The sequence below is a fragment of the Salinarimonas chemoclinalis genome (assembly GCF_041514305.1).
In the GTDB taxonomy this organism is placed as follows: domain Bacteria; phylum Pseudomonadota; class Alphaproteobacteria; order Rhizobiales; family Beijerinckiaceae; genus Salinarimonas; species Salinarimonas chemoclinalis.
Genome location: NZ_JBGMWH010000002.1, coordinates 446,960 through 501,939, shown reverse-complemented (window position 1 = coordinate 501,939; position 54,980 = coordinate 446,960). Strand labels below are relative to the sequence as shown.

Here is a 54,980-nt window from a genome sequence, read left to right as displayed (position 1 = left end):
TCGATGAAGCGCCGGCTGAAGCGCCCGACCGCATCGAAATCGATCGCATACTCGACGAACTGCACCCCGGAATGGGGCGCGAGAACGATCGTTTCCTTGGGGTTCACCGGCTTGACGAGCATTTCGGATGCGCCTCGTTCTCGATCGTCTTCAGCGTTCGTAGGTGAAGGTCTCGCGGGAGCCGCGCGCGACGCGGCCCTCCACGCTCATCGCCGTGCGGCCGCCGTCCGTGACGACCACGCGGAACGGGACCTGGGCCCGGGTATCGCCGTGAGGCGCGAAATGCGTCACCACGATGCGGAACGTGCCCGTCGGGGGCTCGCCCTGCGGCCAGGAGACGTGCTCGACCGGCGTATCGCTGGTGCGCGAGCCGCCGGCGTTCATGTCCACGTCGAGCACGGCACCCGGGCAGGTGCGCGCGTTGAAGGCGATGGCGCCGCCGCCGGGGCACTCGACGCGCAGGTCGAGATCCGGGCGGCCGTCCCAGGCGAGCGTGATCTCGAGCGCGCCCTCCTGGCCGCCCTCGCGCCGCGCCCGGTCGCGGATCTCGTTCTCGATCGTCGGTTCAGCCGGCGGGGTGGGCTCCTGTTCCTCCTGGACGATCAGGGGTGCCGGAGCCGGCGGCACCGCGGCGGCCCGCAGGCGGCAATCGGCCTCGTGCGCGGCCACCTGGCGCTCGAGATCGCGCACGAGGTCGACGAGACGACCGGTCTCCGCGTCGTCGGCGGCGCGCGCCTGGACGACGGGCCGGCAGAAGTCGAGGAAGGCGAGGGGAGCAGGCCCGAAGCCGCAGCTGCGCAGGAGCAGCCACAGGATCGCCGCGACGAGCAGCGCGAGCAGCAGCCAGAGCAGCCACGCCCAAGGCGTCTCGCGCTGCACGACCACCACCGTTCCCGGCCCGATCGCGGCCGGTGGCGCGGGTGTCGCCGGCCCGGCGCCGCTCGCCTCCGTCCCGGCGGCGGAAGCCGCCGTTCGCGGGGAGGTACGCGCGATCACGTCGCCGGCATAGCGAGGCGTCTCCCCGTCCGTCGCATAGGCCCAGGCGACGAGAACGGGACGGTAGCCGCCGCCCTCGACGGGCACCGCGTAGATGCTCTGCGGGCCGGGTACGACCATCGCCGCGCGCAGCGCCTTGGCCAGCGCCGCGCCGGCGGGACCGGTGCGCTCGACGGAGTCCGCGTGGGCCAGGATCTCGTCGCGCGTGGTGGCGAGGCGGGACTCGACGTCCGCGCGCTCCGCCTCGGGCAGCGTCTGCAGCGGCATCGCGCGCCGCGAGCCGGGCACGTACCAGTCGATCTGCGTGCCGTCCTGCTTCGGCACCGGCTCGGCGAGCAGCAGGGCGTGCTCCTCGCCGAATCGCGCGGCGATCACGTCGCGCAGCGAGGCGTGGTTGCGGTCGCCGGGGCCGCCGAGGGGGCGCAGGCCCTCGAGCTTGGTTGCGGCGATGCGGATCGTGTCCATCGCGGGCCGCCGGGTCAGGGACGCGGAGCGTCGACGGGGGCGTCGACGGGCTCGGCGGGAGGCGTCTCGCTGGGCGCGCCGGGAGGCTCGTCGGGAGCCCCGCCGGGTGACTCGCCCGGACCCTGCGCGACGACGGCCGGGGCGCAGGCGTCCTCCGCCGTCGCGTAGGCCACGCCGTTCGCGTCCAGGAAGCCGCGCAGGCCCTCGATGCCCAGGGCGAAGTTCAGCCGCAGCAGCGTCTCCCGCTCGAAGCGCCCGAACGTGTTGACCCCCACCACGCGCCCGCAGGAATCGACGAGCGGCCCGCCGCTGTTGCCGCCCGCGATCGTCGCGGTGTGGACGACGAGGGGCAGCGCGCTCGCGCTCGTCTGGAGCGCGACGACGGAGCCCTGCGTCACCACGGGATCGGGGATGCTCGCGCCGTCCTGGCCCAGGCGCTGGAAGGCGGCGTCGGTCTGCATGACGAAGCCGGGATATCCCACGGCGATGACGTTCTGCAGACGCTCGACGGGGGTCGCGAGGGTCAGCACCTGCCGGTTCGGCGCGGCCTCGACCTCCAGGACCGCGAAGTCGGCGGCGCCGAAATCCCCCTGCGCGCTCGCCGCGACGACCCGCGCCGGCACGAGCCGGCCCATGGCGTTCGAGATCACGGCGACCCGGCTCGGGTCCGCGCCCTCGACCACGTGGCGGTTCGTGACGAGCTGGCGATCGTTGACGAAGAAGGCCGAACCGATCGAGACCTCGCCGCCGCTGCCGCCGACGGGGGGCGCCACGACGAGGGCGGTGCCCCGGTCGAGGAACTCGAGCAGCGTGGACGGCGCGCCTGCGACCTGCGTGTCCACGGGCGGCGGCAGGGCGGCCGGGGAGGGGGGGACGAGGGGCTGCGGCGGCGCGGCGGGCGTGCCGTCCGGGCTCGCCGGCGCCGCCGGCCCGCCACCGGGGCCGGGAAGGGCGGGCAGGCCGGGTAAGCCGGGGGGCGAATCGAGCGGCCGGCAGACGTTCTCCTCGAGCGCCCGCTGCAGCTCGGCGATGCGTTGGCGCAGGCTCTCGCGCGCCTGCGCACGGGCCGCCTCGTCGAGCGCCGGCGCCGCCGCGACCGCAGCGGCCTCACGGTCGTAGCGCAGCACCCCGGGGATGAGCAGGATGAGGAGAACGAGCGCGGCGATACCCGCCGCGATCGCGACCGGGATCCATGTGCGCGAGCGCACCTCGGTGACGGCGACGGGGTCGTTCCCGTCCGGCGGCGGCGGCGGCGGCGGCGTCACGGCGGGGCCGGGCGCGGCCGAGCCGCCGACGGCGGCGGGCGCCGCCGCGGCGCTTCCGCTCGCCGCCATCCCGGCGACGCCCGCCGCCGCGGCGACCCCGGCCGACGGCGCACGCGAGCCGATCCGCGGGGACGACGTCTCCTCGGCGCCGAAGAGGCCGAGCGTCCGGCGGAAATGCGCGTGGCGCGCCGATGCGTCGTCTGCGACCGATTCGGGCACGAGGCCCCAGTTGAGGAGATGCGGCTCGCCGCCGACGAGCACCAGGTCCTGCTCGAGCGAGGGGATCGCGAGCCAGCTCTGCACCGTGTCGCCTATTTCCGGGTCGTCGAACGCGGCACGCAACCGGTCGAGCCGGCTGCGGATCTCGGCACCGACCTGGATCCTCTCGTCGGCCGAGAGCGCCGACCAGGCTCGAACCGCGCCCGCCCGCGGCACGTACCAGGACACGCTCGTCTGCGTCTCGCCGTTGCCGCGCATGACCGCGGGCCGCGCGAACAGAGCCGCGGCTTCATCCCCGGCGAGCGCACGCAGGCGTGGTATGACACGCTCGTAGGTGTCGAGGACCGATTCGCCGCCGACCTGGGTCTCGCTGAGACCGCTCAGCGCGTTGCCGCGCACGAACACGTTGCTTTCCGGCATGGACGACGGCCCCCGTCGGCGTGATCGAGGCAGCGGACGATACCTGCATCTCGCCGTGCTCTTTGGTTTTCGGGTCGACGATGGGCCAACGTGCAGTCGACCCGTGCCTTCCTTAGCGAACCTTAACCGCAGGCGTCCCCGCCATGCAATCGCCACGATTCGAATTCCCCCTCGGTCGTGATCTCAGCAGCGCGGTCGATTTCGCTGCGTGAGCCGCCCGCGCGCGATCTCGCGGTCGATGACCTCCATGGCCGCCGGCTCCGCGCAGGCGACCTGCTGGAGGAGACGCAGCCCCGTCACCACGTCCTCGGGAACCTCGCTCGGATAGTCGTAGTAGAGCGCCTCGCCGAGCACGAAGGTCGCGCGCGTATAGCCCCGGGCACTGGCGGCCCGCAGCAGCGTCAGGGCGCGGTGCACGTCTCGGTGAACCACCTCGCCCCGCAGCAGCTCCACCGCGTAGTTGGACTGCCCGACGACGTTGCCGCGCTCGGCGGCGCGCCGCCACCATTCCGTCGCCTGCGCCCGGTCCGGGGTGACGAAGGCGTAGCCCGCCGCCCTGTTGAAGGTGCCTCCGGCGTGCGCACCGAGGAGATTCATGGCGTAGGCGGATCCGCGCTGCGCCGCGCTGCGCCAGAGGTCCGTCGCTCGCCTCATGTCCGACGCGGCACCCGCGCGGTCGCCGCGTCGCGCCTTGCGGACGGCGCGCTCCGCGAGGAGGCGTCCGAGCTGGACCTCGGTGCGGCGCGCATCCTCCGGGGAGGCTCCCGCCACGCGCCCGCAGGCGCCGATGCCCTCCTCGAGCGCCGCGGCGTCCAGGAAGGCCGAGTCGTCCATGAACGGGCGTCCGTCCGGACGGTCGCCGTCGAAGCGGAAGCCGGCGGAGCCGTCGCAGGCGAGCGCCCAGTCCGGGCGGGGTCTCACGACGAGCCGCACGGTTCGCGCCATCGTCGCGCCCCCGTCGAGGAGGACCGCCAAGCGCCGCTCGTAGGTGCCCGGGGGCAGCGCCTGGGCCGCGTCCGACGGCGTGACGCGGATGCGCGCCGGCGCGGCGTCGGCCGTCTCGCCGTCCGCGGGCGCGGCGGCCACCCAGGCACCCGATCCCTCGACGATGCGCCAGCGCACGCGCGCGGCATCGGTCGACACCAGGAACTCGCCGGCGAGCGGCGTGAAGGGGCCGCCTTCCTCGCCGGAGAAGGCGATGACGTCGGGCTCGAGACCCACGCGCGGGGGCGTGATCTCCAGGCGCACGGGCACGAGATGGGTGTGGCGTCCGCCGGCCTCGGCGATCGCGAGCGTGCCGCTGTGCGTCCCCGCCTGCAGCGTGGCCGCCGCCGGCGCCGTCGCGAGGACGAACTCCGCCCGCGCGCGCGGCTCGAGCCGTCCACCCGCGCCGTCGACGACGAGCCAGCCGGGCGCGTTCGCGACCTCCCAGTCGGCGGAGCGCTGAGCGGGGTTCGACAGCCGCACGCGATCCTCGGCTGCGACGAACGGTCCGCCCACGGGGCCGCGGAAGACGATGCCGTCGGCCGGGTCCGTCACGATCTGCGCGGGGCCCGCCTCGACCACGAAGCGGACCGGGATCGTGACGGGGAACTCGATGCCGAGGCGACGTTCCACCAGCAGGATGGAGCGGTCGTGCGTGCCGGTGTCGAGCAGCACCGCCTCTGCGCCCGGGCGTACGGCGAGGGTCCAGCCCAGCGCCGGGCCTTCGGCCAGCGCGAGGTCGAGCGCCGGATCCGCCGTCGGCGTATCGAGGAGGGGTGCCTCACGCAGGACGTGGGGCTCGAGCCAGCGCACGGACGCCGCGCGGCGCAGGCCCGCCTCGTGGACCTGCGGCGTGAACGGGCCGCCGGCCGGCCCGGTGAAGACCACGCGCGCGCGCTCGGCCTCAAGCGGCACGAGGGCGACGAGCGCGAAGATCGCCAGGGCGCCGAGGGCGAGGAGGAGCGCGGCCGCGGCGAGCGCCCGCCGCCGGCGGTGCGGCGGCGGGCGGGGGACGTCGGCGTCGCTGCGCCGTCGATCGGCTCGTTCGACATCGGCCCGGTCGCCATCGGCGGCGCGGACGGCGTTCTGGTCGGCCGCGCCGGACACGGACCCGCCGGGCGTCGGGTCGTCCGGGGTCCCCGGCGACCGGTCCGGCACGGGAGCGGAGGAAGGCTCCGCCACGGAAGGCGGCGGCGTGGCCGGCCTTGTGTCGATCGGGGGCGGGACCCGCGCCTCGGCCGTCGGCTCGACGATCCGGTGGCCGCTCGAGCGCGGCGCGGCGGGGATCGCGGGCCAGACGATCTCCTCCTCGATGCCGAGCTCGGGCAGAGCGATGCGGACGAGCTCGTCCTCGGCGATCCGATCGACGATGTCGGGACCGAGCGGGATGCGTAGCGTCCCGTCCTGGACCACGGCGCCGCCGACCGGCAGGTCCACGCGCCGGGACGACCACCCGTCCGGCCCCAGGAACGGAGCGCCGGCGACGTCGCGGCTGATGCGGATCAGGCGAGCCGGGGCGGGCTGGCCGGCGACGACCAGCCACGCGCGTCCGCCCGGAACCCGCTTGTCCCTCTCGACCTCGAGCCGCCTCATCGCAAGCTCCAATCGTTAACGATGCGTTAACGAGCTTAGCGTGCTGCGCCGCACAGGGCGAGACGGGACGAAACGATTCTTCGCAGGACCATCGTCGTGGTTAACGCGCCGCCTCGCCGGAGGCAGCCGGCGTTCCACGCCCGCGGCGTCCCGCGTCGGGGAGGCGCACGAGGCGCGGGCGCCAGATGCCGAGCACGACGTTCGCCACCGCGATGGCGAAGACGACCGCGAGCGTGCCCCATTCGAGCCGGATCATGTCGGCGAGCGCGTCCGGCGGCGCTTCTCCGGCCGCCATCCGCGCGGCCATCGTCGCCGCGTAGTCGGCCTTGGCGCTGACGATGGTCAGCGTGCCCTTGAACATGAGGATGCCGAGCCCCGCCTTGATCCACACCCAGCCTGCGTCCTGGAACGGCCGATGGACGATCATCGAGAGGAGCCCGGAGACGAGGGCGACCGCGAGCGAGGGGAGGACGACCCAGTTGCTCAGGACGGCGATGGACTGGCGCAGGTCGGCATAGGCGTCCGCGGTCTCCTGCGGCCCCGCCACGAGCAGGACGGCATAGGCGCCGAGCCCGCCGATGAGCCCGCCGGCGGCGATCGTATGCAGGATCTTGACGAGCTTGCGCATGTGTCCGTCCGCTGTGGTAGCAATGGAGTGTAGGGCGGGCCGCGTTGCGCGGGAAGAGCCGCGCGGCAGGGGTCGCGCGGGCCCGCGGATGGGGCACCGCCATGGATCGAACGACCCTGATCGCCTGCGTCGCGCTGGCCGGGCTCCTGACCCTCCCCCTCCCGGCGGGCGGGCAGGGACGGATCGACGTGCCCGTCGAGGTCGGCGGCGACGGCTTCCTCGACGGGTGCTGGGGCATCGGCCAGGTGGTCGGCCTCGACCCGAACGGCGACGGCTTCCTCTCCGTCCGAAGCGGCCCCGGCGGCCGGCAGTACCGCGAGATCGACCGGGTCCACAACGGCCAGCAGGTCGCGATCTGCGGGGAGGACGGCCCGTGGTACGCGGTCGTCTATTCCAGGACGCGCGACACGTCCGGGTGCGGCGTCCACACGCCCTGGCCCGTTCGCCAGCCCTATACGGGCCCCTGCGAGTACGGCTGGGTCCATTCGCGCTACGTGCACGTCGTCGCCGGCTGAGCCGCGCGCCCGTCCCGCTCAGCCGCCGACCTCCACGGTCTCCACCGACAGGATGGTCGGCAGGTGGCGCGCGATCTCCTCCCAGCGGTCGCCCTCGTCGCGGCTGGCGAAGACCGAGCCCGAGTTCGTGCCGAAGTAGACGCCGGCGGGCTCGCGCGCGTCGCCCGCCATCGCCTGGCGCAGGACGGTGAAGTAGCAGGAGGTCTGCGGCAGGCCGGTGCGCAGGTCCGTCCAGGTCGCGCCGCCGTCCCGCGAGCGCCAGACCGCCGCTGCGGCGCCCGGGGGGAAGCGTCCGGCGCTGTCGCCGTTGAGCGGGAACGTCCAGAGCGTGCGCGCGTCCTGCGGGTGGACGCGGATCGGGAAGCCGAAGGTCGAGGGAAGCCCCGACGTGACGTCGTCCCAGCTTCGCCCGCCATCGGCGGAGCGCCAGACGCCATGGTGGTTCTGCTGGTAGAGCACGTCCGCCTCGCCGGGCGCGCGCATCATGTTGTGGACGCAGTGGCCGATCTCGCCGTCGCGTGGCGCCGCCGGATGCGTATGGCCGTGGCAGGCCTCGGCGTTGGAGACGCGGTTGCGCCGCTCCCACGTCGCCCCGCCGTCCTCCGTGGCGAAGACGCCGGCCGCCGAGATGCCGATCCACAGCTTCGCGGGATCGGTCGGGTGGGGCACGATCGTGTGGAGCACGAGGCCGGCCGCACCCGGGTTCCACGTCTGCGCCGACGGATGATCGGTGAGGCTCTCCACGCGCGCCCAGGTCTCCCCGCCGTCGCGGCTGACGAGGAGGCCCGCGGGCTTCGTGCCGGCCCACAGCGCGCCGTGGGCGAAGCACAGGCTCCACACCTGCGAGAACGCCTCGCCGAAGGGCAGTGGCGAGTCCGTCCAGCCGATCGTCGCGGCGAATTCCGCGTCGCTCGCCGCCCAGGCGTCCATCTGGCCGGCGCAGAGCCGCACGACCTCCCAGGTCTCGCCGCCGTCCCGCGAGCGCCAGACGCCAGCGCCGTGGAAGGCCCCGCCGCCTCCGGCCCAGAGGGTCCCGGTTCCGGGATCGCCGATCACGTGATTGATCGGCCAGCCGTCGCAGAACGGTCCGTCGACCCGCCACGCGGTGCGCTCGTCGCGCCCCGAGACGACGAAGACGCCCTTCGTGGTACCGACGAGAACGCGGATCTCACCTCGCGCCATGGCGCTTCCTCCCGTGTTGGAGACGCTGGCACGCCGGCTCGCGAGCCGGCATCGTGCCCGCGCCTCATCCGTCGGCTCCCGCCGCGGCGGCGTACGGAAGCTCCCGCAAGCCCTCCCGCAGCCGGTCCGGCATTCCGTCGCCGAGCGCCCTGTCCAGCCGCGTGTGCGTGTCGCGCCAGATCGGCAGCGCCGCGCGCAGCAGGGCGACGCCGTCCGGCGTGATCGCCACGACCCGGCTGCGCCGATCCCGCGCGCCGGCCTCGACCCGCACGAGCCCCCGGCGCTCGAGTGGCTTCAGCGCCGCCGTCAGCGAGGTGCGGTCCATCGCGAGGAAGGGCGCGAGCGCGCCGATCGTCGGCGGGTCGGAGCGGTTGAGCGCCATCAGGAGCGAGAATTGCCCGTTCGTGAGCCCGAGCGGCCGCAGCGCGTTGTCGAACAGCCGCGCCAGCGCCCGCGCCGCCCGTTGCGCATGCAGGCACAGGCACGTCGACGCGACGTGGCGGACGGTGTCTGGCTCCAGGTAGATGGGCGCGAGGTGATCGGGGTCGGTGCCGGGCATCTTATGTTGATATCAACAGGCACTCTCCGGCGCAACGGCGATGGCGGGCCGCGTGGCGGGGGACGCGGTAGACGCTTGCGTCCGCGGCCCATCCGGTCCATCGCTCGGGTCGTGCCCGCCAACGGGGAGGAGCCCCACGATGCCCGAACCCGCCCCTCCGCGAGACGGCGCGGCCGACAATCGCCGCATGAAGGCGGTGCTCGTCGCCGCCGCCGCGCTCGCCTTCGCGACGGCGCCGCTGGCGTTTCCCTTCGCCGGCTTCGATCCGGACCTGTTCCCCGTGCCGCAGGTCGATCCGCCGGTACAGCCGGCGGGCTACGCGTTCGGAATCTGGGGGCCGATCTACCTGTGGCTCCTGACCTCCGCGGCGTTCGGGCTGGTGCGCCGCGGGGACGATCGCGCGTGGGACCGCCCACGCTGGCAGCTCGCCGGCAGCCTGATCGTCGGCGCGGCCTGGCTCGGGGTGGCGCAGACGAGCGCGATCTGGGCGACGGTGCTGATCTGGGTGATGCTGACCCTTGCGCTCGTGGCGCTCGCCCGCACCCCGGAGACGGAGCGCTGGCTGCTGCGGGCGCCGGTCGCGCTCTACGCGGGCTGGCTCACGGCGGCGTCCTGGGTCTCGATAGGGCTCCTGGGGGCCGGGTTCGGCCTCTGGCTCGGCGCGCAGGGCTGGGCGGTGGCGTGCCTCCTCGGCGCGCTCGTCACCGCGGGGCTGGTGCTGACGCGGGTCCCCGCCATCCCGCTCTACGCGGTCGCGGTGGTGTGGGCCCTCGTCGCCGTGGCGGTCGCGAACTGGGGCGCGGGGTGGAGCGTCGTCGCCCTCGCGCTGGCGGGCGCCGCCGCGATCGCGGGGCTCGGCTGGCGCAACGCCCGCGCCTGATATCGCGCTGCAGCGGGAACGCCCGAGCTTCCGCGACGTTGCGTGGATGCAGACTCCCGCTTCCCCAACGCTCGAGGGATCACGAACCCATGTCCATCATCGCCTGGATCGTCGTCGGCATCATCGCCGGCTTCATCGCCGAGAAGATCACCGGCCGGAACCACGGCCTGTTGACCAACCTCGTCGTCGGCATCGTCGGCGCCTTCGTCGGCGGCTTCATCGCCTCGCTGCTCGGCTTCTCCTATTCGCAGGGCTTCAACCTCGCCTCGATCGTCGTCGCGACCATCGGCGCCATCGTATTCCTGTGGATCCTGGGCCTGATCAAGGGCCGGAGCGTGCGCTGAGCGCCCGGCCGCGGCCGGGGCTGCGGTCCGCTGCCGCGCGGGATTTGCGTCTTGCCCCGCGAGGCCCTAGATCATGGCCACGATGAGTTCCGCGCGGGCGCCGGCCCGCGCGGCCAGCCGGATCGGGAGAGCATGACCGTCGTTCTCGACCTCCTCGCCAAGGACACCCGCGCCAAGGACGGCCTCGCGAAGGACGCGCGCCCGCGCCATCCCGAGAAGGCGCATCGGCCCGACCAGCCGCTCCAGCGCAAGCCCGACTGGATCCGCGTCAAGGCGCCGGGCTCGCCCGGCTGGGCCGAGACGAAGCGGATCGTCAAGGAGAACGGGCTCGTCACGGTCTGCGAGGAGGCCGGCTGCCCGAACGTCGGCGAGTGCTGGTCGAAGAAGCACGCCACCTTCATGATCATGGGCGACACGTGCACCCGCGCCTGCGCCTTCTGCAACGTGAAGACCGGCATGCCCCAGGCGCTCGACCGCGCGGAGCCGGAGAACATCGCCATCGCGGTGGAGAAGCTCGGCCTCGAGCACGTGGTGATCACCTCCGTCGACCGCGACGACCTCGAGGACGGTGGCGCCGAGCACTTCGCGCAGGTGATCGGCGCGATTCGCGTCCGCTCGCCGAAGACCACGATCGAGGTGCTCACCCCCGATTTCCTGCGCAAGCCCGGCGCTCTCGAGGTCGTGGTGAAGGCCCGGCCCGACGTGTTCAACCACAATCTCGAGACCGTCCCATCGAAGTACCTGAAGGTGCGGCCCGGCGCGCGCTACTTCCACTCCATCCGCCTGCTCCAGAAGGTGAAGGAGCTGGACCCGACGATCTTCACCAAGTCCGGGATCATGGTCGGGCTCGGCGAGGAGCGCAACGAGGTGCTGCAGCTGATGGACGACCTGCGCTCGGCGGAGGTCGACTTCATGACGATCGGCCAGTACCTGCAGCCGACTCGCAAGCACCATCCGGTGATCCGTTACGTGACCCCGGACGAGTTCAAGGCCTACCAGACGACTGCCTACGCGAAAGGCTTCCTGCTCGTTTCCGCGTCACCGCTGACGCGCTCCTCCTACCATGCGGGCGACGACTTCGCGCGGCTCAAGGCCGCGCGCCTCGCCAGGCTCGGCCGCTGATCCGCTCTCGCCATGCCGTCCTTCCGCACCACCCGCCGCGTCCGGCATTCGCCGGAGGAGATGTTCGCCCTCGTCGCCGACGTCGAGCAGTACCCCAAGTTCGTGCCGCTCTGCGAGGACCTGAAGGTCCGCCGTAAGGTGCAGAGCGGGGAGGGGGTCGAGACGCTCGTCGCCGACATGACCGTGGGCTACAAGCGCATCCGCGAGAGCTTCACGAGCCGCGTCACCCTCGACCCCGCGCGCAATCGGATCGACGTCGAGTACGTCAACGGCCCCTTCCGCTACATGGAGAACCGCTGGACCTTCAAGCCGGCGGGCGAGGGGACTTGCGACGTGGAGTTCTACATCAACTACGAGTTCAAGAACTTCGCGCTGGGCATGCTGATGGGCACGATGTTCGACCGCGCCTTCCGGAAGTTCTCCGAGGCGTTCGAGGCGCGGGCGGACGCGATCTACAGGTGAGCCGTGTCATCCCGGATGCCGAAGGCAGTCCGGGACCCAGAGCCTCTGGAGCGTTGACGAGCGGCGTGCACACGCCGCGGCGCTCGACGCCTCCCGCAGCCGTGGTGGACGCGCGCGCTTTCGCGCACGTTCATCACACCCCTGCGGTTCTAGGCCCCGGGCCCGCTTCGCGACCCGGGGTGACCGATCGCATCGCCGCCGGATCGGGTTGCACCGCCCCCTCCAGCAGCCCCAGCGCGTCCGCCACCGTCCGCAGCCGCACCATCGAGCGCCCGAGGTCGCCGTAGCGCATCTCCAGGTGCCGCACCGCCCCGCCGCGCCGGGCGCAGGCGAGGTGGACGAGGCCGACGGGCTTGTCGGCCGAGCCGCCGCCCGGGCCGGCGATCCCCGTGACGGCGATCGACACGTCGGCGCGCGACGCCCCGAGCGCACCCACCGCCATGGCGCGGGCGGTCGCCTCGCTCACCGCGCCGTGGGCGGCGAGGATCGCCGGTGGCACGCCGAGGCAGTCGCTCTTGGCCTCGTTCGAGTAGGTGACGAAGCCCCGCTCGACCACGGAGGACGAGCCGGCGATGTCGGTCAGCAGGCCCGCGACGAGCCCGCCGGTGCAGCTTTCGGCGGTGACGATCCGCAGGCCCGCCTCGCGATAGGCGTCGAGGAGCGCGGTCGCGCGGGCGCGCAATTCGTCGGGGAAGATCACGCGTCGTCCTCCGGCAGCCGGATGGTGGCCGCCGCCTGGGCGGCGATGCCCTCGCGCCGGCCGGTGAAGCCGAGACGCTCGGTCGTCGTCGCCTTGATCGAGACACGCGACACGGGGATGTCAGCGGCGCGCGCGATCGCCTCGCGCATCGCCTCGCGATGCGGGCCGACCTTGGGGGCCTCCGCGAGGATGGTCGCGTCGAGGAGGTCGATCACGCCTCCACGGGCCCGCACGCGCTCCGCGGCGAAAGCGAGGAAGCGGTCCGAGGAGGCGCTCTTCCACTTCGGGTCGGAGGGCGGGAAATGCGTGCCGATGTCTCCCTCCGTCAGCGCACCCAGCAGCGCGTCGGTGAGCGCGTGGAGCACGACGTCGCCGTCCGAATGAGCGAGCACGCCGCGCTCGTGCGGGATGCGCACGCCGCCGAGCCAGACGTGGTCCCCCTCGGCGAAGGCGTGGACGTCGAAACCGGTGCCGAGACGAGTGATCATGCGCGCCTCCCCGCCGCCCACGGCGGCGAAATCCTCGGGGCGGGTGAGCTTGATGTTGCCCGCCTCGCCCTCGAACACGGTGACGGGATGGCCCGCCCATTCCATCAACGCGCCGTCGTCCGTGAAATCGTCGCGGCCCGCGCGCGACGCGGCGCGGTGGACCTCGATGAGCGCGGCGAAGCGGAAGCCCTGGGGCGTCTGCACGGCCCGCAGGCTCGCCCGCGGCGGCGTCTCGACGACCCGGCCCGCCTCGTCGACGCGCTTGACGGTGTCGACGACGGCGACGCCGGGAATCGCCGCGCCGGAGGCCCGCGTCGCGGCGACGGCGCCGTCGATCAGAGCGTGGGAGAGGAACGGCCGTGCCGCGTCGTGGACGAGCACGATCTCGGGAGCGCCCACCTCCTCCAGCCGCGCGAGCCCGCGCGCGACGGAGGCCTGACGCGTGGCGCCGCCGGGCACCGGCGAGACCAGCTTCGCGCGCGCGCCCGGATCGAGGCCGGCGACGACACGGGCGTAGAAGTCTCCGTCGTCCGGGTGGGTGACGACGAGGATGCGGTCGATCGCCGCGTGCGCGCCGAACACGGCGAGGACGCGGCCGAGGACGCTCGCGCCGCCGACGAGGCGGTATTGCTTGGGATCGCCCGCGCCGGCACGCGCGCCGCGGCCCGCGGCGACGACGAGGGCGGCTATGCGTGGCTCTGCGGGCCGGGGCACGGTGGACAAGGGTCGTTCCTGGTCGGGCTGTCACACGAATGTGGTGATAGAGAATGCCGCCTCCGGAGGCAAACGCCCGCGCGGACCGCGAGGGCGCGCGCACGGGACTTGCCAATTTCACAGGCTTGGCTAATTGTTGGGCATAATGACGAAGCAACAGAATCTCGAGCTCTCGCTCGGACACGCCCCGGACCCGGATGAGCTGGCCGCGTGGTGGATCGGGGACGTCCCCGTCTCCCGCCGCGCGGTGCTCGCGCCGATGTCCGGCGTCACCGACGTGCACATGCGCCGGATCGCGGCGGGTTTCGGCGCGGGCCTCGTCGTGTCCGAGATGGTCGCCTCCGACGACTTCGTGAACGGCGACGAGGAGACCCGCCTGCGGGCGGAGGGGGAGGGCGTCTCCCCGCACGTCGTCCAGCTCGCCGGCTGCGATCCGCGCTGGATGGCGGAGGCCGCGCGTCTCGCGCAGGCGAACGGGGCGGACGTCGTCGACATCAACATGGGCTGCCCGGCCAAGCGCGTCACCGGCGGCTGGGCGGGCTCCGCGCTGATGCGCGACCTCGACCACGCCACCGGGTTGATCGAGGCGACGGTCGCCGCGGTGTCGATCCCCGTCACGGTGAAGATGCGGCTCGGCTGGGACGACGCCGCGCGCAACGCGCCGGAGCTCGCCCGGCGCGCCGAGGTCGCCGGCGCGCGGGCGATCACCGTCCACGGCCGGACCCGGCAGCAATTCTACAAGGGAATCGCGGATTGGGACGCGATCGCCCTCGTGCGTGACGCGACGACGCTGCCGCTCGTCGCCAACGGCGACATCGCGACCCTGGAGGATGCCCGCGCGTGCCTGGCGCGCTCGCGCGCCGACGCGGTGATGGTCGGCCGCGCCGCGCTCGGCCGGCCCTGGCTCGTGGCCTCGATCGGGGAGGGGCTCGCCGGCCTCGCTCCCCGCGAGCCCTCCGCCGCGGAGAAGGTCGCGGCGATGCGGGCGCACTACGAGGGCCTGCTCGCGCTCTACGGCCGCGCCATGGCGGTGCGCCACGCCCGCAAGCACCTCGCCGCCTTCGCCGACCACGCCCGCGCCGACGGCTTCGCGCTGCCCGCCGCGCAGCGCGCGCGCCTCGTCACCACCGAGGAGCCCGCCGAGGTGCTCGACCTGATCGGCGCGGTCTACGTCCACCCGCTGCGAGAGGCCGCATGAAGACGCCGACCACCGACGCGGTGTTGAACGCCCTGCCGCTGCCGGTTCTCACGGTCGGGCCGGACCACGTCATCCTCAATGCGAACGCCGCCGCGGAGAGCTTCCTGGAGGCGAGCCAGCGGGTGCTGCGCCGCCAGAAGCTGAGCGACTTCATGCCCTTCGGCTCCCCGGTTCTGAGCCTGATCGAGGAGGTCCGCCGCCGCGGCGTGTCGGTGAGCGAGTACCGGGTCGACATCGGCGGCCCGCGGCTCGGCGTGGAGCGCATCGTCGACGTGATCGCCTCGCCGATGCCGGAGGACCCGCAGACCGTGGTGGTGATGATCCAGGAGCGGACCATCGCCGACAAGATGAACCGCCAGCTCACCCACCGCACCGCGGCGCGCTCCGTGACCGCGCTCGGCGCCATGCTCGCCCACGAGATCAAGAATCCGCTCTCGGGCATCCGCGGCGCGGCCCAGCTTTTGGAGCAGTCCGCCGCCGACGAGGACCGCGTCCTCACGCGGCTCATCTGCGACGAGGCGGACCGGATCGTGAAGCTCGTGGAGCGCGTCGAGCTGTTCGGCGAGCAGCGCCCCGTGGAGCGCGTGCCGGTCAACGTCCACAGCGTGCTCGATCACGTCAAGCGCCTCGCCCAGACGGGCTTCGCGCGCCACCTGCGCATCGTCGAGAGCTACGACCCCTCGATTCCCCACGTGCTCGCCAACCGCGACCAGCTCGTCCAGGTCGTGCTCAATCTCGTCAAGAACGCCGCCGAGGCGATCGGGCCGGACGCGCTCGAGGGCGAGATCGTGCTCTCCACCGCCTTCCGAACGGGCGTGCGCCTCGCGATCCCGGGCTCGGCGGAGCGCGTCTCGCTGCCGATCGAGATCGCCGTTCGCGACAACGGCCCCGGCATCCCTCCGGAACTCGTTCCCGACCTGTTCGACCCCTTCGTCACCACCAAGGCCAACGGCTCTGGCCTGGGGCTTGCATTGGTGGCGAAGATCGTGGGCGACCACGGCGGGATCGTCGAATGCGATCCCGCGCCGCGCAAGACCACGTTCCGCATGCTCCTGCCCATGCACGCGGCCGAGGACGGCCGCGGCTCGTAACGCGTATCCGACAGCCCCCGAGAGTGCCTCACATGCCCAGCGGACACATCCTCCTCGCCGACGACGACGCCGCCATCCGCACGGTGCTCAACCAGGCGCTCTCGCGCGCCGGGTACGAGGTGCGCTCGACCTCCAACGCCGCCACCCTGTGGCGCTGGGTGGCGCAGGGGGACGGGGACATCATCATCACCGACGTGGTGATGCCCGACGAGAACGCCTTCGACCTGCTGCCACGGATCAAGCGGCTACGGCCGGAGCTGCCGATTATCGTCATGAGCGCGCAGAACACGTTCATGACCGCGATCAAGGCGTCCGAGCGCGGCGCCTACGAATACCTGCCCAAGCCCTTCGACCTGAAGGAGCTCGTCGCCGTCGTCGGCCGGGCGCTCTCGCGCCCGCGCGGGCCGGTCTCGTCCTCGGAGGGAGAGGGGGAGGACATCCCGCTGGTTGGCCGCTCGCCGGCCATGCAGGAGATCTACCGGGCGCTCGCGCGGCTGATGCCGACCGACCTCACCGTCATGATCACCGGCGAGAGCGGCACCGGCAAGGAACTCGTCGCCCGGGCGCTGCACGACTACGGCAAGCGCCGAACCGGGCCGTTCGTCGCCGTCAACATGGCGGCGATCCCGCGCGACCTCATCGAGAGCGAGCTGTTCGGCCACGAGAAGGGCGCCTTCACCGGCGCGACCCAGCGCTCGGCCGGCCGCTTCGAGCAGGCGGAGGGGGGAACGCTCTTCCTCGACGAGATCGGCGACATGCCGATGGAGGCGCAGACGCGGCTCCTGCGCGTGCTCCAGCAGGGCGAGTACACGACGGTCGGCGGGCGCACGCCGATCAAGACCAACGTGCGCATCGTGGCCGCCACCAACAAGGACCTGCGCATCTCGATCCAGCAGGGGCTCTTCCGCGAGGACCTGTTCTTCCGCCTCAACGTCGTGCCGCTGCGCCTGCCGCCGCTGCGCGAGCGCGTGGAGGACATTCCCGATCTCGCGCGCCACTTCTTCGCGCAGATCGAAAAGGAGGGTCTCGCCCGCAAGCAGATGGATTCCGAGGCGATGGACCGCCTCAAGCGGTATCGCTGGCCGGGCAACGTACGCGAGCTCGAGAACCTGATCCGCCGCCTCGCCGCCCTCTACCCGCAGGACACGATCACCGGGCCGATCATCGAGGGCGAGCTCGACGTGCGCCCGATCGAGAGCGTGATCGGCACCGGCGCCGACGACCCGGAGGCCCCCGAGACGCTGTCTGGCTCCGTCGAGCGGCACCTCACGCGCTACTTCTCCAACTTCCGCGAGACGCTGCCCCCGCCGGGCCTCTACCACCGCATCCTGCGCGAGGTGGAAGGCCCGCTCATCGCCGCCGCGCTGACCGCCACCCGCGGCAACCAGATCCGCGCGGCGGAGCTGCTGGGGCTGAACCGCAACACGCTGCGCAAGAAGGTCCGCGACCTCGACCTGCCGGTGATCCGCACCACGCGGTGAGTGCGAGGCCGCTACGCCTCGCGGCGGCGATCGAAGATCATCGACACGGGCGTGTGGTCGGACGTCGAGGCCCAGCGCGGGAAGCTCGACGCGACCCGATGGTGGACCTGATGCTCCGCGCGGCCGCCACCCGCGCGGGCGACGTAGCGGGCCTTCCGGCCGAGATGGCTCGTGGTCAGCGACTGCGTGAACAGGATGTGATCGAGCAGGATGTGAGGGTTGCGGGCGGGGTCGAGCCGATCCCGGAAGTGGACGCTCCAGCGCTCGCTGTCGGGCGCATCGAACAGGGCGTGGTTCAGGAAGCGCCGCGCGAAGAAGACGTCCCCCTGCAGGACGCCGATCAGGTCGTGGTAGAGGAACCGGCGCTCGACGAGCTCCTTTCCCGGTCCGTCGTTCAGGTCGCCGGCCACGATGATCGCGGCGTCGGCGTCCTCGGCGAAGCGCGCGTCGATGTAGTATCGGATGTCGGCGCACTCGGTGCTGAGCTTGACCCGCGCCTCGATCAGCGCGGCGACGAGCGCCGGATTCGTCTCGAAGAAGTCCGACGACGCCGGATCGCCCCTGCTTCGAGCCCGGTTGTACTTGCTCTTGAGATGGCAGTTCACGACCTCGATGAGCTGACCGCCGATGGTCATCTGAACCACCTGAGGGTGTCGCCAGTGCTGGTGGTTGCGGACGATGTCGAACTCCAGCCGCTCGGCGGCGCGCGTGTCGGCGCCGACGTACCGCGGCAGGGACACCGTCCAGCGGCCGCCCTGGTGCTCTCCGCTCGAGGCGCGCTCGGTCAGCGTGCGCCAGCGGTCCAGATGGAGCAGCTGGGCGTCGAACCCGTCGCCGCGGACGAGGCTCCACAGCCATTGGGCACCGCTGGCGGCGTTCCCGCGCATGCCGTAGGCGTCGCGATCGTCCACGCCGCGCACGAGGAGACGGTAGCCGGGCGCGACGCGCGCGAAGAACTCCGTCGCCCGCGCTTCCCCCGACGGTCCTTCGCAGACGAGGAGGACGTCGGCCTCGAGCGCCGCGATCTCGGCGGCGACCGCCTCCAGCCGGACTCGGGCACGATCGCGCGTGCGATCGTCCGGGTCCTCGGCGGCGCTCAGCAGCTTGTCCGCGTGCTCGATGTTCCAGGTCGTGATCTTGAAGCTGTCCATCGCCGCCCCCCCCCTGCGCAACGGGGGCGAGGATACGACCGAAAATAGATCTTCGCCAGGGCGCGGCGCCGGGCCCCTCAGATCGCCTTGAGGTGCCGGATGGGGCGTCCCGGCGCGATCGCCTGCGCGGCCTGGACGATGCCCTGCGCGTCGATGCCGTAGTGGCGGTAGAGGTCGGCGAGGGTCCCCGTCTGGCCGAAATGCTCGACGCCGAGCGAGCGCGTGCGGTGGCCCGCCACGGCACCGAGCCAGGCGAGCGTCGCCGGGTGGCCGTCGAGCACGGTGACGAGCCCGCAATGCGCCGGCACTGCCTCCATCAGGCGCTCGATGTGCGCGCGGGCGTGTACCTGCCCGGCCTCGCGGGCGCGCTGCGCCGCCGTCCAGCCCGCGTTGAGACGGTCCGCCGACGTCACGGCGAGAAGGCCGACGTCGCGGCGGTCCTCCGCCATCAGCCCGACCGCCTCGATCGCCTCCGGCGCGATCGCGCCCGCGTAGGCGACGACGATCTGCGCGTTCGGGCCGGGCTCGCGCAGCCAGTAGGCGCCGTCGACGATGCCCTGCGCCAGCGCCGGCGTCATCGCGCGCCGCGGCTGTTCGATGGCGCGGGTGGTGAGCCGCAGGTAGACGGAGCCGCCGGTCGCGTCGCGCAGCCAGGTGCGCTCGTCCGGCTCGGCGTCGCCGTCGCGCTGCACGTAGGCGAAGGCGAAGCGCAGGATCTCGGCGAGTTCGTCGACGAAGGCCGGCTCGAAGGAGGCGAGCCCGTCCTGGGCGAGCCCGATCAGCGGCGAGGAGATCGACTGGTGCGCGCCGCCCTCCGGTGCCAGCGTCACGCCCGACGGCGTCGCGGCCAGGATGAAGCGGGCGTCCTGGTAGCAGGCGTAGTTGAGCGCATCGAGGCCCCGTGCGATGAACGGGTCGTAGAGCGTGCCCACCGGGATCAGCCGCTCGCCGAACAGCGAGTGCGACAGCCCCAATGCGGAGAGCAGGATGAACAGGTTCATCTCCGCGATGCCGAGCTCGATGTGCTGGCCGCCCGGCCCGTAATCCCAGGTGAAGGTCGAGGGGATGCGCTCGGCCTTGAACGTGTCGGCGAGCGCCTCGCGGGCGAAGAGCCCGCGGCGGTTCACCCAGGGGCCGAGGTTGGTCGAGACGGTCACGTCCGGCGACGTCGTGACGATGCGCCTCGCGAGCGGCCCGTCCGAGCGGGCGAGCTCGTTGAGGACGAGCCCGAAGCCGGCCTGGGTCGACAGCGTCTCCTGGCGCGGGGCGGCGAGGGTCTCGGGCACCGGGATCGCGGGCGCGGAGAGGCGGCGCCGGCCCTGCGCCGCGAAGGGCACGCGCGCGAGGAAGTCGCGCAACTCGGCCTCGGGGATGTCGAGCCCCTCGAAAGGCTCCCACTCGCGCCCCGGCCGCACGTGCATCTGCCCCTGGAAGCCCTCCATCTGCTTGGGCGTGAGGAGGCCGGCGTGGTTGTCCTTGTGGCCGGCGAGCGGCAGGCCGAAGCCCTTGATCGTGTACGCGATGAACACGACCGGCCGGTCGTGGTCGATGCCTTCGAAGGCCTCGAGCAGCGTCGGCAGGTCGTGGCCGGCGAGGTTCGTCATCAGCCGGCCGAGCGCGGCGTCGTCGCGCCGCTCGATCAGCGCGGTGACGTCGCCCTGGTCGCCGAGATCGTCCATCAGGCGCTTGCGCCAGGCCGCGCCGCCCTGGAACGTCAGCGCGGAATAGAGCTGGTTCGGGCAGGTGTCGATCCAGGCGCGCAGGCGGTCGCCGCCGGGCTCCCGGAAGGCCTCCTCCAGAAGAGAGCCGTACTTGAGCGTCACCACGTCCCAGCCGAAGGCGCGGAAGAGCGCCTCGAAGCGGGCGTAGAGCCCCTCGCGGATGACGGCGTCGAGGCTCTGGCGATTGTAGTCGACGATCCACCAGGTATTGCGGACGCCCTGCTTCCAGCCTTCGAGCAGCGCCTCGAAGATGTTGCCTTCGTCCATCTCGGCGTCGCCGACGAGGGCGATCATGCGTCCCTCCGGCCGCTCGCCGCCCCAGCCGTGGGCGCGCACGTAGTCCTGCGCCAGCGAGGCGAACAGCGTCTGCGCGACGCCGAGCCCCACCGACCCGGTGGAGAAGTCGACGTCGTCCCCGTCCTTGGTGCGGGACGGGTAGGACTGCGCGCCCTTGTAGCCGCGGAAGCGCTCGAGCTTCTCGCGGGTCTGGTTGCCGAGGAGATACTGGATCGCGTGGAAGACCGGGCTCGCGTGCGGCTTCACCGCCACCCGGTCCTGCGGCCGCAGCGCGGCGAAGTAGAGAGCCGTCATGATCGTCGCGAGCGAGGCGGACGAGGCCTGGTGCCCCCCGACCTTCAGCCCGTCCACGCTCTCGCGCAGATGGTTGGCGTTGTGGATCGTCCAGGTGGAGAGCCACAGCAGCTTCTTCTCGAGCGCGGCGAGGTAAGGCAGGCGCGGGTCGGTGGTGGCGGGCATCGCGGGAGGGATCCGTTCGGGGGAGGCGGGGCGACACGACGAGTGGCCGAGACTAGGGCCGCAGGCCCGCCGCGCCAAGCGCCGCGCCTCGCGAGAAAAGACTCGACATCCCTAGAATCATAGGTATGGTGCGAGCATGAACAGTACGGACGCAGCCCTCGCGCTCACGGCCCTCGGCCACGAGGCGCGCCTCGAGATCTTCCGCCTCCTGGTGCGTGCGGAGCCGGAGGGACTCAACATCGGCGAGATCGGCCGCCTCGTCGGCGCGCCGCCCTCGACGCTCGCCCACCATCTCGGCGCGCTCGTGCGCGCCGGGCTCGTGTCCCAGGAGAAGGTGGGGCGCGAGGTGATCAACCACGCGCGGACGGACGCGATGCGTCGCGTCTTCGCCTTCGTCGAAGAGGAATGCTGCCGCGGGGTGTCCTCCGCCCGCGGCGATGCGGCCTGATTTTTTCGCCCCGAAACAACTAGAATGCTAGGAGTGTAGCCATGTCTCAGATCGCAGTCGGACTGCGCCGGGTGGGGGGCGTGGCGGCCTCCGTCGACCGGGTTTTCCTCGCCGTCCTCGCCATCCTGGCGGCGCTCGCGCTCGCCGATCCCGGGCAGGCCGGCGCGAGCCTCGCCTTCACGGCGCAGGCGCTCGTCGGCGTCGCGCCCTGGCTCGCCCTGTCCGTCGGCATCGCCGCCTATGCCGCGGCGAGCGGGGCCGATCACCTGATCGCCAAGGCCTTCCAGGGCCGCCTCGCCGTGATGGTCGTGCTCGCGGCGCTGCTCGGGGCGCTGTCGCCGTTCTGCTCGTGCGGCGTGATCCCGCTCATCGCGGCGCTCCTCGCCATGGGCGTCCCGCTCGCGCCGGTGATGGCCTTCTGGCTCGCGTCGCCGCTGATGGACCCGGCGATGTTCGCGCTGACCACCGGCGCGCTGGGGCTCGAGTTCGCGATCGCCAAGACGCTCGCGGCGATCGGGATCGGCCTCTTCGGCGGCTTCGTCACGGCGGCGCTGGCGCGCACCGGCGCGCTGGACGGCGCGCTGCGCGAGGGCGTCGGCAACGGCGGCTGCGGCGGCGCGCGGGTGCGCAATCCCAAGCCGCCGGTCTGGGCGGTCTGGCGGGAGGAGGCGCGGCGCGAGAAGCTCGGCCGCGAGGCCCTCAAGACCTCGCTGTTCCTGGGCAAGTGGCTCACCCTCGCCTTCGTGCTGGAGAGCCTGATGATCGCCTGGGTCCCCGCGGATGCCGTCGCCTCGCTCGTGGGCGGCGAAGGGATCGTGCCGATCGTGATCGCAACCCTCGTCGGGGTGCCGGCCTACCTCAACGGCTATGCGGCGCTCCCCCTCGTCTCGGGCCTCGTCGAGCAGGGCATGGCGCCGGGTGCCGGCCTCGCCTTCCTGGTCGCCGGCGGCGTCTCCTCGATCCCCGCGGCGATCGCGGTCTTCGCCCTCGTGAAGAAGCCGGTCTTCGCGCTCTACCTCGGCTTCGCGTTCACGGGGTCGATCGTGGCCGGGCTCTTGTTCCAGGCGGTGGCCTGACGGCCGCGCGAGCCGGCACCGGCCGCATCCGAGAAGTCCCGGTGGGCCGCGGCCCGCCGGGACTTCGCTGCGCCGAGAGCCCGCCGTGGCCTCGGCTCACGGCATGGCGGAGAGGAAATCGGCCACGGCCGTCGAGAAGGCCTCCGGCTGCTCGATATTGGTGAGGTGGGCACCGTCCAGCGTGACGGCGCGGGCGCCGGCAATGGCGGCCTCGACGAGGGCGCCGGCCTGGGGCGTCGTCGCCGGGTCGTGGGCGCCGATGATCACCAGGACCGGGCTCGTGATCGCGCGGATCGATTCGCGCTGGTCCATGTCGCGGATCGCGGCGCAGCAGGCGGCGTAGCCCTCGGGCGGCGTCGAGAGGATCATGGCACGGATCGAGGCCACGGCCTCCGGTGCCGAGGCGCGGAAGCCGGCGGTGAGCCAGCGCGCGACCGTGGCGTCGACGACCGCCTCCATGCCGCCGGCGCGCACCGTGCGGATGCGCTGGTTCCACAGGTCGGGCGGACCCATGTGGGCTGCGGTGTTGGCCAGGACGGCGCGCTCCACGCGCGCGCGGTGCCGGCGCAGCAGGCTCATGCCGGTCATGCCGCCCATCGACACGCCGCAGAAATGAACCTTGGCGATCCCCAGCGCGTCGAGGATGCCGACCGCGTCGTCCGCCAGGTCGTCGACGGCGAAGGGCCGCGGCGAGACCTGCGTCGCGCCGTGCCCACGCTGGTCGTAGCGTAGGACCCGCCAGCGACGGGTGAGCGCCTCCATCTGAGGCTCCCACATCGTCAGGTTCGACGACAGCGAGTTCGACAGCATCAGGACCGGCGCGGTCTCGGGACCGTCGAGGCGGACGTTGAAGCGGATCCCATCGACGACGATGGTCATGGCGCACTCTCCTTCGGCGTGCGCGCCCGGTGGCTTGCGCGGCGCGCCGACGCACCATAGGGCAGGGGACCCGTGCGGCGAAGGCGCGGGGGTGCGAGACGGGATCGGCACGATGGCGGAGCGAGGCGACGAGGGTGGGGCGTCCTGGCGCGCCATGAGCGAGGCGGACCTGCCGGCCGTGACGGCGCTGGCCGCGTGGGCGCATCCGACCTTCCCCGAGCGGCCGGAGGTGTTCGCCGAGCGCCGTGCGCTCGCGCCGGACCTGTGCCGCGTGCTGGACGACGCCGGTCGCGTCGCCGGCTACCTGATCGCGCATCCCTGGACCACCGCCGGGCCGCCGGCCCTCGACACGCTGCTCGGACGCCTGCCCGAGGCGCCGGACGCCGTCCAGATTCACGATCTCGTGATCGCCCCGGAGCTGCGCGGCCGCGGCCTCGCGGACCCCGCGATCGCCTACGTGGAGCGCGTCGCGCGCGGACGCGTCCCGCGCCTGTGCCTCGTCGCCGTCTCCGGCAAGGACCGGTTCTGGGCGCGTCGCGGCTTCCGGCCGCATCTCGTGCCGGGCGACGCGAGCGCGCTCGCGGGCTACGGGCCGGGCGCCGTCGCAATGGCCAAGCCGTTGGCCGGCTAGGCGTTCGGGTCGTTCCGAAACACGCGGATGGAGCCGGAAAATCGTCCTTTCGTCGAGCGGAACGGCGCTTGACCGGCGATTTCGCGCGGTTCACACTCGAATTCGACGCATTCGAAGGTGGCGCTTCGCGACAGCCGAAGCCGGCCGCGCTCGTCGTCCAACGAGAGCCGACGGCGCCCGCCGCTCGGCCGAGCCGGCCCACGTGCCGGATGAGAGGAGGGACAACACCCATGGCCATCGTCTCCATGACGGTGAACGGCAAGCCCGTGACCGCCGACATCGACCCGCGCACGCTGCTCACGCAATTCCTGCGCGAGCACCTGCGCCTGACCGGCACGCATGTCGGCTGCGACACCAGCCAGTGCGGCGCCTGCGTCGTGCACATGAACGGCGCGGCCGTGAAGGCGTGCACCGTGCTCGCGCTCCAGGCGGACGGCGCCGACGTGCTCACGATCGAGGGCCTCGCCCAGGGCTCCGAACTCCACCCGATGCAGGCGGCCTTCCGCGAGCATCACGGCCTCCAGTGCGGCTACTGCACGCCGGGCATGATCATGACCGCCGTCGACATGGCGAACCGGCTCGGCCCGGACCTCTCCGAGGAGACGATCCGCTCCGAGCTCGAGGGCAACATCTGCCGCTGCACCGGCTACCACAACATCGTGCGCGCCGTGGAAGCCGGCGCCCGCGCGATGGCGGGCCAGCCGATGCGCGAAGCGGCGGAGTGACGCCGGGCGCGAGCCCACGCCCAGTCCACGCCTTCCGGAGCTCATCTCGATCGCGCCGACACTGCGCGGCTCCGCCATCCTTTTCATGCATGACTTGAAGCAGCGCCCGCGAAGAGGCGTTCTCGGAGGACAACCGCCATGACGGGTACCGGTATCGGCGCACCCGTGCGCCGCAAGGAAGACCAGCGCTTCATCACCGGCCAGGGCCGCTACACGGACGATCTCGCCCGGCCCGGCCAGACGCATGCCGCCTTCGTGCGCTCGCCGCACGCGCATGCCCGCATCCGCTCGATCGACACGTCCGCCGCCTCGGCGATGCCGGGCGTCGTCGCGATCCTGACGGGCGACGATCTCGCCGCCGACAAGATCGGCGGGCTGATCTGCGGATGGATGATTCACTCCAAGGACGGCACGCCGATGAAGGCGGGCCCGCACCCGGCGCTCGCCCAGGGCAAGGTGCGCTACGTCGGCGACCACGTCGCCGTGGTGATCGCCGAGACGTTCGCCCAGGCGCGCGACGCCGCCGAGACGGTCGAGGTCGACTACGAGCCGCTCGCCGCGGTCGTCGAGACGGCCAAGGCGAAGGGCGCCGGCGCCGTCGTCCACGACGAGGCGCCCGACAACCTCGTCTACGAGTGGCACCTCGGCGACAAGGACGCGACGGAGGCGGCCTTCGCCCGCGCCAAGCACGTCACCCGGCTCGACATCACCAACAACCGCCTGATCCCCAACCCGATCGAGACCCGCGCGGCGATCGGCGAGTACGATGCCGGGACGGGCGGCTACACGCTCTACACGACGAGCCAGAACCCGCACGTGGCCCGCCTCGTGCTCTCCGCCTTCATCGGCATCGCCCCCGAGCACCAGCTTCGCGTGATCGCGCCGGACGTCGGCGGTGGATTCGGCTCGAAGATCTTCATCTACGCCGAGGAGACGGTCTGCGTCTGGGCGGCGAAGAAGGTCGGGCGCCCGGTGAAGTGGACCTCGGACCGCACCGAGGCCTTCCTCGCCGACGCGCACGGGCGCGACCACGTCACCCATGCGGAGATGGCGGTCGACGAGAACGCCAGGATCATCGGGCTGCGCGTGCACACGACGGCCAATCTCGGCGCCTATCTCTCCACCTTCTCGTCCTCGGTGCCGACCTACCTCTACGCGCCGCTGCTCTCGGGCCAGTACGACATCCCGGCGATCTACGCGGAGGTGGACGGCGTCTACACCAACACCGCCCCGGTCGACGCCTATCGCGGCGCCGGGCGCCCGGAGGCGACCTTCGTCGTCGAGCGGCTCGTCGAGGTGACGGCGCGGCAGCTCGGCATGGACCCCGCGAAGTTCCGCAAGAAGAACTACATCAAGCGCTTCCCGCACCAGACGCCGGTGATCATGAACTACGACGTCGGGGACTACGCGGCCTCGCTCGAGAAGGCGATGGAGATCGCCGACGTGAAGGGCTTCGGCCGGCGCAAGCGCGAGAGCGCGAAGCGGGGCAAGCTGCGCGGGATCGGCTACTCGTCCTACATCGAGGCCTGCGGCATCGCCCCCTCGGCGGCGGTGGGCGCACTCGGCGCCGGCGTGGGCCTGTGGGAATCCGCCGAGGTGCGGGTGAACCCGACGGGCTCGATCGAGGTGCTCACCGGCTCGCACTCGCACGGCCAGGGCCACGAGACCACCTTCGCCCAGCTCGTGTCGGACCGGCTCGGCGTGTCGATCGACACCGTGAACATCGTCCACGGCGACACCGACAAGGTGCAGTTCGGCATGGGCACCTACGGCTCGCGCTCCGGCGCGGTCGGCATGTCGGCGATCACCAAGGCGATCGACAAGGTCATCGCCAAGGGCAAGAAGGTCGCCGCCTACGCGCTCGAGGCATCGGAAGGCGACATCGAGTTCGAGGACGGGCGCTTCAAGGTGGCCGGCACCGACCGCTCGCTCGCCTTCGGCGAGGTGGCGCTGCAGGCCTACGTCGCCCACAAGTTCTCGGGCCAGGACCTCGAGCCGGGGCTGAAGGAGGGGGCGTTCTACGATCCCACCAACTTCACCTTCCCCGCGGGCGTGCACATCTGCGAGGTCGAGATCGACCCGGACACCGGCGTGACCAGGATCGAGCGCTTCACGGCGGTGGACGATTTCGGCGTCGTCATCAACCCGATGATCGTCGAGGGGCAGGTACACGGCGGCATCGCCCAGGGCGTCGGCCAGGCGCTGATGGAGGGCGCGATCTACGACGAGTCGGGCCAGCTCGTGACCGCGAGCTACCAGGACTACCAGATGCCGCGTGCGGGCGACCTGCCGTCCTTCCAGATCGGCATGACCTCGACGCCCTGCCCGTCGAACCCGCTCGGGATCAAGGGTTGCGGCGAGGCCGGCGCCATCGCCGCGCCGCCCGCGGTGATCAACGCGATCACGGACGCCCTCGGCCACGAGGAGATCGCCATGCCGGCGACCCCCCAGGCCGTCTGGCGCGCCGTGCAGCGCGCGCGTCCCGCCATGGCCGCCGAGTGATCGGATAGTCCCTCCCGCGGCGCGCCGGGCCGGCGCGCCGCCCGCCCGATTTCGCGAGGACGAAGAACCATGTACGCCTTCGAATACCACAAGCCGTCCAGCCTGCGGCAGGCGGCCTCCATGCTCGCCAAGGCCGAGGACCCGAAGATCCTGGCCGGCGGCCACACGCTGCTGCCCACCATGAAGCAGCGCCTCGCTTCTCCCGCGAGCCTGATCGACCTCGGCGCCCTCGACGAGCTCAGGGGCATCGAGCGCAAGGGCCGCTCGGTCGTCGTCGGCGCGATGACGACGCATGCTGCCGTCGCGTCGTCCGACGTCGTGCGCGAGGCGATCCCCGGCCTCGCCGAGATGGCCGAGATGATCGGCGATCCGGCGGTACGCGCACGGGGCACGATCGGCGGCTCGGTCGCCAACAACGACCCCGCCGCGGACTACCCCGCCGCCTGCCTCGCCCTCGGCGCGACGATCACCACCAACAAGCGCAAGATCGAGGCCGACGACTTCTTCCAGGGCATGTTCGACACGGCGCTGGAGGAGGGCGAGATCATCACCAAGGTCTCGTTCCCGGTGCCGGCCAAGGCGGCCTACGCCAAGTTCCGCAATCCCGCCTCCCGCTACGCGCTCGCCGGCGTCTTCGTGGCCAAGCGCGGCTCGGAGATCCGCGTCGCGGTGACCGGGGCGGGCGCGAACGGCGTCTTCCGCTGGACCGCGGCGGAGGAGGCGCTCAGGGCGCGCTTCTCGGCGAAGTCGCTCGCCGGGATGTCGGCGGACGTCTCGATGATGAACGCGGACATCCACGCCGACGCGGAGTACCGCGCTCACCTCGTCGGCGTGATGGCACGCCGCGCCGTGGAGGCCGCGACGGCACGATGATCGCGCGGTAGGATCGCGATGTGACGACGCCCGGGCGGGCGCGGCCCACGCCGCCCCGCCCGTACGTCGTCGAGGACGAAGAGGTCGAGAGTGACGTGACCGACATTCCCGCCAGCATCGACGCCACCGAGGCGCTCCTGAAGGGGGCGGGCTACGTCGCCGATCGCCCGCTCGCGACCGTGCTGTTCCTCGCGCTGAAGCTCGGCCGCCCGCTCTTCCTCGAGGGGGAGGCCGGCGTCGGCAAGACCGAGATCGCCAAGGTGCTCGCCGCCGCGCTCGGCCGCAAGCTGATCCGCCTGCAATGCTACGAGGGGCTCGACGTCGCCGCCGCGGTCTACGAGTGGAATTATGCCGGCCAGATGATGGAGATCCGCCTGTCCGAGGCCGCCGGCGAGACGGACAAGGGTCGGCTGACGGCGGACGTGTTCTCCGAGCGTCACCTCGTCAAGCGCCCCCTGGTGCAGGCGCTCGAGCCCGATCCCGTCGGGCCGCCGGTGCTGCTGATCGACGAGCTCGACCGCACGGACGAGGCCTTCGAGGCCTTCCTGCTCGAGATCCTGTCGGACTTCCAGGTGACGATCCCCGAGTTCGGCACGATCCGGGCCGAGCGCCCGCCGATCGTGATCCTCACCTCGAACCGCACCCGCGAGATCCACGACGCGCTCAAGCGCCGCTGCCTCTACCACTGGGTGGATTATCCCGACGCCGAGCGCGAGCTCGCCATCCTGCGCGCCAAGGCGCCCCGCGCGCCGGCGAAGCTGTCCGCCGAGATCGTCGCCTTCGTCCAGGCGATCCGCAAGGAGGAGCTGTTCAAGGTCCCCGGCGTCGCGGAGACGCTCGATTGGGCCTCGGCGCTCGTCGAACTCGACGCGGTGGCGCTCGACCCGCATCTGGTTTCGGACACGCTGGGGGTTCTCTTGAAGTACCAGGACGACATCCAGAAGATGCAGGGGTCGAAGGCGAAGGACATGCTCGACAGGATTCGCGCGGAGGCGCGGGGGTGATGGGGTTCGCCGACATCCGCGACCGACGCGTCGCGTTGCGTTCATCCTTCCCTGTAGGGGAAGGTGGCTCGGCGAAGCCGAGACGGATGGGGCGCGCGGAGCGCGTTCGGCGAAGCCGAAGAAAGGGCGCGTCCTCCGGCCGCTGTCGAGCCGCTTCCGCTTCGCGGAACGCGTCGCTCCGCTCCGTGCCCCATCCGTCACCGCGCTACGCGCGGCGCCACCTTCCCCTACAGGGAAGGAGAAGCGTTACGGCCGTGACCGTTCCGAGCCGCGGGTCGTATCCGCTCCGAGGCGTCCCGGCGCACGTGATCGGGGGGCGATGTCCATGATCGACCCCGACCCCGCCGCCGGCAAGCTCGCCGACAACATCGCCTACTTCGCCCGCACCCTGCGCGCGGCGGGCCTGCCCGTCGGTCCCGGCGCGGTCGTCGACGCCATCGCCGCGGTGGAGGCCGCGCGGATCGGCGAGCGCGAGGACTTCTACTGGACGCTGCACGCCGTCTTCGTGAAGCGCCGGGAGCACACGCTGCTGTTCGACCAGGCCTTTCGCCTGTTCTGGCGCCGCCGGGCGCTGATCGAGAAGCTGATCCAGCAGATGTCGCCCATCGCGCCGGGCGCGAAGAAGCCCGAGGACAAGCCGAAGGCCGGCGCGGCGCGGGTCGAGCAGGCGATGAACCCGCCCAAGCGCGAGCGTCCGCCGCCGCAGGAGGAGGAGCGCTTCTCCGCCCGCCTCACCGTCTCCGACCGCGAGGTGCTGCGCGAGAAGGACTTCTCGCAGATGTCCGCAGCCGAGATCGCCCAGGCGAAGCGCCTGATCGCCGCGCTCCGGCTGCCGGACGATGCGCGCCCCACCCGGCGCTTCGCGGCGGACCCGAAGGGCGCCGTCGTGGACATGCGCCGCACGCTGCGCCGCTCGATGCGCGCGGGCGGCGCCTCGATCGACATCGCCTGGCGCACCCCGGTGATCGAGGCTCCGCCGCTCGTCGCGCTCCTCGACATTTCCGGATCGATGGCGGACTACTCGCGGCTGTTCCTGCATTTCCTCCACGCGATGGCGGAGAGGCGCCGGCGCGTGCACGCCTTCGTCTTCGCCACGCGGCTCACCAACGTCACGCGGGAGATGACGAACCGCGATCCCGACGAGGCCCTCGCACGCGCGGCGGGCCGGGTGAAGGACTGGGAGGGCGGCACGCGCATCGCGACCTGTCTCCACGCCTTCAACCGCGACTGGTCGCGCCGCGTGCTGGGGCAGGGCGCGACCGTGCTGCTCTTCACCGACGGGCTCGAGCGGGACGTCGACACGACGCTGGCCTTCGAGATGGACCGGCTGAAGCGCTCCTGCCGGCGCCTGATCTGGCTCAATCCGCTCCTGAGATACGATCGATTCGAGGCGCGGGCGTCGGGGATTCGTGCGATGCTGCCGCATGTGCACGAGTTCCGGCCGATCCACAACATCGGCTCCATGGAGACGCTCTGCGAGGCGCTCTCCGCCAGGCGCTCGCGCGACGCCGACCCGCGCGCCTGGCTGCGCGCCGTCGCCTGATCGAGAGGAGGCTCGCATGACGACCGACCCGGCCGTCCCCGTCGCCACCGACGAGGACATCCTGAAGGCGGCGCAGGGCTGGCGCGAGGCCGGCCGCGGCGTCGCCGTCGCCACCGTGGTCGAGACCTGGGGCTCGGCCCCACGCCCCGTCGGCTCGCACCTCGTCGTCGACGAGGAGGGCGATTTCCTCGGCTCGGTCTCGGGCGGCTGCGTCGAGGGCGCGGTGATCGCGGACGCGCTCGAGGTGATCGAGACCGGCGCGCCGAAGATGCTGGAATTCGGCGTCGCCGACGAGACCGCCTGGCGGGTGGGGCTGTCCTGCGGCGGGCGCATCCGGGTCTACGTGGAGCGGGTGGAATGAGGAAGGCGCCATGAAGCTGCCCCTCCTCGCCGCCCTCAACGCCGAGCGTACGGCACGCCGTGCCGCGGTGCTCGTGACCGATCTCGTCTCGGGCGAGCAGCGGCTCGTGCCGGAGGCCGAGATCGATGCCGATCCGCTCGCGGACGCGCTGCACGACGCCCTGCGCAAGGGCAAGTCCGGCATGGTCGAGGTCGACGGTGCGGAGATGTTCCTCAACGTGCAGGTGCCGCCGACGCGGATCGTGGTGATCGGCGCCGTGCACATCTCGCAGGCGCTGGCGCCGATGGCGCGGATCGCCGGCTTCGACGTCACCATCGTCGATCCGCGCGGCGCCTTCGCCACGCCCGAGCGCTTCCCGGACGTCGAGCTCCTCGACGTCTGGCCCGACGAGGCGCTCGCCGCCCGCCCGCTCGACCGCTACACGGCGCTCGTCGCGCTCACCCACGACCCGAAGATCGACGATCCGGCGCTCGACGCGGGGCTTCGGGCTCAGTGCTTCTACATCGGCGCGCTCGGCTCGAAGAAGACGCACGCGAGGCGCGTCGAGCGGCTGCGGGCGGCCGGCTTCGGTGAGGAGGCGATCGCGCGCATCCGGGCGCCGATCGGGCTCGACATCGGCGCCGTCTCGCCCGCCGAGATCGCGGTGTCCGTGCTCGGCGAGATCGTGGGCGCGCTGCGCCGCGACCGCAGGCGCGCGCGATGATCTTCGCGACCCTCCCGGTGCGCGAGGCGATCGGCGCGCTCTCGGTGCACGCCGTCAAGGGGCCCGGCGTCGCCGTGAAGAAGGGCGCCGCGATCGGGGAGGCGGAGGCGGAGGCACTCGCGCAGGCGGGAATCTCCGAAATCGTCGTCGTACGGCTCGAGCCGGGCGACGTCGGCGAGGATGCCGCCGCCGCCCGGCTGGCGCAGGCCGCGGCCGGGGCGGGTGTGCGCTGCGAGGCGCCCTTCACGGGCCGTGTGAACCTCTTCGCGACGACGCCGGGCGTTCTCGTCGCCGACGCCGCCGCGGTCGGGCGCATCAACGCCGTCGACGAGGCGATCACGATCGCGACGCTTCCCGCCCATGCGCCCGTCGTCGAGGGCGAGATGGTCGCGACCGTCAAGATCATTCCCTACGCCGTGCCGCAGGAGGCGCTGGCGCGCGCCCTCGCGGCCGCGGGAGCGCAGGGGGCGGGAAACGGGCCGCTGTCGGTGGCACCCTATATCCGCCGCCGCATCGGGGTCGTGTCGACGCTGCTGCCGGCGCTCAAGCCCACTGTCGTCGACAAGACCCTGCGCGTGCTGGAGCGGCGCCTCGCGCCCACGGGGGCGCGAATCGTAGCCGAGACCCGCACACCCCACGCGGTGCCGGATCTCGCCGGTGCGCTCGCCGCCATGAATGCGCAGGAGGCCGAGCTGATCGTCGTCTTCGGCGCCTCCGCCATCGCCGATCGGCGCGACGTCATCCCCGCCGCGATCGAGACGGCCGGCGGGCGGGTCGAGCATTTCGGCATGCCCGTCGACCCCGGAAATCTCCTGCTCGTCGGCGAGATCGCCGGGCGGCCGGTGATCGGCGCGCCGGGCTGCGCGCGCTCGCCCAGGGAGAACGGCTTCGACTGGGTGCTCCACCGGCTCCTCGCGGGCCTCGCCGTGAGGCGTGCGGACATCGTCGCCATGGGCGTCGGCGGGCTCCTGATGGAGATCGTCTCGCGGCCGCAGCCCCGGGGCGGCGAGCCCAGCGCCGGACCCGATGCGGCCGACGAGGAGGGCGAGAGGTGAGCGTCGCCGCGATCGTGCTCGCCGCCGGCCGCGGTGCGCGCTTCGGCGAGGCGCCGAAGGTTCTGGCGACCCTCGACGGTCTGCCCCTGGTGCGGCGGGTGGCGCAGGTGGCGGTGGCGTCACGCGCCGACCCGGTGATCGTCGTCGTCGGCCGGCGCGGCGGCGACGTCGCGGCCGCACTCGCCGGGCTCCCGGTGCGGGTCGTCGACAACCCGCACTGGGAGGAGGGGCTCTCGACTTCGCTCCAGGCGGGCTTCGCCGCGCTGCCGGAGGCCGCACGCGCGGCGATCGTGTGCCTGGGCGACATGCCGCTCGTCTCGCCCGCGCTTCTCGACGCACTCGTCGCCGCCCACGAGGAGACGCCCGACGTCGCCGCGGTCGTGCCGGTCCACGCCGGCGAGCGGGGCAATCCCGTGCTGCTCGCGCGCCGGCTCGGGCCGGATATCGCCGGGCTCGCGGGCGATCGCGGCGCAGGGCCGCTGCTGAAGGGCCGCGCCGACGTGCTGGAGCTCGACTGGGGCGACGAGAGCATCCTGCGCGACGTCGACACCCCTGCCGCCCTCGCGGCGCTGGCCTCAGACGCGCGCTGAGCGCCGCCGTCCCGCCTGGGCGACCAGACCCGCCGCTGCCGTCAGCGCGCGCAGCATCCGCGCCGCGTCCGGGCGATCCGCCGCAGTGCCGAGGGGCCGCCCGTGCGCGCGCGGCATCGGCACGTGGACGAAGACCAGCGCGGCCGGACCCGGCTCGCCGAGCGCGGCGTAGGAGGCGCCGTTGCAGAGGTAGCGCCCGGCATCGCGCGACAGGCGCGTCGTGCCCGGTGCGGCCACGTTCATCGCGGCGAGGAGAGGGGCGACGGCGATGCGCGCATGGCGCACGAAGGGCTCGCCCGGGCGGTAGGCGAGGCGCATCGGCAGGCCGCCGGCGGCGTCCGGCAGCAGCCGCCCGACGCGGTTGAGCGCGCGGACCTCGATCGTCACCCGCCGGCGACGGGCGGCGACGCCGAGCATCAGGACCGCGTCGGGGCGGGTCTCGCGCAGGCGCGGCAGCAGGATCTCGTCCACCGCCCGCCACGTCGTCGGCAGGACGAGCGCCTCGGCGACGATGCGGCGCCGGCGCCAGCGCGGATCGGCGGCGAGGCGCCGCGCGAGGTCCTCGGTGGGATTGCGCGGCACGCCGGGAAAGGGCCCGAAGCCCGTGATCAGGAGGCGGGTCATGACGAGCGGCTCTTCGCAGTGGGGACCGCCCGCGGCGGGCCGCGGCGGCGGCGCGTGCGGATCGTCTCGAGCGTGACGGGGCGAAGGTCCCAGACGTCGACGCCGACGTCGTACTGGCGGGGGATCGGCCCGAGCCGCCCGTGGCTGTGGCCGTGCAGGTCGATCACGCCCTTGCCGCTGTCGCGCCAGGTTCGGAACGGGTAGTGGCAGAGCACGAGCCGCTGGCCCTCCACCTCGATCTCGGCGTAGTGCCGCACGCTCGCCCAGGCCGGGTCGCGCGCGACGCTGTCGGGGTCGTTGTTGCCGAGGATCAGGTGCTTCTCGCCCGGGAGCTGCGCCAGGATCGCCGCGGCACGGCCTTCCGGCCCGTCGCGCGCGAAGTCGCCCAGGTGCCAGACGACGTCGTCCGCGCCGACGGTCTCGCGCCAGAGAGCGATCAGCGCCGCGTCGTGCAATTCGAGCGAGGCGAACGGGCGCCGGTCGATCGCGAGGACGCGCGGGTCGGAGAAGTGCGTATCGGAGGTGAAGTAGACCGTCATCGGGGGCGGATGATAGCCATCGATGCGTGTCGCGTCTCACCCGACGATCTGCGCCACAACCGCCACGCAGTCCCCCGGCTTGGCCAATCCCGGGAAATGGCGCGCGGCGAGGATGCCGTCCATCGCCGCCCGGTAGGGTCGGGGCGTCGCGCCGGTACGGCCGATCGGGGCGATTTCGGCGATCACGTCGCCGGCGCGGACCGTCTCGCCGAGGTCGACCCGGAAGGCGACGAGTCCGCCCTCCTCGGCGAAGGCGAAGCACTCGCCCGAGGGCATGTCGAGCCAGCGCGTCTCACGGCGCGCGACCGTTCCACCCAGGATGCCGGCGTGGATCAGGAGATCGCGCACGCCCGCGCGGGCGATCGCCGCCGTGCACGCCGAAGCGGTGCCGCCGCCGCCGAGCTCGGTCGTGACGAAGGTCTTGCCCATGGCCTCGACGGTGGTGTCGAGCATGCCCACCGCGTCGATCTCGAGCATGGTCATGGACCAGGGCGCCCCGAACGCCTCCACCGCCGCCTTGCAGGCGGCTTCCTGGGCCGCGTTCGGCAGGCGGTGGGCGGCGGCGAAGGGGACGAAGTCGAGCGTCCTGCCGCCGGAATGGAAGTCGAGCACCACGTCGGCGAGCGGCACCAGCGCGCGCGCGACGTAGTCCGCGATCTTCTGCGTGACCGTGCCGTCGGGGCGGCCGGGAAAGGAGCGGTTGAGGTTGCCCTTGTCGATGGGCGAGGTGCGCGTGCCCGCCTCGAAGGCGGGGAAGTTCATCGCGGGCAGGATGATCACGCGCCCCGTCAAGTCCTGCGGCCGGAGCGTGCGGGCGAGCTCGTAGAGGGCGATCGGCCCCTCGTACTCGTCGCCGTGGTTGGCGCCCGTCAGGAGGGCGGTCGGGCCCTCCCCGTTGGCGACGACGCAGATCGGGATCATCACCGAGCCCCAGGCCGAATCGTCGCGGCTGTAGGGCAGCCGCAGGTGCCCGTGCCGGACGCCGTCGGCCGCGAGGTCGATCGTCGGGACGACGGGGGAGGGCGGCAGGTCGGGAGCGGGGAGCGCCATGGCGGGTCTCACGCCTTCACGAACAGCGCGCGCGGAACGCTCGCGAGGCACTCGACGCCGCTCTCCGTGATGACGATGCTCTCTGTGATCTCGAGCCCCATGTCCTCGAGCCAGAGCCCCGTCATGAAGTGGAAGGTCATGCCGGGCACGAGCTCGGTCCTGTCGCCGCGCCGCAGGCTCATCGTGCGCTCGCCCCAGTCGGGCGGGTAGGACAGGCCGATCGGGTAGCCGGTACGGTTGTCCTTGACGATGCCGTGGCGCTCCAACACCGCGAAGAAGGCGGTCGCGATGTCCTCGCAGGTGTTGCCCGGCTTGGCGGCGGCGAGCCCCGCCTCCATGCCCTCGAGCGTCGCCTTCTCGGCATTCAGGAAGGCCTGGGAGGGCTTGCCGAGGAACACCGTGCGCGAAAGCGGGCAATGGTAGCGGTTCACGCAGCCGGCGATCTCGAAGAACGTGCCCTCGCCCGTGCGCATCGGCTTGTCGTCCCAGGTGAGGTGGGGCGCCGAGGCGTCCGCGCCCGACGGCAGCAGCGGCACGATGGCGGGATAGTCGCCGCCGACATCCGGCGTGCCGCGGATGCCGGCGTCCCAGATCTCCGCGACGAGGTCGCACTTGCGCATGCCGGGCTCGACGACGTCGAGGATGCGCGCGTGCATGCGCTCGACGATCCGCGCCGCCTGGCGCATGTAGACGAGCTCCTGCGGGCTCTTGACGGCGCGTTGCCAGTTCACGAGCGCGGTGGCGTCCGTGAACTTCACGTTGGGCAGGCCCAGCAGCAGGCGCGTGTAGGCCTGGGCCGAGAAGTAGTAGTTGTCCATCTCGACGCCGATCGTGCCCTGTCCCCAGCCGCGGTCCTGCAGAAGGGTGCAGAGCACGTCCATCGGATGGCGCTCGGTCGACTGTACGTAGTGGTCGGCGTAGCCGACGATGTCGTCGTGCCGAAGATAGGCCGTGCGTTTCGCCCCGTTCGCGTCCTGCCCGCGGCCGAACCAGACGGGGTCGCCTTCGGGGCCGACGACGACGCATTGGTGCACGTAGAACGACCAGCCATCGTAGCCCGTCAGCCAGGCGATGTTGGAGGGATCGGTGACGATCAGGGCGTCGAGGCCGCGCGCCTCCATCGCCCTGCGGGTCTCGGCCAGGCGCGCGGCGTATTCGGCGCGGGTGAACTTCAAGGCGACGTCGGTCATGGGGAAGGTCTCGGCTGGGAATCAGATGTCGGTGACGAGGCCAGCGCCGGCGTCGGCGACGCGGGCGCGGGCGAGGGCGGCGATGGCGGTGTCCTGCGCGCCCGTGCCGGTGAGGTCGCACACGGTGATCGCGTCGGGTCCCGGACGGCCGGGAGCCGTGCCGGCGAGGACGGCGCCGAGCTCGGGGCAGGCGTGATCTTCGGGGAGCGCGCCCGCCGCGATCGCGGCGCGCAGCTCGCCGAGCCCGCGGCTCTGGGCGAGACTGTCGACGACGACGAGATCCGCCCGCGCCAGGATCGCGGGATCGAGCTCGGTCTTCGTGTCGGCGTCCGAGCCCATGGCTGTGACGTGCTGCCCCGGGGAGAGCCAGTCCGCGAACAGGATCGGCGCCGTCGCCGGCGTCGTCGTGACGATCACGTCCGCCCCGCCGACCGCGGCGCGCGGCTCGCCGACGGCGCGGGTCCGCACGCCCGTCGCCGCCTCGACGTCGGCCGCGCAGGCGGCCGCCTTCACCGCGTCGCGCGCCCAGACGCGGATCTCCGCGATGTCGCGCACCAGCGCGAGCGCTTGCATCTGCAGGCGCGCCTGCGTGCCCGCGCCGAGGACCGCGGCGACCCGCGCGTCCCGCCGTGCGAACACGTCCGCGGCGACGGCGCCGGCGGCCGCGGTGCGCACGTCGGTGAGCCAGCCGTTGTCGAGGAACACCGCCTCGACGAGCCCGGTGGTGGCCGAGAGGACGACCATCATGCCGTTGACGGAGGGCAGCCCGCGCTTCGGGTTGTCGAAGAAGCCCGGCGAGATCTTCACCGCGAAGCCGTCGAGGCCGGGCACGAAGGCGGTCTTCACGTCGACCTCGCCGTGCACCTCCGGCATCGCCATGGAGAGGATCGGCGGCATGATCACGCGGCCCGATGCCAGCGCCAGGAAGGCGCCGCGGACCGCCTCGATCGCGGCGCCGTCGAGCGGCACGATTGCGCGCAGGTCCCGTTCGCCGACGAGGGTGACCTTGCCCATCAGGCGAGCCTTTCCAGGATGGCGGGATCGGAGACGATGCGGGCATGCTGCGTCGGGTCGACGTTCGCGCCCGTCAGCAGCGCGACGGTCGGGCCGATCGGGCGGATCTTGCCGGCGAGGATCGCCGCCGGCCCGACCGCGCCGCCGCCCTCCACCACGACGCCCTCCGCGACGTGGCAGAAGGCCATCCCGGCGGCGATCTCGTCCTCGGTCAGGAGCACGACCTCGTCCATCAGGTCGCGCAGCATCGCCAGGGTGTGGCGGTTCTCGAGGCCGATGCCGCCGCCGAGCGAATCCGCCAGACTCCGCGCCTCCTCGACGAGGACCGGCCGGCCCGCGGCGAGGCTCGCGTGCATGGCCGCGCCGCGGTCCATCGAGATGCCCACGATGCGCGTACCGGGCCGCCTCGCCTTCACCGCCGCGGCGACGCCGGCCGCGAGGCCGCCGCCCGAGAGCGGGATCAGCACCTGCGCGAGGTCGGGGAGGTCGTCGAGAATCTCGAGCCCGAGCGTGCCCTGGCCGGCGATGACGTCCGGATGGTCGAAGGGCGGGATCTCGACGAGGCCGTCTTCCGCCACCCGCCGATCGACCTCGGCCTGCGCCTCGTCCTGCGAGGCGCCGTGGATCGCGATCTCGGCGCCGAGCGCCGCGATGGCGTCGCGCTTGTTGGCCGGCACGAGCCGCGACATGGCGACGACGCAGCGCACGCCCGCCTCGCGCGCGGCATGCGCCAGCGCCCGGCCGTGATTGCCGGTGGAGACCGTGGCGACGCCGCGGGCGCGCTCGGCGTCCGAGAGACGCGCGAGCGCGTTCGTCGCGCCGCGCAGCTTGAAGGCGCCGGTGATCTGCTCGTGCTCGTGCTTGAGGACGACGGGTGCACCCAGACGCTCCGCGAGCTGGGGCGACGGCCGCGCAGGCGTGTGCCGCACGCGCCCGACGAGCGCCGCGCGGGCGCGCTCGATCTCGGCGAGGCCCGGATGCGCGCTCATGCGAACGCCGCCGGATCGGGGAGGGGGAGGGCGGCGAGGCGTGCGTCCACGCGCGGGCTCTCGTCGACGAGCCGGGCGCAGGCCCAGGCGGTGGCGACGTTCGAGGTGACGACCGGCACGCCGAGCGCCCGCTCCGTCTCCGCGGCGATCGCGGCCGACCGCAGCGCCGTGCAGGAGACGAAGAGCGCGTCCGAGCCCGGCGCCAGCGCCGCCCGGGCAGCCTCGATCAGCGTCGCGGCGTCGAGCCGCGCCATCTGCCGGTCGTCCTCGAGGCCGAGGCAGGAGAGCGCGGCGACCGCGAAGCCGTGCGCCTCGAAATAGGGCGCCACCGACGCGGCGGTCTCCTGCGTGTAGGGCGTGAGGATCGAGATCCGGAGGGCGCCGTGCGCCCGCAGGGCCTCCACCGCCGCGCGCGTGGGCGTGACCACCGGCACGCCCGGCTTGCCCTCGCGGATCGCGGCGGCGATCGCCTCGTCGCCGATCACGATCGAGGCCGAGGTGCAGGAATAGCAGATCGCGTCGAGGCGCTCGTCGGGCAGGAGGAGCGCCGCCGCCCGCGCGAGATCCGGCCGCATGGCGCGCAGGTTCGCGGGCGTCGTCGGGTTGGCGTAGGCGACGCGCGCCACGTAGACGCCGATCCGGGGTCCGGCGACCATGCGCGCGAAATCGGGCTCCGTCGTGTGGTCCGTCGCCAGGATCACGAGGCCGATGCGGCGGGCCACCGGATCGGCGTCGAAGCCGAGCGGCAGGTCGAGCCGGCGGGGCGGGCGGGCGGCGCTCACGACCCCACCCGTCCATAGCGCCGCTCCAGCCAGCGCAGGCCGAAGACCGAGATCAGGCTGATGACGAGGAAGAACACGCCCACCATCGTCATCGGCTCGATGTAGCGGTAGTTGAAGTTGGCGATGGAGCGCGCCTGGTTCATCAGCTCGAGGATGGTGATGGCGGAAAGGAGCGGCGTCTCCTTGAACATGGCGATGAAGTAGTTCGCCAGCGCCGGGATCATCGGCGGCACGGCCTGGGGCATGATGATCCGCGTCCAGGTCTGCGACGGCGTCAGGTTCACCGCCTTCGCCGCCTCCCACTGCCCGCGCGGGACGTTGTCGATGCCGGCGCGATAGACCTCCGCCGTGTAGGTGGCGTAGTGCAGGCCGAGCCCGATCACGCCGGCGACCAACGGCGAGAGCGTGATGCCGATGTCGGGAAGCACGTAGAACAGGACGTAGAGCTGGACGAGGAGCGGCGTGCCGCGGATGAACTCCGCGAGGAACGCCGCGGGCTTGCAGACGAGGAGGTTCTTCGAGCGCCGCAGCAGTGCGATCGCGAGCCCCACGACCGCCGCGACGACCGAGCCGAGCAGGGTGGCGAGGATCGTGATTTTCACGCCCTCCCACAGGGTCGGGATGATCGAGATCGCGAAGGACCAGTCCCAGAGCATGGCGCGTCCCTCCCTCAGGCCCGCACGCCGTCGAGGCCGCGGCCGAGGCGGCGCTCGAGGGCCCTGATCGCGCCGGAGATCGCGAGCGCGAACAGGAAGTAGATCACCATGATGGTGGCGAAGGGCACCAGCGTGCTGCCCGTCTGGGCGCGCATGACCTGCGCCTGGAAGGTCATGTCCGAGATCGAGATCAAGGAGACGATGGCGGTCGCCTTGAGCAGCTCGATCGCGTTGTTGCCGAAGGTGGGCAGCATCGGGACGATCGCCTGCGGCAGCACCACGAAGCGCATCGCCTGGAAGCGCGTGAGGTTGAGCGCCACGCAGGCCTCGCGCTGCTCGCGCCCGATCGACTGGACCGCGCCGCGCACCACTTCCGCGCCGTAGGCCCCGACATTGAGGCCGAGCGCGAGCACGCCCGCCTGGAGCGGGGTCAGCTCGACGCCGAGCAGCGGCAGCACGAAGTAGGCCCAGAACAGCTGCACGAAGATCGAGGTGCCGCGGAAGAACTCGATGTAGGCGGTCGCCAGCGCCCGTACGGCGCCGACGGGTGACAGCCGCCCGAGCCCCGCGACGAAGGCCATCACGAGCGCGAGCGCGCAGCCCATCACGGTCAGCTTCGCCGTGACGAGGGCGCCCTGCAGGATCAGCACGATGTAGCCGGAATAGTCCATGGCGGGGCGTCTCGACGGGTTGCTCGCGCGAGGCGGCAGAGCGGCGCGCCGGCGGGCTGCGCGCCGCGCAAGGGGGGATCAGCCGCCGGCGCAGAGCGCCTCGCGGCTCGTGCTCATCGCCGCCGCGGCGGAGAAGCCGTAGGGCTCGATGATCGCGGCGAACTCGCCGGACGCCTTCATCTCGGCGAGGATGCGGTCGAATTCGTCGCGCAGCGCCGTGTCCTGCCGGCGGAAGGCGGCGCCGTCGCAGTAGACCGGCGCGTCCGCGACCGGCGCGACCATCGCGAGGTTCTCGTCCTCCGCGCGCATCAGCAGGTCGGAGATCGACAGCACCGGCAGCGAGTAGACCTCGATGCGCCCGCCTTGGAGCATGCTGATGCCGCTCTGTCCGTCCGGCACGACGATGACACGATCGCGCGGCACACCGGCCTCGAGGGCGAGGCGCTCCTCCGTGCCGCCGCCCGGCGCGCCGATGCGCGCCGTCGGGTGCGCGGCGATGTCGGCGAAGGTGGTGAGGCCGAGCGGGTTGCCGGCCTTCACGGCGAAGGCCTCCGCGTCGCACAGGACCGGCTCGGAATAGGCCACCGCCGCGCAACGCTCGGGGCGCATGAACAGGCCCGCCGTCACCGCGTCGAAGCGCCCCGCCTGGAGGCCGGGGATCATCGCGCCGTACTCGGAGATGGAGGCGACGACGTCGTCGATGCCCATTCGCTCGAAGATCGCGCGGGCGACGTCTGGCGCGGCGCCGGTGACGGTCCCGTCGGGGTTCACCTGCGTGAAGGGCGGCTCGTTGGCGATGGCGATGCGGGCGAAGCCCTGGTCGCGCAGCTCCTGGATGCGCGGGTCGTCCTGCGCGGCGGCGGGCGCGGCGAAGGCCGCGGCGGCGCCGACGAGCGCGACGGCCGCGATCCGGCGGGAGAGGGTGGCGATGGTCATGATGCTGGTTCCCCTTCTTCTTGCGTTCCTGGTGGTCGTCGCGCCCGGCCCGACGGCGAGCGGGCGGGGCTCACACGCGGTGTCCGGCCGCGATGATCTTGCGCAGGAAGCCCTGCGTGCGCTCCTCGCGCGGGTTCGAGAAGATCTCGTCCGGCGGGCCCTGCTCGACGATCCGGCCGCGGTCGAAGAACATCACGCGGTCGGCGAAGTCGTGGGCGAAGCCCATTTCGTGGGTGACGAGGAGCATCGTCATGTCGGTCTCGCGCGCGAGCCGATGCATCACGTTGAGCACCTCCTCGACGAGCTCCGGGTCGAGCGCGGAGGTCACCTCGTCGAAGAGCATGATTTGCGGCTCGAGGGCGAGCGCGCGGGCGATGGCGACGCGCTGCTTCTGCCCGCCCGACAGCTGCGAGGGCATCGCCTTCGCCTTGTCGGCGAGACCGACCATGTCGAGCAGCTCCATCGCCCGGCGCATGGCCGCGTCCTTGGCGACGCCCTTGGTGAGGACGGGGGCGAGCGTCACGTTGTCGAGCACGCACATGTGCGGGAAAAGGTTGAACAGCTGGAAGACCATGCCGATCTTCGCGCGCATCCTGTGCAGGTGCGCGTCATCGGCCGGAACGAGCCGGTCCCCCTTGCGCATGTGGAAGAGCTCCTCGCCCCCGATGCGGATGTGCCCGGAATCGATGGTCTCGAGCGTCATCAGGATGCGCAGGATCGTCGTCTTGCCAGAGCCCGACGGCCCGATCAGCGCGAGCTTCTCCGCCGGCGCGACCGTGAAGGCGAGCTCGTCGAGGACCTTGAAATCGCCGAAGCTCTTCGAGACGCGGTCGACCTCGATGATCGGGGCTGTCGCCGTCGGCTGGGTCACGGAAGGCGCCTCGCTGTCCTGCGATGAGACGCCCGACCGTGACGCTCGGGTAATGTCATGTCAATGTGCAAAATAAAATCATGACAATTTAGCTGCGACTGCGTTTCTCGCAGGCGTTCCGCTCAGATCGCGAGCATCGCCGGCTCCGGCGCGGCGTGGATCAGGTGCGCGACCTGGGCGAGGCCGGTGCGCAATTGGGCGGCATCCGTCGAGCCGAGCGATATCCGCACGCTCGGCGCCAGAGGCGCCTCGCCGATGCGGAAGCTCTGGCCGGGCGCGATGGCGACGCCCTGCGCCCGCGCCTGGCTGACGAAGGCGCTCTCCCCGTGCGCCTCCGGCAGCGGCACCCACACGTGCAGGCTCTCGGGATGGGCGCGGTAGGCGATGCCGGCGAGCGCGTCGGCGACGATCCCGTGTCGGGTGTGGATCGCCCGGCGCTGCCAGCGCACGAGCTCCATCGCGGTGCCGTCCGCGACCCAGCTCGAGGCGATCTCCGCCATCAGCGGCGTCGCCATCCACATCGTGACGAGATGCCGGTTGGCGGCGGCGGCGACGAAGCGGTCGGGCACCGCGAGGTAGCCGATGCGAAGGCCCGGCATGACGATCTTGCTGAAACTCGTCACGTAGAGCGTGCGCTCCGGCGCGAGGCGGGCGAGCGGCGGCGGGCGCCGCTCGACGATCGGCCCGAGCGGATCGTTCTCGATGAGCGCGAGGTCGCGGCGGCGCGCGACGGCGACGAGGGCGGCGCGCCGGTCCTCGCTCATCAGCGTCGCGCAGGGGTTGATGACGGTCGGCTGGACGAAGACGGACCTCAGATCGTGCTCCACGCAGGCGCGGTCGAGCGCCTCGGGGATCATGCCCTCCTCGTCGATCGCGATCCCGACGAGCTTGAGCCCGAGATAGCCGGCGAGCGGCATCAGCGTGTGGTGCCCGATCGCCTCCGTGCCGACGGCTGAGCCGGGCGGGGCCGTGCTCATGAGCGCGATCGTCTGCGCCGGGGTGGCGCCGTTCGTCACCGTCACGTTGAGCGGCGAGACGTCGAGGCCGCAGCCGCGCAGCCAGTCGGCGGCCACCGCGCGATGGCGGGGAAAGACGACGTTGGGGCGAAACGAGAGCACGGCGCTCGCCGGCACGTCCTGCGAGAGCCGGGCGAGCGCGGCCTTCATGCGCTCGAGGTGGATCGGCTCGCAGATCGGCTTGAGGATGGAGAGGTCGATGAGCTCGTTGAGCCGCTCGGGGAGGTAGGGCGGCTCCGGCTCGCGCTTGAGGCTGCGCACGAAGGTGCCACGTCCGGTCTCCCCGGCGGCGAGCCCGCGGCGGGCGAGCTCCTCGTAGGCGCGGCCGACCGTCTGCACGGCGATGCCGAGCTCGTCGGCGAGCCTGCGTTGGACGGGCAGCTGCGTGCCGTCGGCGAGCACGCCGTCGGCGATCGCGCGGGCGATCTGGTCGGCGAGCGAGGCGTAGACGGGACGCGCGAGTGTGGATGGGTCGGGGCGCCAGATTGTCATGAGTTCAATTGTCGTTTAAGTCAGTTCAATCGGCAAGGACTTTCCTGCGGGGACGGGCGACACGATGAGGCCTCCGAAGCTCGACGCCGTCGACCTGCGCATCCTCGCCGCGGTTCAGCGCAACGGGCGGATCACCAAGCTCGCGCTCGCCGAGGCCGTCGGCCTGTCGCCGACGCCGTGCTGGAACCGGCTTGATCGCCTCGAGAAGGCCGGGATCGTCACGGGCTACCATGCCCGCGTCTCGCTCAAGGGGCTCGGGCTCTCCGCGGCCACGGTGATGATGGAGGTGACGCTCGGCGCCCACCGCCGGGCGGATTTCGAGCGCTTCGAGCGGGCGGTGAGAGCGACGCCGGAGATCGTCTCGTGCTGGTCCGTCGGCGGCGGTGTGGACTACGTGCTCAAGGTCGTCACCCGCGACATCGACGCCTACCAGCGCCTCGTCGACGGGCTCTTGGAGCGCCAGATCGGCATCGACCGCTACTTCACCTACATCGTCACCCGCACGGTGAAGGACGAGCCGGGGCCGGACGTCGCGGCGATGGCGGACGAGGCGGGCGGTCAGGCGCTCGCGGCGCGATGACGCGCCGCGCGCCGGACCTTGCGCCCGGCGCCGAATTCTCGCATCAGGGGCGCATGAGCGAGACGAGCGACAGCGACGCATCACGGGCCGGCGCGGGAGAGGCCCCGACGGAGCCGGACTACGGCGAGGCCGGCCGCAAGGTCTTCGCGCGCGAGGCGGCGTTCCGCACCGCGGCCGACAAGTCCGACTCGCTGCCGCCGATGGAGGGGCTCGAGATCGCCTTCGCGGGACGCTCGAACGTCGGCAAGTCGAGCCTCGTCAACGCGCTCACCGGGCGCAACGCGCTCGCGCGCACGTCGCACACGCCCGGGCGTACCCAGCAGCTGATCTTCTTCGACGTGGGCGGGCTGTTCACGCTCGTCGACATGCCGGGATACGGCTACGCGGCCGTCTCCAAGCAGAAGGTCGCGGCCTGGACGCAGCTCGTACGCGACTACCTGCGCGGGCGCGCCAACCTCGCCCGCATCCTGCTCTTGATCGACGCCCGCCACGGCATCAAGCCGAACGATTCCGAGATCATGGACATGCTCGACAAGGCGGCGGTGTCCTACCAGATCGTGCTCACCAAGGCCGACGCGCCGAAGAAGGCCGAGCTCGACGCCGTCGTCGCCCGTACCGGCGAGCAGATCGCCCGGCGCCCGGCCGCGCATCCGCGGGTGCTCGTCACGTCCAGCCGCTCGGCGGAGGGGATCTCCGAGCTTCGCGCGGCGATCGCGCAGCTGCTGGCGGAGCGGGGCGTCGCGCTGCCGGCGATCCGGCCCGAGGCCTGAATCATGGCGGAACGCCTGCTCCTCGCGGCCGGCGCGCTGGCCGGGCTCCTCGGCGTCGCCTTCTCGGCGATGGCGACGCACAGGGCGGGAGGCGGCACGCTGGAGGTTTCGGCCTCCTTCCTGCTCTTCCACGCGGCCGCACTGGTGGGGATCTCCGCGCTGATCCTGGGCGCCCACGTCGGCCGCAAGGCGGGCCTCCTGGCCGGGTGGCTCCTGGTCGCGGGCCTCGCGCTGTTCTGCGGCGACCTCGCGCTGCGCGCCTTGGAGGGACGCGCGCTGTTCGCCAACGCCGCGCCGACGGGAGGCGTGCTCCTGATGCTCGGATGGCTGGCGCTCGGGGTGGCGGCGTTCGTGCGGCGGTGAGGCGTCGGACGCGTTTCGCACCACCCTGAACGCACCGGCACGATCCATCCCAAAGGCCCCGCCGCCCGCGCGTGCCGCGCGGACTCCTCCCCTCCGGGAAGGATCCGGGGTTGCGCATGTCGCGAACGGCCGATGCAGGCCGCCGACCGCTTCCTCCCCGCAGGGGAGGACGACGGCCGAAGGACGGAGGGTGGGGAAGTCGGCGGGCCGGCTCGCCCAAGCATCGCAACGGCCCCATCGCCCGCGCTGCGTGCGGACTCCTCCCCTCGGGGGCCGGAACCATGAAGTGGGCCTACCCTCGCGCCGCATTTCGCATTAGAAGCCCGCCAGCACCTGACGCTCGAACCGCCGGACCACCGCCGCCATGACCGAGAAGACCCCCGACCCCAGCCCCTCCGCGCACGAGCGCGCCGAGATCCTCGTCCAGGCCCTGCCGCACATGCAGCGCTACGACGAGGAGGTCGTCGTCATCAAGTACGGTGGCCACGCCATGGGCGACCAGGCGGCGGCCGAGGACTTCGCCGAGGACATCGTTCTGCTGGAGCAGTCGGGCTTGAAGCCCATCGTCGTCCACGGCGGCGGGCCGCAGATCGGCTCGATGCTGACGCGGCTGGGCATCGAGAGCGAGTTCCAGGCGGGCCTGCGGGTCACGGACAAGGCCACCGTCGAGATCGTCGAGATGGTGCTCGCGGGCTCGATCAACAAGCAGATCGTCGGCTGGATCGCGGCGGAGGGCGGCAAGGCGATCGGCCTGTGCGGCAAGGACGGCAACATGGTCCACGCCCGCAAGGTGACGCGCACGGTGGTCGACCCCGATTCGAACATCGAGAAGGTGGTCGATCTCGGCTTCGTCGGCGAGCCGGACCACGTCAACCGCCAGATCCTCGACGCGGTGCTCAAGGCCGAGCTGATCCCCGTGCTGGCGCCGGTCGCGGTGGGCGACGGGGGGCAGACATACAACGTCAACGCGGATACCTTCGCCGGCGCCATCGCCGGCGCGATGCACGCCAAGCGGCTGCTGCTGCTGACGGACGTGCCGGGCGTGCTCGACAAGAACAAGCAACTCATCCCCGAGATGACGGTCGACGATTGCCGCCGCCTCATCGCCGACGGCACGATCACCGCGGGCATGATCCCGAAGGTCGAGACCTGCATCTACGCCATCGAGCAGGGCGTCGAGGCGGTGGTCATCCTCGACGGCAAGGTGCCCCACGCGGTGCTGCTCGAGCTGTTCACCGACCACGGCGCGGGGACGCTGATCCGCCGGACGTGACGGCGCGCGCGCCGCGCCCTCGCAATCCCGCGCCATCCGCGCTACATTGAGGAGGGGCCGCACCGGCCCCTTTTTCGTCGGGACATGAGACACATACCTTCCCCCTCCGCAGCGCGGGCCGATCGCCGCCACTTCGTCGCCCCGGACGCGCGGGGGTTCGGCCATGTCGAGACGTGGATCTTCGATCTCGACAACACGCTCTATTCGCACGAGGCGCAGGTCTGGCCGCAGATCGACGAGCGCATCACGCTGTTCGTGGCGAACCTGTTCGGCATCGACGGGATCTCGGCACGCGCCCTGCAGAAGCACTACTATCACAGGTACGGTACGACCCTGCGGGCGCTGATGACCGAGCACGCCATCGACCCGCACGCCTTCATGGATTTCGTCCACGACATCGACCACCGCCACATCGAGCTGAACGCGGCGCTGGGTGCCGCAATCGAGCGGCTGCCCGGACGCCGGCTCATCCTCACCAACGGCTCGCGCAGGCACGCCGAGGCGGTGGCGGCGAAGATCGGCATCCTCGACCATTTCGAGGACGTGTTCGACCTCGCCGATGCGAACTTCACGCCCAAGCCCAACCGCGAGGCGTACGAGATCTTCCTGAAGCGCTACGCCGTCGACCCCGCCAAGGCGGCGATGTTCGAGGACATCGCCAAGAACCTGCGCGCGCCCCACGACCTCGGCATGACGACGACGCTCGTCGTGCCGCGCACCACGGACCCGTTCCGCGACGCCTTCGAGCAGGAGGCGGTGGAGGAGCCGCACATCGACTACATCACCGACGACCTCGCGTCCTTCCTCACGGGCGAGGTCGGAACCTGAGGATCGGGGGGAGCCCGAGGCATGGTGGCAGCCAGAGGCATCTTGGGAGCAAGAGGCATGGCGGACGTCGTCGTCCCGCGCGATCTCCAGGCGCGCTTCACGGCGCCCGCCGACATCGCCTTCGCCACGTTCGACGCCCGCGACGGCACGACGATCCGCTGGGCCGCCGTCGCGCCCGACGGCGCGCGCGCGACGGTCGTGCTGCTGCCGGGCTTCACGGAGTATGTCGAGGCCTATTTCGAGACGATCCGCGATCTGCTCGCTGCGGGCATCGCCGTCTTCGCCATGGATTGGCCGGGGCAGGGGGGCTCGGGCCGCTATCTCGCCGATCCGGAGAAGGCGCACGCCTGGGGCTTCGAGGCGCACGTGGGGGCGCTCCGGCGCTTCCTCGAGACGATCGTCCTGCCCGCCGGGACGCCCGGGCCGCTGACGCTCGTCGGCCACTCGATGGGCGGGCACCTCGCCACGCGCTTCCTCGAGGAGGCGCCCGGCCTCGCGGACGCGGCGGCGCTCTCGGCGCCCGCCTACGCGGTGGGCGTCGACAGCCCGCTGCCGCCGGGCCCGACGCGGCTCGTGGTCGAGCTCGTCGTCGCGCTCGGCTTCGGCGAATCCTGGGCGCTCGGCGCCGGGCCGTGGGAGCGCCAGGGGAAGCGGCGCGCGCGCCTGCGGCCGCTCCTCTCCTCGGACCCGGAGCGCGCCGCGATCCTCGAGCGCTGGGCCGAGGTGAACCCGACCCTCCGCGTCGGGGGGGCGACCTGGGGCTTCGGGCGCAGCTTCGTTCGCTCGGCGCGCCGCGTCGTCGAGCCGCAGCGGCTCGCGCGCATCGGCGTGCCGGTGCTGATCGGCTCGGCGGGGCGCGACGCCTTCACGGATTCGGGCCTGCACGAGACCGTGGCCGCGAACATCCCCGCCTGCCGCGTCCTCGCCTACCGCCAGGCGCAGCATTGCCTCTTCCTCGAGAGCGATGCCATCCGCGGTCCCTGGATGAGCGCGCTGATCGGGCTCGCGACGAGCGGGCGCCTGCCGGCCGCGTGAGCGCGCGCGAAAAAACGGAGGCGAGCCTTGTAACGTTCGCCGCCTCCGCTTCGTATAGGCAACGGAGCGACCGCGCGCGCCTCACGGGAGGACGCACGCCCGCAGACGAGGACACGAGCCGCATGCATCACCCCCGCCCGCGCACAGCCCCCGTCGCCCTCGGCGTCTTCCTCGCCCTCGGCGTCGCCGCCGGCCCAGCCGCCGCGCAGGGCGCGGCCGAGACGCGCGACTGGTCCGAGATACTCGAGGCGGCCGAGGGCCAGACGGTCTACTGGAACGCCTGGGGCGGCGACCCGGCGACGAACGACTTCATCGCCTGGGTCGGCGACGAGGTGAGCGCGCGCCACGGCGTCGAGGTCGTGCACGTCAAGCTCTCCGACACCGCCGAGGCGGTCTCGCGGGTGCTGGCGGAGAAGGCGGCCGGACGCGACGCGGGCGGGGCGGTGGATCTGATCTGGATCAACGGGCCGAACTTCCTCGCCATGAAGGACGAGGGACTGCTTCACGGCCCCTTCGTCGACGCGCTGCCGAGCTTCGCGCTCGTCGACACGGTCGTGAAGCCCTCCAACGTCGTCGACTTCACCGTGCCGGTCGAGGGCCTCGCGGCGCCCTGGCGCGTCGCCCAGGTGGCGTATCTCTACGATGCCGAAGCGGTCGACCCCGCCGCGCTGCCGGGCTCCGTGCCCGAAATGCTCGTCTGGGCCGCGGCCAACCCCGGGCGGCTGACGCATCCGACGGCGCGCGACTTCCTGGGTGCGACCTTCCTCAAGCAGGCCCTCGTCGAGCTGGTCACCGATCCCGCCGCGCTGCAGGCACCGGCGACGGACGAGACCTATGCGCAGACGGTGGCGCCGCTCTGGGACTGGTACGACGGCTTGCGCCCGCACCTCTGGCGCGCCGGCGCCGAGTTCCCCGAGAGCGGTCCCGCCCAGAACCAGCTCCTCGCCGATGGCGAGATCGACATCGCCATCACCTTCAACCCGGCGGAGGCGGCCGCCGGCGCGATCCAGGGGCGCCTGCCCGAGACGATCCGGGTGTTCTTCCTGGAGGACGGCACGATCGGCAACACGTCCTTCGTGGCGATCCCCTACAACGCCGCGCACAAGGAGGGCGCGATGGTCGTCGCGAACTTCCTGATGTCGCCGCAGGCGCAGGCCCGGGCGCAGGACCCCGCCGACCTCGGCGCCTTCACCGTGCTCGACCTCTCCCGTCTCTCGCCGGAGGAGCGCGCCGCCTTCGACGTCAGCGACGCGCATCCGGCGATGCCCGCGCCCGAGGAATTCGTGCGCGTCCTGCCCGAGCCGCATCCGTCCTGGATGACGCGCCTCGTGGACGATTGGGAGCGGCGGATCTCGGGGTGAGCGGATGATGCGGCTTGGGTGAGAGCGGCGTGGCAGGCGGTCTCCAGCGGTCCAGGGAAGGCGAATGCCGGCGCGAGCAGGCTCCGGCTGCCGCCCGCCGCACGCGCCGAGGGTCTCCCCTCTCCCTCGTGGAGAGGGGCCGGGGGTGTGGGGCGTGAGAGGATGACGACGACGCCGATGCCGCGCTGCACGACCGTGCGGACTGTCCTCCATGCCGAGCAGCCCGGCTCGACGCCCCACACCCCTAGCCCCTCTCCACGAGGGAGAGGGGAGCAGCGTCGCGGCCCGCATCGGCGGCGCCGTCCATGACCGCCCGCCCCGACCCCCTGCGCCTCGCGCCCGGGCTGACCCTCGCGCTCTTCCTCCTGCCGATCGGCGCGGGACTCCTCGGCACGCTCGCGCCGGCCTTCGGGATCTTCCCGGCGCTCGGCGAGACGCGGCTGTCGCTGGACGCTTGGCGGGACCTCGTCTCGCAGCCGGGCTTTTCGACGTCGCTGCGGCTCACCCTGACGAGCGGGTTCCTCTCCACCGCGCTCGCACTCCTCTTCGCCTGCGGCTTCGCCGCGCTCGCCTCGACGCGGGCGGGGACGGCGCGGCTCGAGCGGGCGCTGGCGCCGCTGCTGGCGACGCCGCACGTCGCGGTGGCGATCGGGCTCGCCTTCCTCATCGCCTCCTCCGGTTTTCTGGCCCGGGTCGTCTCGCCCTGGCTGACGGGTTGGGAGCGCCCGCCGGCGCTCGCCATCGTGCGCGACCCGTGGGGCCTGTCGTACGTGGCGGGCCTCGCGATCAAGGAGACGGCGTATCTCGTGCTGATGGTGCTCGCCGCGCAGGGCCAGGTGCGGGCGGCGCAGGCGCTCGCGGCGGCGCGGGCGCTCGGCTATCCGCCCCTCGTCGCCTGGGCCAAGGTGGTACTGCCGGCGATCTACCGGCAGATCCGCCTGCCGGTCTACGCGGTGCTCGCCTTCTCGTTGTCCAACGTCGAGGTCGCCCTCGTGCTCGCGCCGGGCACGCCGCCGCCGCTCGCGGTGCTGGCGATGCGCTGGTTCGCGAGCTGGGACCTCTCGCTCTACCCAACCGCCGCGGCGGCGGCGACGCTCCAGCTCCTCGTCGTCGTCGCCGGCATCGGCGCCTGGCGCCTCGCCGAGGTCGTCGTGAAGCGCCTCCACCGCGCCTGGTGCGCGCGCGGGGCGCGAGGTGGGCTCTCCGGCCCGATCCTCGGGATCGGAGGCGCGGGCGCGATCCTCTCCGGCGTGGCGGTGCTCGGGGCGATCGGCATGATGGCGCTGTGGTCGGTCGCCGAGGGCTGGCGCTATCCGGACGCGCTGCCGCGGGCGCTGTCGCTGCGCAGCTGGGAGCGCGCGACGCCGACGCTCGTCGACCTCGTCGGCACCACGGCGCTCGTCGCCGCGATCGCCACCGCCGTCGCGCTGGCGCTGGCGCTCGCGTGCCTCGAGAACGAGGCACGTCGGGACCTGAAGCCGGGCGCGGGCGCGCTCTGGCTGCTCTACGTTCCGCTGCTCGTGCCGCAGATCGCCTTCCTCTTCGGCGCGCAGGTCGCCCTGGTGCGGCTCGATCTCGACGCGACCCTCGTCGCGGTGGTGTGGGCGCACCTGCTCTTCGTGCTTCCCTACGTCTTCCTCTCGCTCGCCGACCCCTTCCGCGCGCTGGACCCGCGCTACGCCCGGATCGCCGCCGGGCTCGGGGCGGGGCCGTGGCGCACGTTCCTCGCGGTGAAGCTGCCGATGCTGGCGCGCCCGATCGCGACCGCCTTCGCGGTGGGCTTCTCCGTCTCGGTGGCGCTCTATCTTCCCACGCTCTTCGCAGGCGCCGGACGCATCATGACGCTGACCACCGAAGCCGTGACCCTCTCCTCGGGCGCCGACCGGCGCGTCGTCGGCGTCACCGCCTTCGCCCAGGCGGCGCTGCCGCTCCTCGTCTACGCGGCGGCGCTCACGGTGCCGGGCCTCCTCGCGGCGCGCCGGAGGGCCGCGGCATGACCGGCCTCGTCCTCGACGACGTCGCGATCGGGCTCGACGGCCGGCCCCTCGTCGGGCCGCTGTCGATGGAGGTCGCGCCGGGCGAGGTGGTGACGGTGATGGGGCCGTCGGGATCGGGCAAGTCGACGCTCCTCGCCTATGTCGGAGGCTTCCTGCCCAAGGCCTTCGTGGCGCGCGGGCGGGTGCTCGTCGACGGCGTGGAGATCGGAGCGCTGCCGCCCGAGAAGCGGGCGGTCGGCATCCTCTTCCAGGACGATCTCCTGTTCCCGCATCTCACGGTGGGCGGCAACCTCGCCTTCGGGCTGCGCGGGAGCGTGCGCCCCGCCGCGCGGCGGCGGGCGATCGTGGAGGAGGCGCTGGCGCAGGCGAACCTCGCGGGTTTCGCAGACCGCGATCCGGCGACCCTGTCCGGCGGCCAGCGCGCCCGCGTCGCGCTGATGCGCACCTTGCTCGCCGAGCCGCGGGCGCTGCTGCTCGACGAGCCTTTCGGCAAGCTCGACGCGGCGCTGCGCCAGGACGTGCGCGCCTTCGTTTTCGCCCGCGCCCGCGACCGCGGCCTGCCGACGCTGCTCGTCACCCACGACGCGGAGGACGCGCGCGCCGCGGGCGGGCGGGTGATCGAGGTTGGAGGAGGTCCTCCTCGCTCTTGACGGGCGCACGGCCGGCGTCGGACATCTTGGTTGATCGCCGCACCACGAGGAGCCCCGATGCCCCGCCTCTCGACGCACGTCCTCGACACCGCCCACGGAGGCCCGGCCGCCGGGGTCGCGCTGACGCTCGACCGCCTCGAGCCCGACGGTGGACGCACCCGCCTGGTCGAGACGCGCACCAACGCCGATGGTCGCACCGACGCACCGCTCCTTCAGGGCGAGGCGTATCGCATCGGGACCTACGAACTCGCCTTCGCCATCGGCGACTACTTCCGCACCCGCGGCGCGGCGGTCGCCGAGCCCGCCTTCCTCGACGTGGTGCCGATCCGCTTCGCCATCGCCGAGCCGGACGGGCACTACCACGTGCCGCTGCTCGCGAGCCCGTGGAGCTATTCCACCTATCGCGGGAGCTGAGCCATGGCCGCGCGCATGCCCGTGTTCGACGCCGCCGGGGCCGAGTATCCCCGCGACATGGTCGGCTACGGCCGCACCCCGCCGCACGCCGCCTGGCCGGGCGGCGCGCGGGTCGCCTTGCAATTCGTGATCAACTACGAGGAGGGCGGCGAGAACGCGATCCTGCATGGGGACCCCGCGTCCGAGGCCTTCCTCTCGGAGATCGTCGGCGCGCAGCCCTGGCCCGGGCAGCGGCACATGAACATGGAGTCGATCTACGAGTACGGCTCGCGCGCCGGCTTCTGGCGGCTGTGGCGGATGTTCGGGGAGCGGGGGATCCCGGTGACCGTCTACGGCGTCGCCACCGCCATGGCGCGCAACCCGGACGCAGTCGCCGCCATGAACGAGGCGGGCTGGGAGATCGCCTCCCACGGGCTCAAGTGGATCGACTACCGCGACGCGCCGGTCGAGGTCGAGCGCGCGCACATCGCCGAGGCGGTGCGGCTGCACGGCGAGGTCGCGGGCGCGCGCCCGCTCGGGATGTACCAGGGCCGCACGTCGGAGCACACGCTGCGGCTCGTGATGGAGGAGGGCGGCTTCCTCTACTGTGCCGACTCTTACGCCGACGAGCTGCCCTACTGGGTCGGCGATCCGCAGGGCCGCCCGTTCCTGATCGTGCCCTACACGCTCGACGCCAACGACATGCGCTTCGCCACGCCGCAGGGGTTCAATTCCGGCGACCAGTTCTTCGCCTACCTGAAGGACACGTTCGACGTCCTGTGGGAGGAGGGCGCGCGGGCACCCAGGATGATGTCGGTCGGCCTCCACTGCCGGCTCGTCGGGCGGCCGGGCCGGGCGGCGGCGCTGGCGCGATTCCTCGACTACGTGAAGTCGAAGGACGCCGTGTGGTGCGCCACGCGCGTCGACATCGCCCGCCATTGGGCACGCAACCATCTGCCGGATGGAGTCGCGCCGGCAGACCTGGGAAAGCCATTGTTCGTCGCGGCCTGGGGCGACGTCTTCGAGCATTCTCCCTGGATCGCGGAAGCGGCCTGGGAGGCCGGGCTCGGGCCGGAGACGGCGACGGCGCAGGGCCTGCACGCGGCCCTGATGCGCGCCCTCGACCCGGCGCCGCCGGCGCGCAAGCGTGCGCTGATCGACGCCCATCCCGATCTCGCGGGACGCCTCGCGGTGGCGGAGATGGCGCCCGAGAGCCGGGCGGAGCAGGCGTCCGCGGGACTCACGCGGCTCACGCCCTCCGAGAAGGATCGATTCCTCGCCTTGAACGACGCCTACAAGGCCCGATTCGGCCACCCGTTCATCATGGCCGTGCGGGGCCGCGGCAAGGGCGAGATCCTGGCCGCCTTCGAGGCGCGCCTCGCCAACGACCCGCAGGCGGAATTCGATACCGCGCTCGGCGAGATCGCGACCATCGCGCGGCTGCGCATCGAGGAGCGGATGCAGGCGCGCCGGCCGGGCTGAGGGATGTGGGCCATCGTGAGGTGTGAAAACAGGCACGCATTCTGTCGAGCGCGCCACCGCCGATGCCGTTCGATCGGGAACTCCCCTCTCCCTC

55 protein-coding genes (1 of these 55 cut by a window edge) are annotated in these 54,980 nt (G+C 72.4%); 31 read left to right on the top strand and 24 right to left on the bottom strand.

Annotated elements, in window-relative coordinates; genetic code table 11:
- From AB9M23_RS06155 to AB9M23_RS06135, 5 genes are all read right to left on the bottom strand, one after another.
- On the bottom strand, positions 1-122 hold the start of the coding sequence (locus AB9M23_RS06155) for a virulence factor SrfB (RefSeq protein WP_372423384.1). It extends 3,004 nt beyond the left edge of the window; 122 of the gene's 3,126 nt are visible here — the first part of the coding sequence; the start codon lies at positions 120-122; its stop codon lies beyond the left edge, outside the window.
- A 28-nt stretch (positions 123-150) separates the two neighbouring features.
- Positions 151-1,461: a hypothetical protein gene (locus tag AB9M23_RS06150; RefSeq protein ID WP_372423382.1), complete on the bottom strand. Its 1,311-nt coding sequence runs from the start codon at positions 1,459-1,461 to the stop codon at positions 151-153.
- Between the two features lie 14 nt (positions 1,462-1,475).
- Positions 1,476-3,365, bottom strand: coding sequence for a trypsin-like peptidase domain-containing protein (locus AB9M23_RS06145; RefSeq protein WP_372423380.1), 1,890 nt, complete (start codon positions 3,363-3,365; stop codon positions 1,476-1,478).
- A gap of 183 nt (positions 3,366-3,548) precedes the next feature.
- Positions 3,549-5,942 carry a tetratricopeptide repeat protein gene (locus AB9M23_RS06140; RefSeq protein ID WP_372423378.1) on the bottom strand — a complete coding sequence of 798 codons (2,394 nt, stop codon included), beginning with the start codon at positions 5,940-5,942 and terminating at the stop codon, positions 3,549-3,551.
- Positions 5,943-6,042: 100 nt separating this feature from the next.
- A complete protein-coding gene (locus tag AB9M23_RS06135; RefSeq protein ID WP_372423377.1) occupies positions 6,043-6,570 on the bottom strand; it encodes a DUF2269 family protein in 528 nt (175 codons plus the stop codon).
- A 101-nt stretch (positions 6,571-6,671) separates the two neighbouring features.
- On the opposite strand from AB9M23_RS06135, the gene AB9M23_RS06130 reads away from it, so the two are divergent.
- A complete protein-coding gene (locus AB9M23_RS06130) occupies positions 6,672-7,085 on the top strand; it encodes an SH3 domain-containing protein (RefSeq protein ID WP_372423376.1) in 414 nt (137 codons plus the stop codon).
- Between the two features lie 18 nt (positions 7,086-7,103).
- Here AB9M23_RS06130 and AB9M23_RS06125 read toward each other — a convergent pair whose 3' ends face one another.
- Entirely contained in the window at positions 7,104-8,267 is a 1,164-nt protein-coding gene (locus AB9M23_RS06125) for a WD40/YVTN/BNR-like repeat-containing protein (protein WP_372423374.1), read from the bottom strand.
- Between the two features lie 64 nt (positions 8,268-8,331).
- The gene (locus AB9M23_RS06120) at positions 8,332-8,826 is read right to left on the bottom strand and encodes a MarR family winged helix-turn-helix transcriptional regulator (RefSeq protein WP_372423373.1); all 495 of its coding nucleotides are present in this window, start codon (positions 8,824-8,826) and stop codon (positions 8,332-8,334) included.
- Positions 8,827-8,965: 139 nt separating this feature from the next.
- Here AB9M23_RS06120 and AB9M23_RS06115 point away from each other — a divergent pair, with 139 nt between their 5' ends.
- The 4 genes from AB9M23_RS06115 (at position 8,966) to AB9M23_RS06100 (ending at position 11,634) form a co-directional block, all read left to right on the top strand.
- Positions 8,966-9,706 carry a TspO-related membrane protein gene (locus AB9M23_RS06115; RefSeq protein WP_372423371.1) on the top strand — a complete coding sequence of 247 codons (741 nt, stop codon included), beginning with the start codon at positions 8,966-8,968 and terminating at the stop codon, positions 9,704-9,706.
- An 89-nt stretch (positions 9,707-9,795) separates the two neighbouring features.
- Entirely contained in the window at positions 9,796-10,050 is a 255-nt protein-coding gene (locus AB9M23_RS06110; protein ID WP_372423369.1) for a GlsB/YeaQ/YmgE family stress response membrane protein, read from the top strand.
- Positions 10,051-10,182: 132 nt separating this feature from the next.
- A complete protein-coding gene (gene lipA, locus AB9M23_RS06105) occupies positions 10,183-11,172 on the top strand; it encodes a lipoyl synthase (RefSeq protein WP_372423368.1) in 990 nt (329 codons plus the stop codon).
- A 12-nt stretch (positions 11,173-11,184) separates the two neighbouring features.
- Entirely contained in the window at positions 11,185-11,634 is a 450-nt protein-coding gene (locus AB9M23_RS06100) for a type II toxin-antitoxin system RatA family toxin (protein WP_372423366.1), read from the top strand.
- A gap of 133 nt (positions 11,635-11,767) precedes the next feature.
- Here the strand turns inward: AB9M23_RS06100 and AB9M23_RS06095 are convergent, their stop codons facing one another.
- Positions 11,768-12,334, bottom strand: coding sequence for a CinA family protein (locus tag AB9M23_RS06095; protein WP_372423364.1), 567 nt, complete (start codon positions 12,332-12,334; stop codon positions 11,768-11,770).
- Positions 12,331-13,545, bottom strand: a complete 1,215-nt coding sequence (locus tag AB9M23_RS06090; protein WP_372423362.1) for a bifunctional 2-C-methyl-D-erythritol 4-phosphate cytidylyltransferase/2-C-methyl-D-erythritol 2,4-cyclodiphosphate synthase — start codon at positions 13,543-13,545, stop codon at positions 12,331-12,333. The genes AB9M23_RS06095 and AB9M23_RS06090 overlap by 4 nt, the downstream gene beginning before the upstream one ends.
- A gap of 250 nt (positions 13,546-13,795) precedes the next feature.
- Between AB9M23_RS06090 and dusB the strand changes: the two genes are divergently transcribed.
- Genes dusB through ntrC form a run of 3 tightly spaced genes read left to right on the top strand, consistent with a single transcriptional unit; the run spans position 13,796 to position 17,306 of the window.
- Complete coding sequence (dusB, locus tag AB9M23_RS06085; RefSeq protein ID WP_372423774.1) at positions 13,796-14,734, top strand: tRNA dihydrouridine synthase DusB; 939 nt, start codon at positions 13,796-13,798, stop codon at positions 14,732-14,734.
- Positions 14,731-15,825 carry a two-component system sensor histidine kinase NtrB gene (locus AB9M23_RS06080; RefSeq protein WP_372423361.1) on the top strand — a complete coding sequence of 365 codons (1,095 nt, stop codon included), beginning with the start codon at positions 14,731-14,733 and terminating at the stop codon, positions 15,823-15,825. Before dusB ends, AB9M23_RS06080 begins: the two co-directional genes overlap by 4 nt.
- 32 nt (positions 15,826-15,857) lie before the next feature.
- On the top strand, positions 15,858-17,306 hold the full coding sequence (gene ntrC, locus AB9M23_RS06075) for a nitrogen regulation protein NR(I) (protein WP_372423359.1): 1,449 nt from the start codon (positions 15,858-15,860) through the stop codon (positions 17,304-17,306).
- 11 nt (positions 17,307-17,317) lie between these two features.
- On the opposite strand, the gene AB9M23_RS06070 is transcribed toward ntrC, so the two are convergent.
- Together AB9M23_RS06070 and AB9M23_RS06065 are read right to left on the bottom strand one after the other, a co-directional pair.
- The gene (locus AB9M23_RS06070) at positions 17,318-18,457 is read right to left on the bottom strand and encodes an endonuclease/exonuclease/phosphatase (protein WP_372423357.1); all 1,140 of its coding nucleotides are present in this window, start codon (positions 18,455-18,457) and stop codon (positions 17,318-17,320) included.
- A 77-nt stretch (positions 18,458-18,534) separates the two neighbouring features.
- A complete protein-coding gene (locus tag AB9M23_RS06065) occupies positions 18,535-20,934 on the bottom strand; it encodes a thiamine pyrophosphate-binding protein (protein ID WP_372423355.1) in 2,400 nt (799 codons plus the stop codon).
- Between the two features lie 136 nt (positions 20,935-21,070).
- On the opposite strand from AB9M23_RS06065, the gene AB9M23_RS06060 reads away from it, so the two are divergent.
- Together AB9M23_RS06060 and AB9M23_RS06055 are read left to right on the top strand one after the other, a co-directional pair.
- Positions 21,071-21,382, top strand: coding sequence for an ArsR/SmtB family transcription factor (locus AB9M23_RS06060; protein WP_372423354.1), 312 nt, complete (start codon positions 21,071-21,073; stop codon positions 21,380-21,382).
- Between the two features lie 41 nt (positions 21,383-21,423).
- Positions 21,424-22,458: a permease gene (locus AB9M23_RS06055; protein WP_372423353.1), complete on the top strand. Its 1,035-nt coding sequence runs from the start codon at positions 21,424-21,426 to the stop codon at positions 22,456-22,458.
- 96 nt (positions 22,459-22,554) lie between these two features.
- Here the strand turns inward: AB9M23_RS06055 and pcaD are convergent, their stop codons facing one another.
- Complete coding sequence (gene pcaD / locus AB9M23_RS06050; protein WP_372423351.1) at positions 22,555-23,337, bottom strand: 3-oxoadipate enol-lactonase; 783 nt, start codon at positions 23,335-23,337, stop codon at positions 22,555-22,557.
- A gap of 112 nt (positions 23,338-23,449) precedes the next feature.
- On the opposite strand from pcaD, the gene AB9M23_RS06045 reads away from it, so the two are divergent.
- The 10 genes from AB9M23_RS06045 to AB9M23_RS06000 all read left to right on the top strand — a co-directional run bounded on the left by AB9M23_RS06045 (position 23,450) and on the right by AB9M23_RS06000 (position 33,324).
- Entirely contained in the window at positions 23,450-23,968 is a 519-nt protein-coding gene (locus tag AB9M23_RS06045) for a GNAT family N-acetyltransferase (protein ID WP_372423349.1), read from the top strand.
- Between the two features lie 230 nt (positions 23,969-24,198).
- Positions 24,199-24,693, top strand: coding sequence for a (2Fe-2S)-binding protein (locus AB9M23_RS06040; protein ID WP_372423347.1), 495 nt, complete (start codon positions 24,199-24,201; stop codon positions 24,691-24,693).
- Between the two features lie 138 nt (positions 24,694-24,831).
- Positions 24,832-27,195, top strand: a complete 2,364-nt coding sequence (locus AB9M23_RS06035) for a xanthine dehydrogenase family protein molybdopterin-binding subunit (RefSeq protein ID WP_372423345.1) — start codon at positions 24,832-24,834, stop codon at positions 27,193-27,195.
- 69 nt (positions 27,196-27,264) lie between these two features.
- Complete coding sequence (locus AB9M23_RS06030) at positions 27,265-28,068, top strand: FAD binding domain-containing protein (RefSeq protein ID WP_372423343.1); 804 nt, start codon at positions 27,265-27,267, stop codon at positions 28,066-28,068.
- Between the two features lie 95 nt (positions 28,069-28,163).
- Entirely contained in the window at positions 28,164-29,072 is a 909-nt protein-coding gene (locus AB9M23_RS06025; RefSeq protein WP_372423341.1) for an AAA family ATPase, read from the top strand.
- A 325-nt stretch (positions 29,073-29,397) separates the two neighbouring features.
- Positions 29,398-30,615: a vWA domain-containing protein gene (locus AB9M23_RS06020; protein ID WP_372423339.1), complete on the top strand. Its 1,218-nt coding sequence runs from the start codon at positions 29,398-29,400 to the stop codon at positions 30,613-30,615.
- Between the two features lie 16 nt (positions 30,616-30,631).
- Complete coding sequence (locus AB9M23_RS06015; protein WP_372423337.1) at positions 30,632-30,976, top strand: XdhC family protein; 345 nt, start codon at positions 30,632-30,634, stop codon at positions 30,974-30,976.
- A 10-nt stretch (positions 30,977-30,986) separates the two neighbouring features.
- A complete protein-coding gene (locus AB9M23_RS06010) occupies positions 30,987-31,679 on the top strand; it encodes an XdhC family protein (RefSeq protein ID WP_372423335.1) in 693 nt (230 codons plus the stop codon).
- Positions 31,676-32,734, top strand: a complete 1,059-nt coding sequence (locus tag AB9M23_RS06005; protein WP_372423333.1) for a molybdopterin-binding protein — start codon at positions 31,676-31,678, stop codon at positions 32,732-32,734. Before AB9M23_RS06010 ends, AB9M23_RS06005 begins: the two co-directional genes overlap by 4 nt.
- Complete coding sequence (locus AB9M23_RS06000) at positions 32,731-33,324, top strand: nucleotidyltransferase family protein (RefSeq protein WP_372423332.1); 594 nt, start codon at positions 32,731-32,733, stop codon at positions 33,322-33,324. Before AB9M23_RS06005 ends, AB9M23_RS06000 begins: the two co-directional genes overlap by 4 nt.
- On the opposite strand, the gene AB9M23_RS05995 is transcribed toward AB9M23_RS06000, so the two are convergent.
- From AB9M23_RS05995 to ehuR, 12 genes are all read right to left on the bottom strand, one after another.
- The gene (locus AB9M23_RS05995) at positions 33,310-33,948 is read right to left on the bottom strand and encodes a pyroglutamyl-peptidase I (RefSeq protein WP_372423330.1); all 639 of its coding nucleotides are present in this window, start codon (positions 33,946-33,948) and stop codon (positions 33,310-33,312) included. The genes AB9M23_RS06000 and AB9M23_RS05995 overlap by 15 nt on opposite strands.
- Positions 33,945-34,487, bottom strand: a complete 543-nt coding sequence (locus AB9M23_RS05990) for a metallophosphoesterase family protein (protein WP_372423328.1) — start codon at positions 34,485-34,487, stop codon at positions 33,945-33,947. Before AB9M23_RS05990 ends, AB9M23_RS05995 begins: the two co-directional genes overlap by 4 nt.
- Before the next feature lie 36 nt (positions 34,488-34,523).
- Complete coding sequence (gene doeB, locus AB9M23_RS05985; protein ID WP_372423326.1) at positions 34,524-35,537, bottom strand: N(2)-acetyl-L-2,4-diaminobutanoate deacetylase DoeB; 1,014 nt, start codon at positions 35,535-35,537, stop codon at positions 34,524-34,526.
- Between the two features lie 8 nt (positions 35,538-35,545).
- On the bottom strand, positions 35,546-36,727 hold the full coding sequence (gene doeA, locus AB9M23_RS05980; RefSeq protein WP_372423324.1) for an ectoine hydrolase DoeA: 1,182 nt from the start codon (positions 36,725-36,727) through the stop codon (positions 35,546-35,548).
- 21 nt (positions 36,728-36,748) lie between these two features.
- Entirely contained in the window at positions 36,749-37,741 is a 993-nt protein-coding gene (locus AB9M23_RS05975) for a cyclodeaminase (protein WP_372423322.1), read from the bottom strand.
- Complete coding sequence (eutB, locus tag AB9M23_RS05970; RefSeq protein WP_372423320.1) at positions 37,741-38,730, bottom strand: hydroxyectoine utilization dehydratase EutB; 990 nt, start codon at positions 38,728-38,730, stop codon at positions 37,741-37,743. The genes AB9M23_RS05975 and eutB overlap by 1 nt, the downstream gene beginning before the upstream one ends.
- Entirely contained in the window at positions 38,727-39,512 is a 786-nt protein-coding gene (gene eutA / locus AB9M23_RS05965; protein WP_372423319.1) for an ectoine utilization protein EutA, read from the bottom strand. Before eutA ends, eutB begins: the two co-directional genes overlap by 4 nt.
- Entirely contained in the window at positions 39,509-40,168 is a 660-nt protein-coding gene (gene ehuD, locus AB9M23_RS05960) for an ectoine/hydroxyectoine ABC transporter permease subunit EhuD (RefSeq protein ID WP_372423318.1), read from the bottom strand. Before ehuD ends, eutA begins: the two co-directional genes overlap by 4 nt.
- Positions 40,169-40,182: 14 nt before the next feature.
- On the bottom strand, positions 40,183-40,839 hold the full coding sequence (gene ehuC, locus AB9M23_RS05955) for an ectoine/hydroxyectoine ABC transporter permease subunit EhuC (RefSeq protein ID WP_372423317.1): 657 nt from the start codon (positions 40,837-40,839) through the stop codon (positions 40,183-40,185).
- Positions 40,840-40,917: 78 nt separating this feature from the next.
- Entirely contained in the window at positions 40,918-41,775 is an 858-nt protein-coding gene (ehuB, locus tag AB9M23_RS05950) for an ectoine/hydroxyectoine ABC transporter substrate-binding protein EhuB (RefSeq protein ID WP_372423315.1), read from the bottom strand.
- Positions 41,776-41,845: 70 nt separating this feature from the next.
- Positions 41,846-42,646, bottom strand: coding sequence for an ectoine/hydroxyectoine ABC transporter ATP-binding protein EhuA (gene ehuA / locus AB9M23_RS05945; RefSeq protein WP_372423314.1), 801 nt, complete (start codon positions 42,644-42,646; stop codon positions 41,846-41,848).
- Between the two features lie 122 nt (positions 42,647-42,768).
- Complete coding sequence (gene ehuR, locus AB9M23_RS05940; protein ID WP_372423312.1) at positions 42,769-44,154, bottom strand: MocR-like ectoine utilization transcription factor EhuR; 1,386 nt, start codon at positions 44,152-44,154, stop codon at positions 42,769-42,771.
- Between the two features lie 64 nt (positions 44,155-44,218).
- Here ehuR and AB9M23_RS05935 point away from each other — a divergent pair, with 64 nt between their 5' ends.
- The 11 genes from AB9M23_RS05935 (at position 44,219) to puuE (ending at position 54,886) form a co-directional block, all read left to right on the top strand.
- The gene (locus AB9M23_RS05935) at positions 44,219-44,734 is read left to right on the top strand and encodes an Lrp/AsnC family transcriptional regulator (RefSeq protein ID WP_372423310.1); all 516 of its coding nucleotides are present in this window, start codon (positions 44,219-44,221) and stop codon (positions 44,732-44,734) included.
- Positions 44,735-44,787: 53 nt separating this feature from the next.
- Positions 44,788-45,504 (top strand): ribosome biogenesis GTP-binding protein YihA/YsxC, encoded by a 717-nt coding sequence (yihA, locus tag AB9M23_RS05930; RefSeq protein ID WP_372423308.1) that lies wholly within the window; start codon positions 44,788-44,790, stop codon positions 45,502-45,504.
- Between the two features lie 3 nt (positions 45,505-45,507).
- The gene (locus AB9M23_RS05925) at positions 45,508-45,867 is read left to right on the top strand and encodes a DUF423 domain-containing protein (RefSeq protein WP_372423306.1); all 360 of its coding nucleotides are present in this window, start codon (positions 45,508-45,510) and stop codon (positions 45,865-45,867) included.
- Positions 45,868-46,231: 364 nt separating this feature from the next.
- Positions 46,232-47,140 carry an acetylglutamate kinase gene (gene argB / locus AB9M23_RS05920; protein WP_372423304.1) on the top strand — a complete coding sequence of 303 codons (909 nt, stop codon included), beginning with the start codon at positions 46,232-46,234 and terminating at the stop codon, positions 47,138-47,140.
- An 84-nt stretch (positions 47,141-47,224) separates the two neighbouring features.
- Positions 47,225-47,968 carry a pyrimidine 5'-nucleotidase gene (locus tag AB9M23_RS05915; protein ID WP_372423303.1) on the top strand — a complete coding sequence of 248 codons (744 nt, stop codon included), beginning with the start codon at positions 47,225-47,227 and terminating at the stop codon, positions 47,966-47,968.
- A 57-nt stretch (positions 47,969-48,025) separates the two neighbouring features.
- Positions 48,026-49,003 (top strand): alpha/beta fold hydrolase, encoded by a 978-nt coding sequence (locus tag AB9M23_RS05910; protein ID WP_372423301.1) that lies wholly within the window; start codon positions 48,026-48,028, stop codon positions 49,001-49,003.
- Positions 49,004-49,125: 122 nt separating this feature from the next.
- The gene (locus tag AB9M23_RS05905) at positions 49,126-50,364 is read left to right on the top strand and encodes an ABC transporter substrate-binding protein (RefSeq protein WP_372423300.1); all 1,239 of its coding nucleotides are present in this window, start codon (positions 49,126-49,128) and stop codon (positions 50,362-50,364) included.
- 305 nt (positions 50,365-50,669) lie between these two features.
- On the top strand, positions 50,670-52,361 hold the full coding sequence (locus tag AB9M23_RS05900) for an ABC transporter permease (RefSeq protein ID WP_372423298.1): 1,692 nt from the start codon (positions 50,670-50,672) through the stop codon (positions 52,359-52,361).
- Positions 52,358-53,011, top strand: coding sequence for an ATP-binding cassette domain-containing protein (locus tag AB9M23_RS05895; RefSeq protein ID WP_372423296.1), 654 nt, complete (start codon positions 52,358-52,360; stop codon positions 53,009-53,011). The genes AB9M23_RS05900 and AB9M23_RS05895 overlap by 4 nt, the downstream gene beginning before the upstream one ends.
- 57 nt (positions 53,012-53,068) lie before the next feature.
- Positions 53,069-53,425: a hydroxyisourate hydrolase gene (gene uraH / locus AB9M23_RS05890; protein WP_372423294.1), complete on the top strand. Its 357-nt coding sequence runs from the start codon at positions 53,069-53,071 to the stop codon at positions 53,423-53,425.
- 3 nt (positions 53,426-53,428) lie between these two features.
- Complete coding sequence (gene puuE / locus AB9M23_RS05885) at positions 53,429-54,886, top strand: allantoinase PuuE (protein WP_372423292.1); 1,458 nt, start codon at positions 53,429-53,431, stop codon at positions 54,884-54,886.
- The last annotated feature ends 94 nt before the right edge of the window (positions 54,887-54,980 follow it).

What these genes read in the sequence shown, in the direction of transcription:
- AB9M23_RS06065 (WP_372423355.1), bottom strand. Translation starts at nt 20,934, where the DNA reads ATGCCCGCCACCACCGACCCGCGCCTGCCTTACCTCGCCGCGCTCGAG.
- eutB (WP_372423320.1), bottom strand. Translation starts at nt 38,730, where the DNA reads ATGAGCGCGCATCCGGGCCTCGCCGAGATCGAGCGCGCCCGCGCGGCG.
- AB9M23_RS06150 (WP_372423382.1), bottom strand. Translation starts at nt 1,461, where the DNA reads ATGGACACGATCCGCATCGCCGCAACCAAGCTCGAGGGCCTGCGCCCC.
- doeA (WP_372423324.1), bottom strand. Translation starts at nt 36,727, where the DNA reads ATGACCGACGTCGCCTTGAAGTTCACCCGCGCCGAATACGCCGCGCGC.
- AB9M23_RS05925 (WP_372423306.1), top strand. Translation starts at nt 45,508, where the DNA reads ATGGCGGAACGCCTGCTCCTCGCGGCCGGCGCGCTGGCCGGGCTCCTC.
- AB9M23_RS06120 (WP_372423373.1), bottom strand. Translation starts at nt 8,826, where the DNA reads ATGCCCGGCACCGACCCCGATCACCTCGCGCCCATCTACCTGGAGCCA.
- AB9M23_RS06055 (WP_372423353.1), top strand. Translation starts at nt 21,424, where the DNA reads ATGTCTCAGATCGCAGTCGGACTGCGCCGGGTGGGGGGCGTGGCGGCC.
- AB9M23_RS05900 (WP_372423298.1), top strand. Translation starts at nt 50,670, where the DNA reads ATGACCGCCCGCCCCGACCCCCTGCGCCTCGCGCCCGGGCTGACCCTC.
- lipA (WP_372423368.1), top strand. Translation starts at nt 10,183, where the DNA reads ATGACCGTCGTTCTCGACCTCCTCGCCAAGGACACCCGCGCCAAGGAC.
- AB9M23_RS05905 (WP_372423300.1), top strand. Translation starts at nt 49,126, where the DNA reads ATGCATCACCCCCGCCCGCGCACAGCCCCCGTCGCCCTCGGCGTCTTC.
- AB9M23_RS05935 (WP_372423310.1), top strand. Translation starts at nt 44,219, where the DNA reads ATGAGGCCTCCGAAGCTCGACGCCGTCGACCTGCGCATCCTCGCCGCG.
- AB9M23_RS06030 (WP_372423343.1), top strand. Translation starts at nt 27,265, where the DNA reads ATGTACGCCTTCGAATACCACAAGCCGTCCAGCCTGCGGCAGGCGGCC.
- AB9M23_RS06060 (WP_372423354.1), top strand. Translation starts at nt 21,071, where the DNA reads ATGAACAGTACGGACGCAGCCCTCGCGCTCACGGCCCTCGGCCACGAG.
- AB9M23_RS06140 (WP_372423378.1), bottom strand. Translation starts at nt 5,942, where the DNA reads ATGAGGCGGCTCGAGGTCGAGAGGGACAAGCGGGTTCCGGGCGGACGC.
- argB (WP_372423304.1), top strand. Translation starts at nt 46,232, where the DNA reads ATGACCGAGAAGACCCCCGACCCCAGCCCCTCCGCGCACGAGCGCGCC.
- AB9M23_RS06070 (WP_372423357.1), bottom strand. Translation starts at nt 18,457, where the DNA reads ATGGACAGCTTCAAGATCACGACCTGGAACATCGAGCACGCGGACAAG.
- AB9M23_RS06035 (WP_372423345.1), top strand. Translation starts at nt 24,832, where the DNA reads ATGACGGGTACCGGTATCGGCGCACCCGTGCGCCGCAAGGAAGACCAG.
- AB9M23_RS06015 (WP_372423337.1), top strand. Translation starts at nt 30,632, where the DNA reads ATGACGACCGACCCGGCCGTCCCCGTCGCCACCGACGAGGACATCCTG.
- AB9M23_RS05975 (WP_372423322.1), bottom strand. Translation starts at nt 37,741, where the DNA reads ATGGGCAAGGTCACCCTCGTCGGCGAACGGGACCTGCGCGCAATCGTG.
- AB9M23_RS06135 (WP_372423377.1), bottom strand. Translation starts at nt 6,570, where the DNA reads ATGCGCAAGCTCGTCAAGATCCTGCATACGATCGCCGCCGGCGGGCTC.
- doeB (WP_372423326.1), bottom strand. Translation starts at nt 35,537, where the DNA reads ATGGCGCTCCCCGCTCCCGACCTGCCGCCCTCCCCCGTCGTCCCGACG.
- AB9M23_RS05990 (WP_372423328.1), bottom strand. Translation starts at nt 34,487, where the DNA reads ATGACGGTCTACTTCACCTCCGATACGCACTTCTCCGACCCGCGCGTC.
- AB9M23_RS05910 (WP_372423301.1), top strand. Translation starts at nt 48,026, where the DNA reads ATGGCGGACGTCGTCGTCCCGCGCGATCTCCAGGCGCGCTTCACGGCG.
- ehuR (WP_372423312.1), bottom strand. Translation starts at nt 44,154, where the DNA reads ATGACAATCTGGCGCCCCGACCCATCCACACTCGCGCGTCCCGTCTAC.
- AB9M23_RS06125 (WP_372423374.1), bottom strand. Translation starts at nt 8,267, where the DNA reads ATGGCGCGAGGTGAGATCCGCGTTCTCGTCGGTACCACGAAGGGCGTC.
- AB9M23_RS05915 (WP_372423303.1), top strand. Translation starts at nt 47,225, where the DNA reads ATGAGACACATACCTTCCCCCTCCGCAGCGCGGGCCGATCGCCGCCAC.
- ehuC (WP_372423317.1), bottom strand. Translation starts at nt 40,839, where the DNA reads ATGGACTATTCCGGCTACATCGTGCTGATCCTGCAGGGCGCCCTCGTC.
- uraH (WP_372423294.1), top strand. Translation starts at nt 53,069, where the DNA reads ATGCCCCGCCTCTCGACGCACGTCCTCGACACCGCCCACGGAGGCCCG.
- AB9M23_RS06110 (WP_372423369.1), top strand. Translation starts at nt 9,796, where the DNA reads ATGTCCATCATCGCCTGGATCGTCGTCGGCATCATCGCCGGCTTCATC.
- puuE (WP_372423292.1), top strand. Translation starts at nt 53,429, where the DNA reads ATGGCCGCGCGCATGCCCGTGTTCGACGCCGCCGGGGCCGAGTATCCC.
- ehuB (WP_372423315.1), bottom strand. Translation starts at nt 41,775, where the DNA reads ATGACCATCGCCACCCTCTCCCGCCGGATCGCGGCCGTCGCGCTCGTC.
- AB9M23_RS05895 (WP_372423296.1), top strand. Translation starts at nt 52,358, where the DNA reads ATGACCGGCCTCGTCCTCGACGACGTCGCGATCGGGCTCGACGGCCGG.
- AB9M23_RS06040 (WP_372423347.1), top strand. Translation starts at nt 24,199, where the DNA reads ATGGCCATCGTCTCCATGACGGTGAACGGCAAGCCCGTGACCGCCGAC.
- AB9M23_RS06145 (WP_372423380.1), bottom strand. Translation starts at nt 3,365, where the DNA reads ATGCCGGAAAGCAACGTGTTCGTGCGCGGCAACGCGCTGAGCGGTCTC.
- AB9M23_RS06130 (WP_372423376.1), top strand. Translation starts at nt 6,672, where the DNA reads ATGGATCGAACGACCCTGATCGCCTGCGTCGCGCTGGCCGGGCTCCTG.
- AB9M23_RS06045 (WP_372423349.1), top strand. Translation starts at nt 23,450, where the DNA reads ATGGCGGAGCGAGGCGACGAGGGTGGGGCGTCCTGGCGCGCCATGAGC.
- dusB (WP_372423774.1), top strand. Translation starts at nt 13,796, where the DNA reads ATGTCCGGCGTCACCGACGTGCACATGCGCCGGATCGCGGCGGGTTTC.
- AB9M23_RS05995 (WP_372423330.1), bottom strand. Translation starts at nt 33,948, where the DNA reads ATGACCCGCCTCCTGATCACGGGCTTCGGGCCCTTTCCCGGCGTGCCG.
- ntrC (WP_372423359.1), top strand. Translation starts at nt 15,858, where the DNA reads ATGCCCAGCGGACACATCCTCCTCGCCGACGACGACGCCGCCATCCGC.
- pcaD (WP_372423351.1), bottom strand. Translation starts at nt 23,337, where the DNA reads ATGACCATCGTCGTCGATGGGATCCGCTTCAACGTCCGCCTCGACGGT.
- AB9M23_RS06020 (WP_372423339.1), top strand. Translation starts at nt 29,398, where the DNA reads ATGATCGACCCCGACCCCGCCGCCGGCAAGCTCGCCGACAACATCGCC.
- AB9M23_RS06100 (WP_372423366.1), top strand. Translation starts at nt 11,185, where the DNA reads ATGCCGTCCTTCCGCACCACCCGCCGCGTCCGGCATTCGCCGGAGGAG.
- ehuD (WP_372423318.1), bottom strand. Translation starts at nt 40,168, where the DNA reads ATGCTCTGGGACTGGTCCTTCGCGATCTCGATCATCCCGACCCTGTGG.
- AB9M23_RS06005 (WP_372423333.1), top strand. Translation starts at nt 31,676, where the DNA reads ATGATCTTCGCGACCCTCCCGGTGCGCGAGGCGATCGGCGCGCTCTCG.
- AB9M23_RS06115 (WP_372423371.1), top strand. Translation starts at nt 8,966, where the DNA reads ATGCCCGAACCCGCCCCTCCGCGAGACGGCGCGGCCGACAATCGCCGC.
- yihA (WP_372423308.1), top strand. Translation starts at nt 44,788, where the DNA reads ATGAGCGAGACGAGCGACAGCGACGCATCACGGGCCGGCGCGGGAGAG.
- AB9M23_RS06080 (WP_372423361.1), top strand. Translation starts at nt 14,731, where the DNA reads ATGAAGACGCCGACCACCGACGCGGTGTTGAACGCCCTGCCGCTGCCG.
- AB9M23_RS06010 (WP_372423335.1), top strand. Translation starts at nt 30,987, where the DNA reads ATGAAGCTGCCCCTCCTCGCCGCCCTCAACGCCGAGCGTACGGCACGC.